Origin of the sequence: Bradyrhizobium sacchari (genome assembly GCF_002068095.1) — a bacterium.
Taxonomy (GTDB): Bacteria; Pseudomonadota; Alphaproteobacteria; order Rhizobiales; family Xanthobacteraceae; genus Bradyrhizobium; species Bradyrhizobium sacchari.
On record NZ_LWIG01000052.1, the window covers coordinates 152,967 to 209,900 of the forward strand.

Here is a 56,934-nt window from a genome sequence, read left to right on the forward strand (position 1 = left end):
GGGTGCGGTGAAGTCGTAGCCCTCCTTCGTCATTGCGAGCGCAGCGAAGCAATCCAGAAATGCTCCCATGGAAGCACTCTGGATTGCCTCGTCGCTACGCTCCTCGCAATGACAAGCCGCTCACAGCGGCGCAGCGCTCTCGCCCTGTGAACTCGACAGTTTTGAAGCCAGCGAGGCAATGACGATCACCACCGCGATGAGGGCGATCACCAGCGTGCAGATCGCATTGATCTCGGGCTTCACCCCGAGCCGCACCTCCGAGTAGATCCGGATCGGCAGTGTCGCCGAGCCGGGGCCGGTGGTGAAGCTCGCGATCACGAGATCGTCCAGCGACAGCGTGAACGCCAGCATCCAGCCGGCGACGATCGCCGGCGCGATCAGGGGCAGCGTCACGGCGATGAAAGCCCGCACCGGGTTGCAGCCGAGGTCCATCGCCGCCTCCTCCAGGGAGCGGTCGAGTGAGCCCAGACGGGACTGCACGACCACGGCGACGAAGCACATGGTCAGCGTCGTGTGGGCGATCGTCACGGTCCAGAAGCCGCGCTCGGCGTTCAGTGCCACGAACAGCAAGAGCAGCGAGAGGCCGGTAATCACCTCCGGCATCACCAACGGCGCATAGAGCATGCCGGAGAACAGCGTGCGGCCGCGAAACCGTTCGCCGCGTGACAGCGCCACGGCCGCGAGCGTGCCGAGCAGCGTCGCGATCGTCGCGGAGGCGACTGCGACCCGCAAGCTCATCCAGGCCGCCTCGATCATGGCACGGTCGTTGAAGAGCTCGCGATACCAGTGCAGCGACCAGCCGCCCCACACCGTCACCAGCCGCGAGGCGTTGAAGGAATAGAGAACGAGGATCAGGATCGGCAAGTAAAGGAACGCCAGCCCCAGCGCGAGCGAGGCGATGTTGAAGCGGGACAGGCCGGAGACCTTGCGCATCGCCCTACCTTCCCTGTTCGAGCTGCCGCTTCTGCAGCCGTTCGTATAGCAAGAGCGGCACCAGCAGCACGACGAGCAGCGCGATGGCCGCGGCGGAGGCGACCGGCCAGTCCTTGTTGGTGAAGAATTCGAGCCACAGGGTCTGGCCGATCATCAGCGAATTGGAGCCGGCCAGGAGATCAGGAATCACGAACTCGCCAACGATGGGGATGAAGCACAAGAGCACGCCGGCACCGACGCCGGGCAGCGACAGTGGAAAGGTAACGAGCCAGAACACCTGCCAGGGCCGTGCGCCGAGGTCGGAGGCCGCCTCTTCCAGCACGGGCTCCATCTTGGCGAGCGTGGCGTAGAGCGGCAGGATCATGAACGGCAAATACGAATAGACGATGCCGATATACATCGCGGTGTCGGTGGACAGCCACACCACGGGCTGGCCGACCAGATGCAGCGCCAGCAGGATCTGGTTGAGCAAGCCGTCGTGCTGGAGGATGTTGATCCAGGCATAGATGCGGATCAGGAACGAGGTCCAGAACGGCACGATCACCAGCACCATCGCCACCCCCTGCCAGCGCTTCGGCAGCCGCGCCATTCCGTAAGCGATGGGATAACCGATCAGGAGCAGCAGCGCAGTCGCCGTGATCGCGACGGTGAGGCTGCGCACATAGGCGAACACGTAGATGTCGTCGGAGCCGAGCAGTTTGAAATTGTCGATCGACAACGCTGCGAAGGCAGCCCTGAGCGCCTCCCATCCCGCCGTCAAATCGAACACGGGCTCGTAGGGCGGCTGCGCGATCGCGGTCTGCGACAGGCTGATCTTGAGCACGAAGGCGAACGGCACCAGGAAGAACAGCACCATCCAGACATAGGGCGCGATCGCGGCAAAGCGCGCGGGGCGCGCGAAGATGCGGCGGGAGCTCATGACGGCAGCACCACGCAATCGTCGGGCGTAAACCAGGCGACGACATGCTGGCTCAGGCTGTAGGCGTCAACGTCGATGCGTGCGCTGTTGACGACGGAAGCCTGCAGCATGCCGCCGGTGTCGAGCTTGATCTTGTACGTCGTGGTGCCGCCGAGATAGCAGATGTCCGCGACCACACCATCGAGCCGGTTGATCGCCGCCTCATGCCCTGCCTCGCTCACGGGGCCTCGGCGCGAGAGCTTGACCTTCTCGGGGCGGATCGCGACCGAAAATCTTGCCTCACCGACCGGCTCGCGCGGCTCGGCCACCACCAGCGGACCCGCATCACGCGTGCCGACGACCAGACGATGACCATCCCGCAATCTGGACTCGGCGTCGAACAGATTGATGTCGCCGACGAACTCCGCGATCCAGCGCGAGCGTGGCGCCTCGTAGAGCTCGCGAGGGGGCGCGACCTGGGCGAGCTTGCCTGATTTCATCACGCCGATCCGGCTCGCCATCGTCATGGCTTCCTCCTGGTCGTGGGTGACGATGATGAATGTCATGCCGAGCCGGCGCTGCAGCTCCATCAGCTCGCCTTGCGTGTTTTCGCGCAGCTTCTTGTCGAGGGCTGCAAGCGGTTCGTCGAGCAACAGCAGCTGCGGCCGGCGCGCCAGGGCGCGGGCGAGCGCGACGCGCTGGCGCTGGCCGCCGGAGAGCTGGTCCGGCTTGCGCTTCTCCAGGCCCTCGAGCTTCACCAGCGCGACCATCTCCGCAACGCGCGCCGAGATCTCGGCGCGCGCCATGCCGGCGCGCTTCAAGCCGAAGGCGATGTTGTCGCGCACGGAGAGATGCGGGAACAGCGCATAGTTCTGGAACATCATGTTGATCGGGCGCTCGTGCGGCAGCGCCTGCGCAATGTCCTTGCCGCCAAGCAGGATGCGCCCCTCGTCCGGCGCCTCGAAGCCCGCGAGCATGCGCAGCAGCGTGGTCTTGCCGCAGCCGCTGGGGCCCAGCAGCGCGAAGAACTCACCGGCCCTGATGTCGAGCGAGACGCCATCCACGGCCCGGAACGTTCCAAAGGACTTGGCGACGCCCTCGATACGCAGCAGCGCCTGCCCCGCTGCGGGATATGCATCTCCGGCGGCTGCACCCGCCGCCACATTCGTTCCGGGCAACTCTTCCGCCATGGTCCCTGCCAACCCCGATTCCGCCGCACGCTAGCGGCCGATCGGCCTTTGCTCAACCGGTTCGGGGAGGATCGTTCACATCACATTCGCCATGAACGCCGCCAGCGCGTCACGGTCGGCCACAGGCATGGTCAGGCCAAGCTTGGAGCGTCGCCACAGGATATCGTCCGGGAAACGAGCCCATTCGTGGGTCATCAGGTAGCGCACCTCGGCGCCAGTCAACTCAGGGCCGAAGATGGGGCCGAGTTCTTCCCGTGTCTTCGCCTCGCCGAGCACCGCCGGCAATCGCGAGCCATAGGCCGCTACCAGGCGCTGGGCCTCCGGCTCCGACAGAAAGCGCCAGCGGTCGCGCGCAAGGTCGACCTCGGTGTCGAAACGGTCCCAGGCGAAATCTCCACCTGGCAGCGCCGCGCCGGCGGTCCAGGGCGGCGACATCGGATAGAACGGGGTCAGCTTCGTCACCGCCCGCTCCGCTCGCAGCCGCGAGGTGGTGACATCGCCGCCGAACATCGTCAGTAGCGGCGCCTTGCCCCGGCGCGCATGGAACAGCGTCGTGCCGCCGCGCCCACGCGCGGACACCAGCGCCAGGTTGACGCCGGAGATAGTGCGGACCACGTCCGTCGGGGCGACGCGCTCGCGGAAATAGCGGCTGGCGGCCTCGCAGAGATAGCTGACGTCGGCGCCGGGCATCGCCACGATCGCGGGGTCGCCTGTGAAGGCATGCGTGACCGTGCCGATCAGCGTGAAATCGCGCTCGAACGGCCGGGCGAAGATCAGCCGCCCGTCATTGTTCTGAAAGACGTAGACGTTTTCGGAATCGAACAGGCGCGGCACGATGATCTGGCTCATCTGCGTGGCCGCCATTGCCGGCTGGGGCTGCCGCAGCACGGTGTCCGCGACGATCGGCGTCCAGCCGCCGGTGGCATTGGCCAGGGCCCGCGCCGTGATCGCGCGGCGATGTCCGCGATCGATCACCGCGAGCCGCCAGGTCTCGGTTCGATCGGCGCGGACGCAGCGCGCCCCGGTCCGGATCGCAGCGCCACGTTCGGCGGCATCCAGCGCCGTGAGCACGACCAGCCGGGAATCGTCGACGACGCAGTCCGAATATTCGAACGCCGTGCCGAAGGGACGCTTCAGTGCGTTGCCGACCGGATGATGCGTGATGTCGAGGGTCGCCGACGGCGGCAAACCGCCCCGGTTCGTGAGGCCGTCATAAACATACAGACCGACGCGCAGCAGCCAGGGCGGACGCTCCTCGGAATGCGCGGGGATCACGAAACGCATCGGCCGGACCAGGTGCGGCGCGATCCGGAGCCAGATCCGGCGCTCGGCGAGCGCTCGGCGCACCCGCCAGAAGCCACGGCGCTCCAATACCGACAGGTCGCCGTGGATCAGCCGCGGTGTCGCAGAGGACGCGGCGCCCGCGAGATCACCCTGCTCGAACAGAATCACGCGCAGACCGCGGCCGGCCGCATCGCGCGCGAGGCTGACACCGTTCAGGCCGCCGCCGATGATCGCAAGATCGTAGTCCGCCATGAAACCGTCGAGAGGGAGCGAAACGAAACGCTCTCATCCCTAGAGCTATTTCCGTTCCGATGAAATCGGAACGGGCTCCAGATTCTGGTTTTGACGCGTTTTCTTGACGCGAACCGGGATCCCCCTTCGCTCGAAAACGCACTAACCAGTCTTGAGCGCAAGCTCCATGGTCTCGCTGCGGCCGACGAGATCGGCGTATTTCCCGATCGGCAGGGGCTTGCCGAGCAGATAGCCCTGCACGCCATCGCAGCCCTCCCTGGCGAGGAAGGCAAGCTGTTCGACCGTCTCAACGCCCTCGGCGATGATCGACATTTCGAGGCCGTGACCGAGATCGATCACGGCGCGCACGATCGCCGCCGATTGCGGATTGCGGCCGAGATTGATGATGAAGGCACGGTCGATCTTGATCTTGTCGAACGGGAACGCCTGGAGATAGCTCAGCGAGGAATAGCCGCTGCCGAAATCGTCCATGGAGATGCGCACGCCGAGCGCCTTCAGCCGGCGCAGCAGGGCAAGGCCCCGGTCGAAGTCCTCGATCAGCACGCCCTCGGTGATTTCGAGCTCGAGCCGGCCGGGCGCGAGGCCCGTCTCGATCAGGATCGAATGGACGAGGCCGACCACGTCGCCGTGCATGAACTGCGCCGGCGACAGATTGACCGCGACCTGGAGCGGCTTCGGCCAGGACGCCGCCTCGCGGCAGGCCTCGCGCAGGATCCACTCGCCCATCTCGACGATCAGGCCGCTCTCCTCGGCGATCGGGATGAATTCGGCCGGCGAGACCTGGCCACGCACCGGATGCTGCCAGCGCGCCAAGGCTTCGAAACCGATGATCTCGCTCTCGGCGACGCTGAGGCCCGCGGCCCCCTGCGGCTGGAAGGCGAGCGAGAGCTCCCCGTTCTTGATCGCCATCGAGAGATCCTGGTGCAGCACGCGGCGATCGCGAATCTGCTGGTCCATCTCCGGCTGGTAGAGGCTGATCGTGCCACGCGACTTCTGCTTGGCGCGGAACAGCGCCGCACCGGCATTGGCGAGCAGCGAGGCGCCATCGGCGCCATTGTGCGGGAAAATCGACATGCCGGTGGTGACGCCGGCGCGAACCGGCCGGCCGTCGATCTGGAATTCCCGCGCGACGGCATCACCGATCTGCTGCGCGAGTGCGAGACCCGCCTCCGGCTGCTTGCCGTCGATGATCAAGCCGAACTCGTCGCCGGACAGGCGCGCCACCACGCCGCCCCGCGCGGAGTCCTGGAGCCGCTGGGCAACCTCGATCAGGAGCTTGTCGCCGAGCGCATGGCCGAAGACGTCGTTGACCTCCTTGAGCCCGTCGAGGTCGATGCAGAGCACGGCGAACTCCTCGCCGGTGCCTTCGCAGGCCTCGATCATCTGGGTCAGCGCCTGCAGGAAGGCGGCGCGGTTCGGCAGATCGGTGAGACCGTCGTGATAGGCCATGTGCGCCATGCGCGACTCGGTCTGCCGGCGGTCGGTGACGTCCTCATGGGTCTTGATCAGATATTGCGGCTCCCCGGCGTCGCTGAGCACCGTGGCGCGGCGGGTCAAAAACAGCCGCAGGCCGTCCTTGGTGGAGATCGGATGCTCCTCGGTGATCATCCCGCGCTTCTTGATCGCCGCCTCGTCGCGGGCGATGATCAGCTTGGCTTCCTTGGGATTGAAGATGTCGGACGCGGTCAGGCCCGTGGCTTCCTCGCGCCGGCGGTTGAGGATCGTCTCGGCGCTGCGGTTGGCGAGCAGGTAGCGACCGTCCTTGACCTGCTCCACGATCAGCGCGACCGGGATGTTGTCGACCACGAGCTCGAGGAACTTCTTGGTGCTTTCCAGCTCCTGCGACAGTGAGCGGCGGTCGGTGATGTCTTCGAACACCAGCAGCAGGAATCCGGGCCTGTTGGCTTCATTGCGGACCGCGATGCGGATCGAGGCGACCATGCGCCGCTCCCCGCCGCGCTCGACCTCGAACTCGTTGCGGAACTGGCCGTCCGGCGAATCGAGCGCCGCCCGGTCGGTCGCCTCGATGCTGGCCGCCGAGCGGGGCGCAAACAGCTCGCGCGCGTCCTTGCCGACGACATGGTCCCGCGAGAAGCCCCAGAAGCGCTCATAGGCGCTGTTGGCGAAGATGTAGCGGCCGTCCTCGATGTTCTTGGCGGCGACGCAGGCCGGCACGTTGTCCAGCACAGTCTCCAGGAATTGCTTGGTCGAGGCGAGTTGTTGCGACAGCCTGCGCTGGTCGCTGACGTCGAGGTGAGTCGCGACCGATCCGCCATTCGGCAGGATGAAATATTTCACCAGGATGGCCCGACCGTCGGGCAGCTCGGTGATCAGGCCATTGGGGCTTGCCGCCTTCTCGTAGAACTCGTCGTCCGAGACGCCGCCGAGGACGCCCCGCTTGCGCCTCAGCTCAAGGATGTCGTAGCCGGTCATGCCAGCCCAAAGGTCCGAGCGGGTCAGGCCGTAAATATCGAGATAGCGGTCGTTGCAGAAGATGATGCGCCGCTGTGCATCGGTCATCACCACGCCCTGGTTGAGATTGTTCATGGCGGAGGAGACGAAGGCATTGCGCCGCAATTGCAACCGCCGGGTCCGACGCAGCGCCGAATGGACCCACAGCGCGACGGTGGCCAGGAACGCGCAGACGACGACTCCCGCGATCAGGGCTTCCCAGACCAGGCTGGGATCGAGCGTGCCGAGATGGCTCGGCGCGGCGAGGCTGTCCTCGAACGCAAGGGCACGCGCAGGCGCGACCGCGCCGGCCAGGCACACGACGGCCTGCACAGCAATCGGAAGCGTGCTGCCCGCGTGCCAGTTCTTCTCAGCCATCAGCCACCCGCGATTTCAACGTCGGATTGTCTGGCCTCACGGGTTTGGATCGGGTAAACGCCTGTACGCGCAACAGAAAAATGTGACGCCAAATACGGCAATTGCCCTGACATGATAAATGCTTCCTTAACGGAAAACGGCCCCAAGCCCTCGTTCTCTGGTCCAAGGCCACCAGCGCTCCCAGCGGACGTCCTGCTCAACCATGGATAAGGTCGACTGCATCGTCGTCGGAGCCGGCGTGGTCGGGCTCGCGGTGGCACGGAAGCTCGCCCAGGCCGGGCGTGAGGTCATCGTGCTCGAGGAGGCCGAGGCCATCGGCACCATCACCTCCTCACGCAACAGCGAGGTGATCCATGCCGGGATCTACTACCGCGCCGGGAGCTGGATGGCGCGGATGTGCGTCAGCGGCAAGCACGCGCTCTACCGCTACTGCGGCGAGCGCGGCATCCCCCACAAGAATTGCGGCAAGCTGATCGTCGCCACCAATGCCAAGGAAACCGAGAAGCTGCAATCGATCAAGGCGCACGCCGAGGCCAATGGCGTGCTCGACATGCAGCTGCTCGCGGGCGAGGCTGCACGCGCGCTGGAGCCGGCCCTTGCCTGCGACGCTGCGCTGCTCTCGCCCTCGACCGGCATCATCGACAGCCACGCCTACATGCTCTCGCTACGCGGCGAGGCCGAGGGGGCCGGCGCTGCCTTCGCGTTTCATACCCCGCTGATCCGCGCCAAGGCGGCGGCCGGTGTCATTGAAGTCGAAGCTGGCGGCGAGGCGCCGATGACGCTGCAATGCAGCCTCCTCGTCAACGCTGCGGGACTCTCGGCGACGACGGTCGCGCGCAACATCGAGGGCATGCCGCTGGACCGGATTCCGCCGGCCTATCTCGCGAAGGGAAACTACTTCAGCTGCAACGCCAGGGCGCCGTTCTCGCGCCTGATCTATCCGGTGCCCGAGCCCGGCGGGTTGGGAGTGCATCTGACGCTGGATATGGCTGGGCAGGCGCGTTTCGGTCCTGACGTCGAGTGGATCGAGACGATCAACTACGAGGTCGATCCGTCACGCGCCGAGCGCTTCTACCCGGCGATCCGCAAATACTGGCCGACGCTGCCCGATGGTGCGCTGATGCCGAGCTATTCGGGCATCCGCCCGAAGATCGTGCCGCCGGCAGTGGCCACCCAGGATTTCCTGATGCAGGGCCCGCGCGATCACGGCGTTGCAGGCCTGATCAACCTGTTCGGCATCGAATCGCCGGGACTGACGTCCTCGCTCGCGATCGCCGATCACGTTGCCGAGCTCGCAAATATCTGAACCCCGCGCAAAGATCTTTGCACGGCTTCGCACCTTGCAGCAGGGAAGATGAGCGCAAAGGCTCTCATCCCTGCCTGAAAGGGTACGATCAACTCAACACTGTTACGGGGGTTACTAGTGGAGCGTATCGCCTTGCTTCAGACGCTCGATCTGGTCCTTGACCATCAACTTCCGGCGCTTCAACTCAACAATTTGCAGGTCGTCTGTTGAAAGGTGCACGAGTGCTTCGTGCAATTCGTTTTCGAGAAGTTTGTGCTTCCGCTCCAATTCAACAAGATGTGCCTGAATTGTCATTCGAAACCTCCTCGGTAGGGTTGAACCTCAGGATTCGATCCGGACAGCGAAGTCTACATCACCGATTCGTTCTGTCGATGGATATCCGTCGTCGCTTCGTCATTTTTGAAAATTCATATGTAATGAAGCGTGAGTACGGAACCGCGCGGGAAAAATCCATGATATCAATGCACTTGCGCAACGCCGCAGCGAACCGTTGAAATATCTTGCGAGAGATCGGTGCGTGGCGGCCCGAGATCGCTTGCGGTCACGCCGCGCAAGGACGATAATTTCCACAAGGCATCCACAGCCTTAATCTCACGCCTATCGGTTTTTCGGCCACCGCAGACATGACCCATGAAGACGAGCGCGAACTCGAAGCCGAGCTCGCCCGGTTGCAGCAGGAACACCGAGATCTCGACGCGGCGATCGATGCACTGCATCAATCGCCTGCCCCCGACCTGTTGCGGTTGCAGCGGCTGAAAAAACGCAAGCTGTTGTTGCGCGACCGCATCGCGTTCATCGAAGACCAGATCACCCCCGACATCATCGCCTAATCGTCCTCGCCGCGGTGGGTGTCGCGTCTCAACCCTCTTGACTCGAAAAGAACAAAATAGGAACATTCTGAACGCCCCCAGGAAACGCCCAAGGACAACTCAAAGGACCATGCAGATGTCGCCAACCGCTCTCTTGGACAACAGCCATTATGAACAGGCCTGCGATCAGGCGATCGCGATGTGCGACGGCAATCTGCGCAGCACCATCAAGGCGCTGATCATGGCCAACGAATATCTGGAGGCGGAACTGGAAGAATTGCAGGCGGCGATTTCAGCCGGCTGCATTCCCGAGACCTCCCGCAGCCAGATGCGGAGCAGGAACAGCGCCGCCTGAAGGGCGACGAGATTGGGAAGAATCGTCATCGCGCTTCAGGTTATTTTTCGAGCATGATCTCCGCGCGAACGCGTTCCGCGTTTGTCGCGACGGAAGCGCGCTTGTCCGGATCATGCTTTGGCTTTCAACATTGGAGCAACGCCATGTCGGACGTGACCTATTACGTTGCAATGCCCTTTTTGATTGATGCCGACGGATCACCCGTCGCAGGCGCGGCGGAGGAATGTCAGTCCTCGTCGGCAGCACTGCGCCGCGCCGAGATTCTGGCGCGCGGTGCCGGCCACATCGGCGCGGTCGCCTTCAGCCGCAGCGGCGATCCCATGACCGGCGAATTCGGCGACGCGACGCTGCTGCGCAAATTCGGCAACGTGCCGGAAGATCTCGCCACGCTGTAGGGATTGTCGTTTGGGTGTGAGCGCTGACGCGGCCCTCGAGTCAGGGTCTAAAGCGCGATGAGATTGGGATGAATCGTCATCGCGCTTTAGGTATTGTTTGAGCATGATCTTCCGGAAAACCGCTTCACACTTTTCCGGATCATGCGCTAGTTGCTGACGAGCCTGATCCGCGGCTCGTGCCGGCGGCGCGCCTTGCGCACATACATGGCGGCATCGGCCTCTTCCAGGGCACGGCCTGCGTTGGAGTGCGGGCCGAGCAACGCGACGCCGGCGGAGGCGCCTGCGGTCACGTGCTGGCCGCGGAAGACGAAGGACAATTCGTCGATCGCCTGCTCGAGGGTCGCGGCCTTCGCCTTGGCATCGGTCTCGTTGAGATTCCACAGCAGCAGCGCAAACTCGTCGCCGCCAAGCCGGCCGACCACGTCGGAGGCGCGGACCTGCCGCGTCAGCGCAGCGACGATCGCCTTGAGCACCTCGTCGCCGGCGGCATGGCCAAAGGAATCGTTGATCGGTTTCAGCCGGTCGACATCGAGCATGATCAACGCGCCAGTGGCGCGGTAGCGCTTCATGTAGGCGATGGCACGCCCGAGCTCGCGCTCGAAGCCGCGCCGGTTCGGAATGTCCAGCAGGAAGTCGGTGTCGGCAGCCGCCTCCAGTTCCGAAACCCGCAGCAGGGCCGCCTTGAGCTTGCCCTTGAGGTCGCGGATGGTCGCCTTGCTGTCGTCGGCCGCAGGCGCTGCGCGCGAGGCCAGCTTGGCCGGGCGATTCGCGGCGGCCTTGGATCGGCTGGCGCTGGCTTTCCGGCCCTTTTTAGCCTTCGCAGCGCTCGCCCTTTTTGGTTTCTTCATGGGCATCCTGCTCAATGAAGGCTTGCGGGGATTCACCAAGACAGGATAGTGCATTCCCTTCTCCTTGCCACCGCCTTGCGAGCCGCCGGCCGGAACCGTTAATCTGGCCTATGTTTCTGTTTTCCCGAGCACAATTGACGTCATGACCGCGCCGATCGCCATCATCATGGGAAGCCAGTCGGATTGGGACACGATGCGGCATGCCGCCGAGACGCTCGACGCGCTCGGTGTCGTCGCGGACACCCGTATCGTTTCGGCCCACCGGACCCCCGACCGGCTGTTTGCCTTCGCCAAGGGCGCCAAGGCGGAGGGTTACAAAGTCATCATCGCCGGCGCCGGCGGCGCTGCACATTTGCCGGGCATGGCGGCGGCGCTGACGGAACTGCCTGTGTTCGGTGTTCCCGTCGAATCGAGGACGCTCAAGGGCGTCGATTCGCTCTATTCGATCGTGCAGATGCCCGCGGGCATCCCGGTCGGCACCCTCGCCATCGGCAAGGCCGGCGCGATCAACGCGGCGCTGCTTGCGGCCGCCGTGCTGGCGTTGTCCGACCCGGCCCTGTCCGGCCGCCTCGCCGCCTGGCGCAAGGCGCAGACCGACGCGGTTGCCGAGCGTCCGGAGGACAAGGCGTGACTGACGCAAAGCAGGTGAAGCTGAAGCCCGGCGACACCATCGGAATCCTTGGCGGCGGACAATTGGGGCGGATGCTGGCAATGGCTGCGGCGCGGCTCGGCCTGCGCTGCCAGGTGTTCTCGCCCGATCCGGATTCGCCGGCCTTCGACGTCGTGCTGAACGCGACCTGCGCAGAATATGCCGACGTCGAAGCGCTGGAGCTGTTCGCCCACGACGTCGACGTCATCACCTACGAATTCGAGAACGTGCCGGCCGCCGCCGCGATGGTGCTGGATGCGCGCCGTCCGGTGCTGCCCAATCGCAAGATCCTCGAGACCACCCAGGACCGGCTCGCCGAGAAGGATTTTGTGACGAAGCTCGGCATCGGCACTGCGGCCTATGCCGACGTCACCTCCGTCTCCTCGCTGCGCGAGGCGATCCTGAGGATCGGGCTCCCGGCGGTGCTGAAGACCCGCCGCTTCGGCTATGACGGCAAGGGCCAGGCCATCATCCGCGAGGGCGACGACATCGCCAAGGTGTGGACCAGCCTCGCCACCAAATCGGCGATCCTGGAAGCCTTCATCCCGTATGAGCGCGAGATCTCCGTGATCGCCGCGCGCTCGGCCACGGGCGAGGTCGAGTGTTTCGACGTGACCGAGAACGAGCACCGCGACCACATCCTGAAAGTGTCGCGCGCCCCCGCGCCGATCCCGGACACGCTGGCGGACCAGGCGCGCGACGTCGCGAGCAAGATCGCGACCGCGCTCGACTATGTCGGCGTGCTGGCGGTGGAGATGTTCGTGCTCGCCAACGGCACCGGACCGAAGGTGCTTGTGAACGAGATCGCCCCGCGCGTGCACAATTCCGGGCACTGGACGCTGGACGGCGCCTCCGTCTCGCAGTTCGAGCAGCACATCCGCGCCATCGCCGGCTGGCCGCTCGGCAAGCCGGTGCGCCACGGCGAGATCGTCACCATGACCAATCTGATCGGCGACGAGATCAACGACTACGACAAATGGCTGACCGTGCCGGGCGCCACGGTGCACATCTACGGCAAGGGCGCGCCGCGCCCCGGCCGCAAGATGGGCCACGTCACCGAAGTCCGGCCCGCCAAGGACAAGTGAGGGACCGCAGCGGAAGCTGCGATCCCGTTCGCGGATTAGGCCGTCTTCACGCCCGCGACGACGCCGGCGGGCTCCTCGCTGAGCCAGCGATAGACCACTCCGCCCAGCGCGCCCCCGATCAGCGGTGCGACCCAGAACAGCCAGAGTTGCGCCAGCGCCCAGCCGCCGACGAACAGCGCGGGGCCGGTGCTGCGCGCCGGGTTCACCGACGTGTTGGTGACGGGAATGCTGACGAGATGGATCATCACCAGCGCGAGCCCGATCGCGAGCGGCGCGAAGCCTGCGGGGGCGCGGCCATGGGTGGCGCCCATGATGACGAACAGGAACATCATGGTCATCACCACCTCGGTGAGGAAGCACACCACCATGCCGTATTGACCAGGCGAATGCGCACCAAAGCCGTTCGACGCAAAGCCCTTGGTGACGTCAAAGCCCGGGGCGCCGCTGGCGATCACATAGAGCAGCGCAGCCGCAACGATCGCGCCGACGACCTGCGCGACGATATAGGGCAGGATCTGTCCGGTCGGGAACCGGCCTCCCGCTGCAAGACCGACCGTGACCGCCGGATTGAGATGGCAGCCCGAGATGTGGCCGATGGCGTAGGCCATGGTGACCACGCTGAGGCCGAAAGCCAGGGACACGCCGACCAGACCGATTCCGACCTGCGGGAAGCCGGCCGCGATCACGGCGCTGCCACAACCTGCGAATGTGAGCCAGAAGGTGCCGATAGCCTCGGCAGCATATTTTTTCATATCCATTGTCGTCCCCTGATTTCATAGATTCCGGAACAAAGCTCCGGCCGCGGCCGCGCCAAGGGCATCGAACCGCCCAAATCGGGACCGCCCAGGGCTATTTTCGCCGCATTTAATGGCTGAACTTGGCCCGAAACACCTCTTGGCCGGTGGACAATCCAGGTTTTGTCTGATACATCCGCGCCCTCAAGGTTAAGGGCTTGCGCGTTTTGCCATCCCCTTTGACTTACCAGAATTCAAATCCGATCCACTGAAGAGGATGCCGCGTGCAGGTTCTCGTTCGCGATAACAATGTCGATCAAGCCCTCAAGGCGCTGAAGAAGAAGATGCAGCGCGAGGGGATTTTCCGCGAGATGAAGCTCCGCGGCCACTACGAAAAGCCCTCCGAGAAGAAGGCCCGCGAAAAGGCCGAGGCCGTGCGCCGTGCGCGCAAGCTGGCCCGCAAGAAGCTGCAGCGCGAAGGCCTGCTGCCGATGAAGCCGAAGCCGGTGTTCGGCGCTGGTCCCGGTGGCGAGCGTGGTGGTCGTGGCGGCCCGGGTGCAGGTCCGCGCGGACCGCGCTGATCTTTCCGTATTTACCAGACTTCAGTTTTCGATGACGCGGGCCCAGAGCCCGCGTTATTATTTTGTAGCGGTGCCTTTCTGGGACGGGCACTTACCGATGCGGCACTAAAGCGCGATGAGGTTGATCATCGCGCTCTAGATTGTTGTTTGAGCATGATCTTTTCGGAAAACCGCGGCACACTTTCCGGATCATGCTCTAGCGCGAGCGAACCGTAGATGGCCCCCCCTTTCCCCAAGCGCGGCTTGGCGCGACGGCGCCCGATCTGGCGGCAGCCGCTCGCGCTGGCCCTGACGGGGATCGCACTGTGCGGCTGCTCCTTCGACTTGGGATCGCTGATGCCGGAGAAGGAGAAACCGCAGGAGGCACCGAAGGCGGCGGCGACTGCCGAGAGCGCGGCGGTCAGCGCCGGCAACGTCACCGAAGCCCAGGCCCACACGGCAAAGGCCCAGTCCCTCGCCAAGGCAGGCGAGACGGCGGCAGCGCTTGACGAGTTCAATCGCGCCGTCGGGCTCGATCCCTATAATGCGCAGGCGCTTTATGGCCGCGCGCTGATCTACCAGGGCAATAACCAGCACGATTTCGCCATCGCCGATTTCAGCGCGGCGAGCGGGCTCAACCCGCAAAAGGCCGAGCCGCTGCTCGGCCGCGCCACCAGCTATCTCGCGCTCGGCAAGGTCAAGGAAGCCGCGGCCGATCTGGATGAAGCCTCAGAGGCCGATCCGCACAATGTCCAGGTCTGGACCGCGCGCGGGCAAGCCTATGAGCGGCTCGGCGACCGGGCCAAGGCGGCGGCGTCCTACAACAAGGCGGTTGCCCTTCGTCCACGCGACGATGCCGCCCGCAGCGGCCTCGCCCGCGTCGGCGGCTGACAGGGCGGAAGAGGCGCCGTCTTAATCGGGGGTGGAGCTCTTCGGCAGGACGGAGTGGAACATCGACTTCATGCCCGACAGCATCTCGTCCGCGACGTTGGTCTTCTTCGGCCGAGGCATGGTCGCGCCGGCGTCGGCACGCAGGTCGAGCGGCGGCGCGATGACAGGCACGGGAATGTCAGCCGGCGGCGTGATCCGATTCGGGTCGTCGTTGCCGACCGAGGCCGTGTAGGACGGCTGCGAATTGCCATTGCCATACGCCTCGGGGGAGGGCGTGGACACCGTGATCGGCGGCGGCAGCGGACGCACCGCTGAAGGCTCCGTCGTGATGACGCGCGGGGCCTCTGGGACGCGGGCGGCTTCGCGGACGGCGGGCTCGGGGGTCCGCTCGACCGGCTTGGTCTCGGCAGCTTTGGCTTCGGCGGCTTTGCCCTCGGGCGACTTGCGAAGACGCTCGATGGCGGCACGCGCCAGATCGTTGGCGTCGGGGGCCGCAGCCTGGGATGCCGCAGCCGGCGCTGAATTGGCCTCCACCACCGGCGCGGTGGCCGCCGGGGTCGACTTCGCGGCCGCCTTCTCGCGCGCCGGGCGGCCGTGCGAGGCGGTCTCAGCCGGAGCAACGTCCGCAGCCTTGGTCTCGGCCTTGTCGGCAGGCTTCTCGGCCGCAGTCTTCTCCGTCACGCCCTTCTCGGAGACGCTCTTTTCAGGAATGCCCTTGGCCTTGACGCCGGGTGCGGGCAGGTTGGCGGTATCCGTCGGCTTGGCGCCCTTGCCGGTCTCGGCGGGCGCGGCGACGGCCGCGGGGCTGTCCGGCGCCGGCTTGGCGTTGATGTAGTGGTTAACGATATAGGCCCCGATGATCGTCGCGAGCACCGAGGGGAAAATATCCATCGAGATTTTAGCGAGGTATTTCAGCATTTCTCGGCCACTCCCCGCGCGACCAGATGCGGGAACTTTGGGGCAATTGTAAGGGATCAACTGCGACGGATCGATGGCAAAGGCTAACCCTACGCCTTCAGCTCGATCTCAAGGAACACGATCTCAGTTGAGGTTTCGTTAAGTACGTCGTGCTGGACGCCGGCCTTGCGGAAGTAGGATTTTCCGGCCGCAAGTTGCGCCTTGGATCGCTCGCCGCCGGGCGCCACGATGGTCATTTCGCCGGCGACGACGGGAACAATCACATAGTCCATCCCGTGGGTGTGGTGCCCGGTCGCGCTGCCCGGGGCGAGCCGCCATTCGGTCACCCGGACCTCTTCGTTGTCGATCTGGACTTCAGATTTGGCGGCAAGCATCGGGGGTTCCTTCTACGGCACGAAAACCATGAACACGTAGACGGCAAATACCACCATATGGACCAGGCCGAACAGGACATTGGTCCTGCCCGTGCCGAAGGTCAGCATGCTCAGGAAGAAGGTCAGCAGCAAAAGGACGCTGCCCTGGGCGCTGAGGCCGAGTTCGAGCTCCTTGTCGAGCGCGTAGGTGGCGACGCCGACGGCGGGGATGGTCAGGCCGATGGTCGCCAGGGACGAGCCGAGCGCGAGATTGATGCTCTTCTGGAGATCGTTCTTGCGGGCCGCCGCGATGGCCGCGACACCCTCCGGCATCAGAATCAGCAGCGCGACCAGAAGGCCGGCGAAGGCCGGTGGCGCGCCGATCCTGGCGCCCACGGCATCGACCACCAGCGAGAATTTCTTGGCCAGCAGCACGACCGCCAGCAGCGAGCCCAGGAGCAACACAACGGTGAGCGCGAGCGTCCCGGCCGACAGATGCACGGCCCCGCCCTCGCCTTCCGCCCGTTCATGAACGAAGTAGTCCTTGTGCAGAACCGTCTGGGTGTAGAGGAACACCGCGTAAAGCGCGAGCGTGACCACATCGACGAAGCCGAGCTGAACGGACGAATAGACCGGTCCCGGCGTGGTGGTCGTGTAGTTCGGCATGATCAGGGTGATGGTCGCGAGCGCGAACAGGACGCTGAGATAGACGTTGGCACCCGAGAGCTGAAAGCCCTGCTCGCGATAGCGCAGGCCGCCGATGAAGATGCAGAGCCCGACGAGGCCGTTACAGACGATCATGACCACGGCGAACACGGTGTCGCGCGCCAGTTCCGGGGCCGGCTTCTCGCCCAGCATGATCGTGGTGATCAGCGCCACCTCGATGATGGTCACCGAGAGCGTCAGCACCAGCGTGCCATAGGGCTCGCCGACCCGTTCGGCGATCACTTCGGCATGATGGACGGCGGCGAACACCGTTCCGAACAAGATGACCAGAAGGACGATGGCGAAGACGAGCCCGGCCAGCGACAGCGTGAAGACATAGTCCGTCGCGCTGACGGCTACGAACAACAGCACGGCCAGTGCCGGGAAGATCCAGGCCGACCGGGGCATCGGACTATGCGCGCTCATCCACTGGCTCCAGTGTTTCCAGCATGATCCGGAAAAGTGTGCCGCGGTTTTCCGAAAAGATCATGCTCAATCGAAGAGACCGAGGTGCGATGAGGCTCCATCGCATCTCGCGCGAGCAGTAACAAATCGGCCGTCAGATTCAATGCCAGTGCAGGATCGGCGCGATCGGCAGGACCGTCAGCAGCAGGAACAGCGGGATCAGCACCGCGCCGGCGCGCAGCAGATAGCCGAAGAAGCTCGGCATCTCGATGCCGTTCTCGCTGGCGATGCTGCTCACCATGAAGTTCGGCGCATTGCCGATATAGGTGAGTGCGCCCATGTAGACCGCGCCCATGGAGATCGAGGCCAGCGTGCCCGACAGGGCATGCATCAGCACTTGCGGGTCCCCGCCGGCCAGCTCGAAGAACAAGAGATAGGTCGGCGCATTGTCGAGGAATGCCGACATCAGGCCGGTGGACCAGAAATAGGCGGCCTCGCGCGGCGTGCCGTCCGGCGCCGTCACCGCCGACAACAGCCAGGCGAAGGCGCCGTGGTGGCCGGCATTGAGCATGGCAATGACCGGAATGATGGCGACGAAGATGCCCGCGAACAGCTTTGCGACCTCGCGGATCGGCTCCCAGGTGAAGCCGTTGGCCTGCCTGTGCTCGTCCGGCGTCAGCCACACCGACAGCGCCGCAATCGCCAGCAGCGCCGCGTTGCGGGCGGTATCTTCCAGCTCCAGCTTCGTTCCGAGAACGTCGAAGGCGATGCCGGGTCTCCACATCGCCGAGGCCAGCAGGCTGGCGACGATGGCCGCAATCAGCACCAGATTGACGAGGCCGCGGATCCGCATCGGCTTCCCTGGACCTGTGTCGCCGAGCGGCGGCTCGCTCCTGAAACGCCAGATGTCGACGGCGACGAAGATGAGGAGCAGCAGTCCGGCAACGATCATCGTCTGCAGCCAGATGTTCCGCGCGGTCCAGAAGAAATCGACGCCGTGCAGGAAGCCGACGAACAGCGGGGGATCACCGAGCGGGCTCAGCGCGCCGCCGACATTGGCGACCAGGATGATGAAGAAGATGACGACATGGGCGTTGTGGCGCCGCGGCCGATTGGCGCGGATCAAGGGGCGGATCAGGATCATCGCCGCCCCGGTGGTGCCGACGACGCTCGCCATCAGCGTGCCGAGCGCGAGGATGCCGGCATTCGCCGCCGGCGTGACCCTGATGTCGCCCGTGATGAGAATGCCGCCGGCCACGACATAGAGCGAGAACAGCAGCACGATGAAGCTGAGATATTCGGCGAGCATGGCGTGGGCCAGCGCGGCCAGCGTCGCCATGCCCCCTGCGGACAGCGCGAGCGAGCCGAGCGCCAGCAGCGACCAGGCCGCGGCGATCTTGCCGTAGTGATGGTGCCAGAATTTTGCGAACAGCAGCGGCCCGAGCGCGATTGACAGCAGCAGGCCGGCAAAGGGCAGCGCATAGGGCCAGCGCATCGCCGCGCCGTCGATCCCCGCCGCAGCCCATGCGGGCTGCGGCAACAGCACGAAAGGCGCGGCGACGACCACGCAGTTCCGCCAGGCCGGAAGCCGTCTAGGAAGCAATGAAGCGCCTCGCTGTCTCGATCGCGCCGAACGCATCGAGATTTTCGTGTCCGCCGCCCGCAAAGCGAACGAACTCTTTCGGTTCATGCGCGAGCGCGAACAGACGCTCTCCGAACGCGATCGAAATGGCAAGGTCATTGGTGCCATGCATCACCAGGAGCGGCACCGTGACGCGCGCGATCCGCTCGTCGGAGCGAAACTGATCGCGCATCAGGAGACGGACCGGGACGAAGCGGAACGCCGCGGCGGCGACGTCGGCGGTCGAGGTGTACGGCGCCTCCAGGATCAATTTGCCGACGGGATGTTCGGAAGCGATGGCAACCGCGACGCCCGTCCCCAGCGAGAAGCCCCATGCGACGATTCGTTCCGCGGCATAGCGCGCGGCGGTGAAGGCGTAGGCGGAAGCGGCATCGCGCAGCAGCCCCTCTTCGCTCGGCGCCCCGCTGGAGCCGGCGTAGCCGCGATAGGACAGCGCAATGAGGCCGGTACCGTCAGCCGTGATCGCCTTGAAGCGATCGATGCGGCCGGCGAGGAAATCGCCATTCCCCGGAAAGAACAGGATCACGGGACGACCGGGCTTCGCCGGGACGTGCCAGACGATCACCTTCTCGCCATCGGACGTGGTCAGGACATGCTCTTCCGCCTCGGGCAGGCCCGCGGCATCGGGCGCGGTGCGACCGACCGGCGGGATCGGAAACAGCATCTCGCGCTGGCGGACGTACAGCACGACGAGACCGGCAAGATAGACGGTCACGAGCAGGATGGCGATCCACTTGACGATGGTCATGATGAGGCGGCCCGTCTCCGCATCAGGGCTTGCGACGGCTCCGCAGCAATTTCATGACGTCGGGCCTGATGCTGGCGGGAACGTCGCGGCAGCCGCACGCTGCCTTGTGGGCGGCGTGCCAGGCGATGCGCTGCTCGCGCGTCGTCTTGGGGGGCATGCGATGGGACCGGTGCCATTCCTTGTTGATGGCCACGGTCCCTCCCGCGTTACATCGCCTTGACGATGTTCTCGGTGACCTTCTTGGCGTCACCGAGCAGCATCATAGTGTTGTCGCGGTAGAACAGCGGATTGTCGATACCCGCGTAACCCGACGCCAGCGAGCGCTTGATGAACATTACCGTGCCGGCCTTCCAGACCTGCAGCACCGGCATGCCGTAGATCGGCGAGGACTTGTCCTCTTCGGCCGCCGGGTTGGTGACGTCGTTGGCGCCGATCACGAAGGCGATGTCGGCCTGCGCGAATTCGGAGTTGATGTCCTCGAGCTCGAACACCTCGTCATAGGGCACGTTGGCTTCGGCCAGCAACACGTTCATGTGGCCGGGCATGCGGCCCGCGACCGGGTGAATGGCGTATTTCACCTCAACGCCTTCCTTCTTCAGGATGTCGGCCATCTCGCGCAGCGCGTGCTGGGCCTGCGCCACCGCCATGCCGTAGCCGGGCACGATGATGACCTTGGAAGCGTTCTTCATGATGAAGGCCGCATCGTCCGCCGAGCCCAGCTTGGCGGGCTTCTGCTCGCCCGTACCGCCGCCGGCCGCCGCAGTCTCGCCGCCGAAGCCGCCGAGGATCACCGAGATGAAGGACCGGTTCATCGCGTGGCACATGATGTATGACAGGATCGCGCCCGACGAGCCGACCAGCGCGCCGGTGATGATCAGCGCCGAGTTGCCCAACGTGAAGCCGATGCCGGCCGCGGCCCACCCCGAATAGGAGTTCAGCATCGAGATCACGACCGGCATGTCGGCGCCGCCGATCGGGATGATCATGAGCACGCCGAGCGCCAGCGCCAGGATGACGATCATCCAGAAGTCGAACGCGCTGCCGGACAGCACGAGGCCGACGATGAAGACGACCAGCAGGATGCCGAGCACGACGTTGATGACGTGGCGGAACGGCAGGATGATCGGCGCGCCGCTCATGCGCGCGGACAGCTTCAGGAAGGCGATCACCGAGCCGGTAAAGGTCAGCGCGCCGATGGCGACGCCGAGCGACATCTCGACCAGGCTCTGCGGATGGATGTTGCCGGGGGTGCCGATGTCGAAGGCCTCGGGCGCGTAGAACGCGCCGGCGGCGACCAGCACCGCGGCCATGCCGACCAGCGAGTGGAAGGCGGCGACGAGTTCCGGCATCGACGTCATCGGCACGCGCCGCGCAATCACCGCGCCGATCGCGGCGCCGATCGCGATGCCGACGATCACCAGCACCCAGGCCAGACCGTCGGCCGGCGGATGGTTGGCAAGCGTGGTGGCGACCGCGATCGCCATGCCGATCATGCCGAACAGATTGCCCTGGCGCGACGATGCCGGGCTCGACAGCCCGCGCAGCGACAGGATGAACAGCACTCCCGCCACGAGATACAGAAATGCAGAGAGGTTGGCGCTCATCTCAGGTCCCCATTGATCCCATCAGCCCGAGGTGGCCGCTTACTTCGACTTCTTCTTGTACATCGCCAGCATGCGCTGGGTGACAAGGAAGCCGCCGAAGATGTTGATGCAGGCAAAGATCAGCGCGACGAAGCCGAAGGCGCGCGCCCAGCCAGAGCCGCTGGAAACGTTGGCGACGCCGCCGGCCAGCAGCGCGCCGACCACGATCACCGAGGAGATCGCGTTGGTCACGCTCATCAGCGGCGTGTGCAGCGCCGGCGTCACCGACCACACCACGAAATAGCCGACGAAGACGGCGAGGACGAAGATCGACAGCCGGAAGATGAAGGGGTCGACGACCTGTGCAGCATGCTCCATGGCGACTCTCCTTACGCTTTCGGCTGGAAGTTCGGGTGGATCACGGCGCCGTCCTTGGTCAGCGCGGTGGCCTTGACCAGCTCGTCGTCCCAGTTCACGGCGAGCTTCTTCTCCTTCTTGTCGACCATGGTCTCGATGAAGGAGAACAGATTGCGAGCATAGAGGCTCGAGGCCGAGGCCGCGACGCGGCCGGCAACGTTGGTGTAGCCGACGATCTTGATGCCATCGAGGTCGACGACCTCGCCGGCCTTGGCGCCTTCGACATTGCCGCCGCGCTCGACGGCGAGATCGACCAGCACCGAGCCCGGCTTCATCGACTTGACCATCTCGCTGGAGACGAGCTTGGGCGCCGGCCGGCCCGGGATCAGCGCGGTCGTGATCACGATGTCCTGCTTCTTGATGTGCTCGGCGGTGAGCGCGGCCTGCTTGGCCTGGTATTCCTTGGACATTTCCTTGGCGTAGCCGCCGGCGGTCTGCGCGTTCTTGAACTCCTCGTCCTCGACGGCGAGGAATTTTGCACCGAGCGATTCCACCTGTTCCTTGGTCGCAGGCCGCACGTCGGTTGCGGTCACGACGGCGCCGAGACGGCGCGCGGTCGCGATCGCCTGGAGGCCGGCGACGCCGACGCCCATCACGAACACTTTGGCGGCGGGCACGGTGCCGGCCGCCGTCATCATCATCGGGAAGGCGCGGCCGAAGGCCTCGGCGCCCTCGATCACGGCGCGGTAGCCGGCGAGGTTGGCCTGCGAGGACAGCACGTCCATCACCTGCGCGCGGGTGATGCGCGGCATCAGTTCCATCGCGAAGGCGGAGACGCCGGCATCGGCCATCGTCTTCAGCGCGGCCTCGTTGCCGTAGGGGTCCATGATGGCGATGACGAGCGCGCCGCGCTTGTACTGCGCAAGCTCGGAGGCCTCCGGTCGCTTCACCTTGATGACGATGTCGGCGTCCTTGAGCGCGTCAGCGCTGACGGTGGCGCCCACGGCGGTGAATTCGGAATCCGGCAGGCCCGACTTGATGCCAGCGCCGGGCTCGACGGCGATCTCGGCGCCCAGCGCCTTGAACTTCTTCACCGTATCAGGCGAAGCGGCGACGCGCGGCTCCGACGGATCGATTTCCTTGGCAACGGCAATCTTCATAGGCCCTCCGGCGGCGCGGGAAAATGCGCGCACGCGAACTTAGCGTCACTCCCGCAACGTTGGATACCGGTTTTGGCACCGGTTTGAATGCAAATTTTATGAGCACCGACGACGCTGGCGGTGCTGCAAGGATCAGGTGAGGAAGATCGCCATCAGGATCACGATGAGCGCGACCGAGGCCGTGCCGTATTTCACCAGCTTGATGAAGCCCTCATAGGTCTGCTCGTGGGCAACGTAGTCGTTGCCGTCGGCAGTGGTGTACGCCACTTCGCTATGGTCAGCCATGGATTGTCCCCAGTCGAAAGTCGAATTCTCGGGCTGGGATACCTTAATCTTTCAAGCAGGGCAACGGCACCAGGGCGTGGTTTTCCCGCAAATCGGGTCATTTGGAATTCCGATTGCCGGGAATCCGGCTCTCGTGCGCTCACTCCTGATCGATCATCGTGGCGGCGACGCTCGCGGTGCGCCGCTGCAGCACCACAAGTCCGAGCGCCTGGCGGACCGCATCGACGGCAGGTTCGCCCGCCGCGGTGAACCGGACCGTCCGCGGCCTGATGCCGGACCCGACCGCCACCGGATGGTCGCCGGACAGGAAGCCATGGGTCATGTGGAAACCAAGCGCGCGGTAGACCTCGAACTGCTCTTCGGAGAAGAACTGGTCGCCTGTGGTCTCGTGGGGGAAGCGGTCGTTTCGGCGCGCGTAATCACGAATATAGTCGTTCTCGTCGCCGTTCAGCGACGACTTGATGTAGACGAGATAGCCTTTTTCATCTCCTCCATAGTCGATGGTGCCGATGGCGACGTGGACGTGGTCTTGCACCACCTCGTCATGATCGTCCGCCGCCGCGGGATCGCCTGCCTTGTCGGCATTGCGGGCCATGAGCGCACGCGTGCGCTCGCGAATGGGCGTCCACGGCAGGTCGATCCGGACCCCGAGATCGATGCGGGCATAACGCTGCAGCGTCATCAGGGAACCGAAATTCATCGGCGCATCGGCTTCCGCGTCGACCGCGATGATCAGCCTGCAGCGCCGGCGCAGCAGTTCGTAGACGCCGAGATTTTCGATGTGGCCGCCGTCCGTGAGGTAGACGCTGTCGCTGTTCTCGTACAGGCGCCCCGAGATTTCCGACCAGAAATAGAGCGGCGTGGAACGGCGTTGCGGCCGCACGCGCTCGTCGACATAGCGCGGATTCTTCAGCCAATAGCCGAGCCGTACGTTGAGGAGCGCAAGCGTCGGCGTCAGTGCCTTGATCGAGCTCGAGCCCATGTTCGAGGAAGCCGCGGCGCCGGAAATCGCCATTGCGGTTGCGAGATCGAGACTTTGCTCATCGTCCTGGACGAGCCCCGTGGGCGCATAGCCCGTGGCCTCGCTGCCGACATTCAGCGCGGAGAACAGGAAGAAGTCCGCGTTGCGGCCACGCCGATTGGCAAAGTCCGAGCCCTGGATATTCAGTGCCGTATTGATGAGCTGATAGGGCGCGTGCAGCTTCGGCGTGGCCGACAGCCCCGGAATTCGCGCAGCCTCGGCCGGAACCGCATAGAGATCAGTCAGCTTCATGCGATCGAGCGCCCGGAAATCGCGCCCCTGATCGAGGCTGGCTTCGGCGCGCCCAACGCCGCCGTCGGCCGATCGCGTCGGGTCGAACAGGAACGCCTTGCTCAGGCGATCGCGGTACAGCCGGTGCAGCGAGTTCGCATTTGGCGTCAGGCAGAACGAGATGGCGAACAGCATGGCGCCGGCGAACATGTAAAGGATCACCTTCGGCAGACTGTAGGAATAGGCGAGTTCCGAAGCCTCGCCCTTGAACAGATCGGGAAAACGGACCTGAACCACCGGTCCGACTTTCTCGGCCAGGAATTCAAGCCACGCGGGTGTGTGCCAGGTCGGGGTCAACCGCTCGCTGCGGTCTGCGACCGGCGGCGCGGCCTTGGGCGTGATCTCGGCCGACAATGTGCCCTTGCCGGCGTCGAACTGGATCCTGCCGGCGAGGTTGCCGGAGGGAGCGTTCGACTTGGCATTCGCCACGCATTCTCTCTGCGAGGCCAGGTCCGGCGAGCACTGCTCGAACAGATCGTTGGAGATGCCCCAATACGACAGATAGAGGTATGCGACCCAGATGATGAGCGGAAGCGCGAGACCCGCAATCCAAAGCGCGACCTTGGCAACGATCTTGAGGATCAGCGATGCCCACTGCGAGGACGCACCGTTTCCCTTCAACAGCTCTGCGAATTGCTGCCTGAATGCGGTGACGAAAACACCGATTGGCGCGGCTGCGGCCGCCAGCGACTTGATCCAGATGATCGCGACGCCTGCGGCCGGTCCGCCAATTGCGTTGCTCTCGGCGACATCGAACATCTGCTCCAGCATGAAGGGCTGAAATTCGAAGAAGGCGATCACCGCCAGCAGCACCAGGAAGGTCGCCCCCATGCTCGGCCAGTGCGAACGGAACTCCTGCCGCTTCTGCGGGCTTGCAAACGACTGCTTGAGGGCCCATCCAAAGAACAGCACGGCCCCGATAATGGCCATCGCGAGCGTCAGCGCGAAATGATGGACCTGGAGGAGCCGCGCGAAATCGCAGGCGACACCCATCAACAACGCCAGCCCGCCAATGTAAGCGAGCACGACGCTGGGCCCGCTGCCGCGGACGGAGCGCGAAGCGAAATAAGTGAGCGCGCTGCAGAGGAACATGACCAGGGCGATCGCGGCGCCGAACGTGCTGAAACCGTAGCGATCGACGCTGCTGAAATTGTGCAGTTCGCATAGCTTCCTGTTGCTGAGGCTGACACCAAAGACGTTGGCATCCGTGAGGCAGCTCCGCAGCGGCGTCGACCACACGGTGACGGCGGCCAGGAGCAGCACGATGGGTAGCGTCAAGCCGATATTGGCAGTCAGCCCCCGCACGACGATTGCAATTCCGGTCAGAAGATCGCGCGCCCCGGCCGGGATCAGATAGTTGGAATAATTGCGGAGATGTCCAACCGAAGGCGTGTCGCTGATCTCGGCGGCCGTGACGGTTCCGCCGACCGGCCGCTCGCCGAAGACAAATCGCCGCGCCGCCGTCATGGTGGCGCTGAGAGAGGTGCCGATATAGCCGCCGCCCGATACCGTGGAGAGATAGTCGATCCGACCGATCAAATTGTGGTGGTTCAACGCCTGGAGCACGCCGAGGCAGAGGGCCGACGAGCGGATGCCGCCGCCCGACAATGCCAGCCCGGTCACGTCGAGCAACTGGCAGCTCTCAAAGCGATCGGGATCGATGCGACGGTCCGGCTCACGCCGCGTGTTGATCGCCGCGATTTCGTCGCGGACGATCTGATGGTGCTTCTCGCACCAGGGAATTTCCTGCTCGATCGCGGCAGCGTTTTTCGACTCCGGCACCGGCGCGGCAGGTCCTTGATCGAGCATGGGTGCCTCCCCAGGCAAAAATCGACCAATCGACAATCAACGGTTGAAAATTACTTCCGCAGTATCTCCTGAATTAGTCTGGCGGTTTGCGCCAACGTTCAATCCCACGTAGCAAAATATTGGGAGGTGCCGCGAGACCTGGTCTCGGCCCAGGCAGTTGGAACCCGCGGCACGCCGCCGCCTCAGCCCATCGCCTCCAGCTCGTCGATCATGCCGGCGATGACCGAGAGACCGCCGTCCCAGAATTCGGGATCCTTGGCATCGAGCCCGAACGGCCGCAGCAGCTCGGAATAGTGCTTGGTGCCGCCGGCGGCGAGCATGTCGAGATAGCGCTCGGCAAAGCCTTCGGCCGCGTTCTCGTAGACGGCATAGAGCGAGTTCACCAGGCAGTCGCCGAAGGCATAGGCGTAGACGTAGAACGGCGAATGGATGAAGTGCGGGATGTACATCCAGTAGTTCTCGTAACCCGCCTTGATCTCGATCGCGGGCCCAAGGCTCTCGCCCTGCACCGACAGCCAGATCTCCCCGAGCCGCGTCGCGGTGAGCTCGCCGTTCTTGCGCTCGGTGTGGACCGCCCGCTCGAAGGAGTAGAACGCGATCTGCCGCACCACGGTGTTGATCATGTCCTCGACCTTGCCGGCGAGCAGCGCCTGGCGCTGCTTTGCGTTCTTGGTCTGGGCCAGCAGCCGCTTGAAGGTGAGCATCTCGCCGAACACGCTCGCGGTCTCCGCCAGCGTCAGCGGCGTCGGCGCCATCAGGGCGCCGTTCTTCGCCGCCAGCACCTGGTGCACGCCGTGGCCGAGTTCGTGCGCGAGCGTCATCACGTCGCGCGGCTTGCCCTGGTAGTTCATCAGCACATAGGGGTGCGCCGACGGCGTGGTCGGATGCGAGAACGCGCCGGGCGCCTTGCCCGGACGCACCGGCGCATCGATCCAGCGGTCGGTGAAGAATCGTTCGGCGATGTCGGCCATTTTGGGCGAGAAGCCGCGATAGGCCGTCAGCACCATGTTGCGCGCATCGGGCCAGCCGATCACGTCGGTCGCCGCAAACGGCAGCGGCGCGTTGCGATCCCAATAGGCCAGCCGCTTCTTGCCGAACCACTTCGCCTTCAGCGCGTAATAGCGATGCGACAGCTTTGGATAGGCGGCGCGGACTGAGGCGACCAGCGCATCCACCACCTCGCGCTCCACGCGGTTGTTGAGGTGGCGGGAATCCGCGACGTCCTTGAAACCGCGCCAGCGATCGGAAATGTCCTTGTCCTTGGCGAGCGTATTGGTGATCAGCGCAAACGTGCGCTCATTGGCCTTGAACGTCTTTGCCAGTGCTTCCGCCGCCCCCTTGCGCTTGGCACCATCGCGGTCCTGCAACAGGTTGAGCGTCGGCTCGATCGCGAGTTCTTTTGCGCCAACCTTGAAGCGCAGGCCGGAGATGGTCTGGTCGAACAGCCGGTTGAAGGCGGAATAGCCGGTCTGCGCCTTCTCCAGGAAGAGCTGCTCGAGCTTGTCGTCGAGCTGGTACGGCTTCTCCTTGCGCAGATCCTCGATCCACGGACGGTAATGCGCGAGCTCGGCGGCCTGCATCGCGCGGGTCAAAATATCGTCATCGATCCTGTTGAGCTCGAGCGCGAAGAACAGAAGATGCGTGGACGCCGCCGTCAGGCGTTCGGACACATCGCCGTAAAACTTTGAAATCTTGGGATCAACGCTGTCGCCGGCATGGACGAGACCGGCATAGGAGCCGAGACGGCCGGCGAGATCGTCGATCGCCTCATAGCGTCGCACGGCTTCGGCGAGCCATTTTCCGCCATCTTCGTTTGCTGTCCCTGTCGCGAGCTTGCCCTTGTAGTCGGTCTCGAACGCGACGCAATCGGCATCCATCGTCTCGAGATCGCGCGCCACTTCCGGCGCATCGATCCCGGAATAGAGATCGGCAAGGTTCCACTCCGGAAGCTTTCCGGTCTTGCTCACAGGCTTGGAGGACTTTGCCTTGACGGCTGATTTCTTGGCGGCGGATGTCTTGGTGGCAGGCTTGCGGAGAGCGGGCTTTTTGAGAGCGGGCTTGGAGCGCGAATTCATTGTGTGGGAAACCTGTGTTCAACAAGCGCGACGGCGGGCGGGGGCATCAAGGTTTAAGAGTGCGTTAATCGGCTTCGGCCAGAGTGCCCCGATTCGAGACAGATAGTTGTAGCGTGCGGGGAACACCATGGCTGCCAGTATTTTGATCGCCGACGACGACGCTGTAGCCCGCCGGCTGGTCGAGAACATGGTGCAGAAATGCGGCTATGAAACGGTCGTCGTGGAGTCCGGCGACGCCGCGATCGCCGCCCTCACCGCCCCCGACGCGCCCGCCATCGACGGCGTCATCCTCGATCTCGTGATGCCTGGCCTCGACGGCATGGGCGTGCTGGCGAAAATCCGCGAGGCGGGCCTCTCCGTACCGGTCATCGTGCAGACCGCCCATGGCGGCATCGACAATGTGATCTCGGCCATGCGCGCGGGCGCCGCCGATTTCGTGGTCAAGCCGGTCGGACTGGAGCGGCTCCAGGTCAGCTTGCGCAACGCGCTCAACACCTCCGCGCTCAAGGGCGAATTGCAGCGCATCCGTCACAGCCGTGAAGGACGACTGACCTTCTCCGACATCATCACCCGCGCCGAGGCGATGGCACCCGTCATGCGCGCGGCGCAGAAGGCGGCGAATTCCTCGATCCCCGTGCTGATCGAAGGCGAGTCCGGCGTCGGCAAGGAGATGTTCGCGCGCGCCATCCATGGCAGCGGCGAACGCAAGGCAAAGCCCTTCGTCGCGGTCAATTGCGGCGCGATCCCCGACAACCTCGTCGAGTCGATCCTGTTCGGCCACGAGAAGGGCGCCTTCACCGGCGCCACCGAACGACACACCGGCAAGTTCGTCGAGGCCCATGGCGGCACGCTGTTCCTGGACGAGGTCAGCGAGCTGCCGCTGACCGCACAAGTCAAGCTGCTGCGCGCGCTGCAGGAAGGCGCGGTCGAGGCGGTCGGCGGCCGCAAGCCCGTCAAGGTGGACGTCCGCATCGTCTCGGCGACCAACCGCAAGCTGCTGGAGCGGGTCAAGCAGGGCCACTTCCGCGAAGATTTGTTCTATCGCCTCCACGTGCTGCCGCTGACGATCCCCTCGCTCCGCGCCCGGCGCGAGGACATTCCGCATCTGCTGCGGCATTTCCTGGCACGCTTTGCCGCCGAGGAGAACCGCCCGATCACCGGCATCAGCGGCGAGGCGGTGGCGCACCTTTCCCAGCTCGACTGGCCCGGCAACATCCGCCAGCTCGAGAACGCGGTCTACCGCGCGGTGGTGATGAGCGACGGGGATCAGCTCGGCCTCGCCGACTTTCCCCTGCTCACCGCCCTGCCGCATGCCGCGACCGAGATTCCGACCGCACCGCTGATGCTGGAGCCGATCGCTGTCCCTTCGCTGGTGTCGGGTAGCGAAATACCGATCGCGCCGCTTCCCCTGGCGGGAAGCCTGTCGATGCTGACTCCGACTGGCGACGTCCGCCCGCTGGAGGACATGGAGAACGAGATCATCCGTTTCGCGATCTCGCATTATCGCGGACAGATGTCGGAAGTCGCCCGCCGCCTCAAAATTGGCCGGTCTACCCTCTACCGGAAACTCGACGAAGCCGGGGTTCCCGGTCATGGCGGGAAAAGCGGCGAGGAGACGCATTGAGCCTCATGCGAACGGAGGGTTCGCGTGCGCTGACGATACGGCCGCAAGCCGTTGAATTACGGCAAAATTCGACTGCGACTTGAACCGTGACTTGGAAGTGACAGACGGAAGGAAAAGCGCGTGCTGCAAGCGCACAATCCGTTGCCAAGAGGCTCCCTTGAAGTCAGTTTGTGGTGAGTTGTCCCGGGTAGCGCTGGCTGCAAATTCGGGGCGTGTATATCGTCTGGCGTAGGAATCGTTGCGTGCAGGCGTGCGACTTTCGAGAGGCCGGCGCGATTAGCCGAAGCTCAATTAGGCGATAACGAAGCTGTTCCACGAGGGACAGTTCACCCAAGGGGTGCGACACAATGCGTGACTGTTTGAACCACCGTGCAGGCTTTGACCGTGTCTTGATGACGGTCGCGGCAACCTTCCTCACGGTGTCGGCCGGCTCGGCGCTGGCGCAGGATCAGGCGCGCAGCAGCGCGGCCGAGCTCGCGATCGAAGCCGCGATCCCGCGCCCCGAACCGGCCAACGTCCCGCCCCCGACCGCTTCCGACATCAAGCTCGACACCACCGCCACGGTGCAGGACTCCGCGAAGGAGCCGGCCAAGGAAGTTGCGCCCGTGAAGGCCGAAGCCGCACCGGCCCCCGACAAGGTCGAGACCAAGCCGTCCGACGTCGCAACGACGCCCACGCCGGAGGCGCCGAAGAGCGAGACCGCCAAAACCGAGCCGGCAAAGTCCGAACCTTCGAAGGCAGATACCGCGACCGCCACGCCGGCCGCTCCCGCAGCGCCTGCCACCGCCGCGGTTCCGGCCGCCGAGCCGGTCAAGGCCGCGAGCAATGTGCCCGCCGCCGACCAGCCGGTCGCCGACAAGCTCAAGGACATCATCGGCGCCAAGACCTCGCGCCATTTCGACCGCAAGAACGAGCGTGCGGCAATCGAGAAGTTTTACGGTGCGCGCGACTTCGCACCCGTGTGGACGCAGGGCGGCAGCCTGACCGCCGCGGCGAAGGGCGTGATCGCGCGGCTCAAGGATGCCGCCTCCGACGGTCTCAATCCCGCCGATTATCCGGTGCCGGATTTCGCCGCCGCTACGACCCCCGACGCGCTCGCCGACGCCGAGCTGAAGCTCACCGCCAGCATGTTCGACTATGCGCGCCAGGCGCAGAGCGGCCGCATGCACTGGTCGCAGGTCAGCGCCGACATCCTCTATCCCGAACATCCGGTCGACCCGAACGAGGTGCTGACGAAGGTCACGACTGCACCGGACGCTTCCGCCGCGCTCGACAGCTACAACCCGCCGCAGAAGCTCTACAAGGAGCTGAAGGCGAAGCTCGCGGAGCTGCGCGGGCAGGGCAGCGGCCCGGTGATCGAGATCGCCGATGGCCCTGCGCTGAAATACACGCCCGCCGGCAAGAAGCAGGCTGAGATCGTCGTTGACGATCCGCGCGTGCCGCAGCTGCGCGCCAAGCTCGGCATCACCGAGAACGCCAGCGACACCCGCTACGACGCAACGGTCGCCGAGGCCGTCCGCAAATTCCAGAACGGCGCCGAGATGAAGGCGACCGGCATCCTCGACGACAAGACCGTCAAGGCGCTCAATACGCCCAAGCGCGACAAGCAGATCGACACGGTGCTGGTGAACATGGAGCGCTGGCGCTGGCTGCCGCGCGACCTCGGCGTGCCCGCGCTGGGCGATGCCTATGTCATCCTCAACATTCCCGACTACACGCTGAAGGTGATGCAGCGCGGTCAGCAGGTCTGGACCACCCGCGTCGTCACCGGCAAGCCTGGCCAGCACGCAACCCCGCTGCTGACCGAGACAATGAAGTACATCACGGTCAACCCGACCTGGAACGTGCCGCCGTCGATCGTCTACAACGAGTACCTGCCGGCGCTGCAGCAGGACCCGACCGTGCTCCAGCGCATGGGCCTCAAGCTCGAGCAGAACCGCGACGGCTCGGTGCACATCTCGCAGCCGCCCGGTGAAGCCAACGCGCTCGGCCGCATCCGCTTCAACTTCCCGAACAAGTTCCTGGTCTATCAGCACGACACGCCGGACAAGAACCTGTTCGCCCGGGAAGACCGCGCCTTCAGCCATGGCTGCATGCGGGTGCAGAACCCGGATCAATACGCCTCCGTGCTGCTCAACATCGCGATGCCGAACGAGAAGTACACGCCGGAGCGCGTGCGCAGCATGTACGGCAAGAGCGAGATCGACCTGAAATTCCCGACCCCGATCCCGGTCAACATCACCTATCAGACCGCGTTCGTGGATGACGCCGGCAAGCTGCAATTCCGCAAGGACGTCTATGGCCGCGACGCGACCATGCTCAACATCCTGAAGAACGGCCGCGGCAAGGACCTCGAGAACGTCGTCGCGCATTCGCAGCCGAGCTATTCGCGCCCGGCAACGACGCTGCCCTCGGGTGTTGCGGTGGCCAATAATGGCGGCGGCTTCGGCTCCTCGGGTCCGAACTTCTTCGAGCGGCTGTTCGGAGCTCCGACCCCGCCGCCGGCTCCGGTCGGCCGCCGGCCGCAGCGGGTGTTTACCCGCTGAGGCCCGCCCGGCGCCTCATTCTCCGAAATTCCACAATGAAATCAGCGCTCCCATCCCCAGGATGGGGCGCTTAACGTTAACCATCCTCCGACCTGCCGTCGGGCAGCGGGCGTTTTTTTGCCACAGTCAACCGTTTAGGATCGTAGTCTGACTTGGTTTGGGGGCGGGAAGGTCAACCTCGAATTAACCTTCTTGCTTTAAGAAAGCGTTCATCCTCTTTCGCGCGCTAACGGGGTTGGCGGGAGAGTCCATTTGAACGCTCGTCGACTGGGTGGGCTCATACGTGCTGACTGGTCTTGCACGCCAATTTGCTGTGCTGTCGTTGTCCCATGCGGGAGTGAAGGCCGGATCCCGGATCGGCCTCGCTTCCGTATTGCTGCTGGCTGCCGCGGGTTCAGTCCATAACGCCGCCGCGCTGAATGAGACCAAGACCCTCGCCTTCCACCACACCCATTCCGGCGAAGACCTCACCGTCACCTTCAAGCGCGACGGGCGCTATGACGAAGGCGCCCTGAAGCAGCTCAACCATTTCCTGCGCGACTGGCGCACCCAGGACGAGACGGTGATGGACCGTCACCTCTTCGACATCCTCTGGGAAGTCTACCGCGACGTCGACGGCAAGCAGCCGATCCAGATCATCTCCTCCTACCGCTCCCCCGCAACCAACGCCATGCTGCGCCGCCGCTCCTCCGGTGTGGCGCGCTTCAGCCAGCACATGCTGGGCCACGCGATGGACTTCTACATTCCGGGCGTCCCGCTGGAGCAGATCCGCTTCGCCGGCCTGCGCCTGCAGCGCGGCGGCGTCGGCTTCTACCCGACCTCGGGCTCGCCCTTCGTGCATCTGGATACCGGCAGCATCCGGCACTGGCCGCGCATGACGCATGACCAGCTTGCCCGCGTCTTCCCGGATGGCAAGACGGTGCATCTGCCGACCGACGGTGTGCCGCTGAAGGGCTATGAGCTCGCCAGGGCCGAGATCGAGCGCCGCGGCAGCGATGACGGCGCCAGCAAGTCGAACTTCTTCGCCGCCTTGTTCAAGAGCAAGTCGGCTCCGGCGACTCCCAGCAGCGACGAGGATGACGAGGGTGCGCCGGCCCCGGCCGCGAAACCGTCCGCCCCGACCGTGGTGGCCGCCGCGGCCAAGCCGGCCGATCCGGTGCCAACACCGCGCGCCAAGCCGCAGGTCGCAGCCACCCTCCAGCTCGCCTCGGCCGATGCGCAGCTCGTCGCGCCGCCCAAGCTGAAGCCGGCAGCCGTGGCTGACAAGCCTGCCGCGAAATCTGCCGAGGCCAAGCCGGAGACCCCCGCCGACATCATCAATGCCCGCGGCTTCTGGGATATCCCGGCCACGCCGCAGCAGGCCACGCCGGCCCAGGTGGCGGCGCTGAAGGCCCGCCAGGCGCTCGCCGCGGCCTCCGACCCGCAGCCGACCGCGAGCGTGTCCAGCGCGACGCTTCAGGCGCTGGCTTACGCGCCTGCCGCCTCCCCGGTCGACCGCGCCAATGTCGTCGCCGCCTCCGCACCGATCCCGCGCTCTGCCCGTTCCGGTGCGCGCGGTGCGGCACCCGCCCCCGAGATCAACAGCGTGGTCGGCAAGAGCGTCGACGGCATGGTCGCAACCGCAACCCGCCTCTCGGCGGCCAAGAGCGAGAGCATCTGGCTCAAGATCGGGATGCTGTCGCCGAGTGCCAGCCGCGCGATGTCGGTCACGCTGATGGGCGAGCTCGATACGGCGGCGCTGCGCGGCTATTTCGTCAAGCCGCAGACAGTGATCGCGATGGGCTTCACCGACGATCCGATGCAGGGCCTGTCCTGCGACAGTTTCACGGGCAGCGCGACCGCGAAGCTCGAGACGACCTCGTTCGTCGTGCGGACCGCGGCGCTGCGCTGATAGCCCTTTCCCAGACGTCTGGCGGCGCCCTGGCGGAAGCCAGGACCCATACCGCGTGATCTCTCGGTGAAGCGCGCAATGGCAATGCCGAACGACGAGTCTTCGCCCAACTGCTCCCGGGGGTAACGGGTCCGGCCTTCACCAGGACGACGGCGCTGTGTTCGCCAGATCAAGCCGGCAGGCCCGCCCCGAGAAGGCCTGCCTCATAGCGCTGACGATCGACCTGCCGCTTGTAATGCTGCGTGGAAAGATGATTGGCGACGGAAAATGCCGGCTCACGCTTGAGGACTTCGGCCGCGTGCGCGCCGGCGGCCACTGCATTGCCCATCTGCGCGAAGATCCCGGCAAGGAACGCATGATGGGTGTGATCGGGACGAGAGATCCTTGAGAAGGCTTCGGCGGCTTCGGCGTATTTCTCGGCACAGTAATAGGCACGGCCGAGATGGCTCCAGAATCGTTCCGGATGATAGGGGTTGAGCCGCATCGCCTTCTTGATCCAGTCGATGCCTTCCTCCGGCCTCCCCAGCCACGTCAGGAGTTCGCCCTGCTGCACCACCACGAGGTCATAGTTCGGGTTGAGCGCGAGCGCGCGTTCCTGATGATAGGCGGCCTTGTCATGGTCGTCGCGGTTCAGATTGAGTGCCGCGAGGATGCGGTGGACGTCGGCGTCATTGTCGTCGAGGCCCAGCGCGGTTTCCAGCTCTGAAGCCACCTGCTGGAAGGTGGCGTCGCGATCCGCGCACCAGCTATAGACCCAGCGCTGGCCGAGGACGCAGGCCTTCCACGCGTGTGCATGCGCATAGTTCGCGTCGAGTTCGAGCGCCCGCTCCAGCAGAAGTAGTGCCCGTGCATTGTCTTCGCGATTGGAGCGATGGTGCAGGGTCTTCGCCGCCAGCACGCATTCATAGGCCGCCATGTTGTCCGTCGGCTTGCGGTTCGCCCGATCGTGCGTCGCCGCCTCGACACGGCCGGGCAGCGTGGCGACGATCGCCCGGGTCATCTCGTCCTGGATGGCGAAGATGTCCTTGAGCTCGCCGTCATAACGCTCGGCCCAAATATGCCGATCCGTCTCCGCGTCGATCAGCTGCACGGTGACGCGGACGCGGTCCCCGGCCTTTCGCACGCTTCCCTCGATGACGTAGTCGACACCGAATTCGCGGCCGACATCCTGCACCTTGACCGACTTTCCCTTGTACACGAAGGTCGAGTTGCGCGAGATCACCAGCAAGTCGTGGAAGCGCGAAAGCTCCGTGATGATGTCCTCGGTCAAACCGTCCGCAAAGAACTCCTGTTCCGGATCGCCGCTCATGTTGGCAAAGGGCAGCACGGCGATTGACGGCTTCTTCGACTTGCCGGCCGCCTTTGCAGCGGCCGTCGTGCCGGCTGGCGCGCTTGCCAAACCATCCTCCAAGCGAATCCGGTAGACGCGGATGGAGCGCGCGATATTCTTGACGTTCTGCTCGCCGATGTCTTCGAATGCGACACCATCGAGACGCTCGCCCAGTTGGTCGCGCACCGCGCTGGAGATGCAGATGCCTCCAGGCTCGGCCAGTGCCTCCATCCGTGCCGCGACGTTCACTCCGTCGCCGAAAATGTCGTTCTGATCGACGATCACGTCGCCCAGGTTGATGCCGATGCGGAATTGTATCCATCGCGGCGGCGGGACATCGGCATTGCGGCGTCCCATCCGGCTCTGAATTTCGGCAGCGCACAACACTGCGTCAACGACGCTATGGAATTCGACGAGCAGGCCATCGCCCGTCGTCTTGATGATGCGGCCGTGATTCTTGGCAATCGCCGGATCGATGAGCTCGATCCGGTGGGTCTTGAGGCGCGCAAGGGTGCCACCCTCGTCGACCTCCATCAGCCGACTAAAGCCGACCATGTCAGCCGCGAGGACCGCGGCGAGCCTGCGCTCTGGTCCGGGCACATCCATTGCTCGGTCCCTTCACTGAGCACTCTAGCAGACGAGCGGATTTTGCCCAAGCGCGGCCCCCCGCAAATTGCGGCCCAGCGCGCTAACTCTTACGGGTGAGGCGCGGTCCCGTCTCCTTCAGAGCATTCCCAGCGCTTGCATGTAGGTCTCGAGAATGGTCTCGGCCTCGGCGCGCTCGTTGGGGTCCTGCTTCCGCAGGCGCACGATGGTGCGCAGCGCCTTGACGTCATAGCCGTTGCCCTTGCTCTCGGCATAGACGTCGCGGATGTCGTCGGAGATCGCCTTCTTCTCTTCCTCCAGCCGCTCGATGCGCTCGATGATGGATTTGAGCTGGTCCTTGGCAAATTTCGTCGCGGGCTCGTCGTCGCGGACGGCGGCGGAGGTGGCCATCTTGGTACTCCCAATGGAACTGGCAAAACGAGGTGACGCCGGCATCCACCGCGCGTGCTGGGTAGACCCTTAGGGTTCGTATCCCCCGCATTCAAGCAAGCATCGCGCTCGTCCACAGCGCGCCCACAGGAGATGACGTCGTCATTCCGGGGCGCCCCAAGGGCGAACCCGGAATCTCGAGATTCTCAGGCGCGCAACGGCGCGCCCGGGGTCGGTGCTTTGCATCGCCCGGAATGACGGAACGAAATGAGTCAGTGCCCGTGGGGATGGACCTTCTTCATCGCCTCGATCTGCTCGGGCGTGGCCGTGCCCTGGTACTTCGACTTCCAGGTCTCGTAGGGCATGCCGTAGACGGCTTCCCGGCTCTCGTCCTTGCTCAAGGCGACGCCTTGCGCGTCCGCGGCGTCCTTGAGCCAGTTCGACAGGCAGTTGCGGCAGAAGCCGGCCAAATTCATCAGGTCGATGTTCTGGACGTCCGTCCGGCTCCGCAAATGATCGACCAGGCGCCGGAAAGCGGCGGCCTCGAGCTCCGTTCTGGTTTTGTCGTCGATTGCCATAGCTGGATCCCTCGGCTGGCCCTTGGATATCGTCACCCTTACGGGATCAGGTGGGGTCCTGTCACAGATTTTGCCATATCGCGGCGCAAACGGGCGATATGCCGGCCTTGGGGCGGTTCCCCGGCCCTACGCCAAATCGTCAATGATCTGGTATAGCTTCCGCGACAATGATTGCCGAATCTCCCCGCTTCCCCCTTCGCCTGCTCGCCCGGTTGGTCCCGGTGCTGGCGGTCGGCCTGCTGTGCCTCTGGGCGAGCCCGGCTTCCGCCGATTTCCGCCTCTGCAACAACACCTCGAGCCGGGTCGGCATCGCGCTTGGCTACAAGGACGCCGAGGGCTGGACCACGGAGGGCTGGTGGAACATCTCGTCCCGCTCCTGCGAGACGCTGCTGCGGGGCACCCTGGTCGCCCGCTACTACTACATCTACGCTATCGACTATGACCGCGGCGGCGAGTGGTCGGGCCAGGCCTTCATGTGCTCGCGCGACAAGGAATTCACCATCCGCGGCACCGAGGATTGCCTGGCACGCGGCTATGACCGCACAGGCTATTTCGAGGTCGATACCGGCGAGCAGCGGGCCTGGACGGTGCAGCTCACCGACGCCAACGAACAGCCGGCGCAGCAGCGCGTGCCTGGCCTGCCTGGACCGGTTGGCCCCGGCGGGGTTCCGGGTTTGCCCAATGGCCCGCCCGGTGCTACGCCCCCGGGCTCGCCCGGCCTGCCACCCCCTTCCGGAAATAAGCCATGAGGCGTCTTCGCCGTATCAAGATTCTCGCGACCCTCGGACCCGCCTCTTCGGACCTCGCGATGATCCGCCGCCTGTTCGAGGCCGGCGCCGACCTGTTCCGCATCAACATGAGCCACACCCCGCATGACAAGATGCGGGAGCTGGTGGCGACGATCCGCAATGTCGAGAGCAGCTACGGCCGCCCGATCGGCATCCTGGTCGACCTGCAAGGCCCCAAGCTCCGGCTCGGCGCCTTCGCCGAAGGCGCGGTCCAGCTCCAGAACGGCCAGACCTTTACACTCGATTCCGACAAGACCCCGGGCGACGCCACGCGCGTCCACCTGCCGCATCCGGAGATCCTGGCTGCGCTCAGGCCCGGCCATGCCCTGCTGCTCGACGACGGCAAGGTCCGGCTGATCGCGGAGGAGACTTCCAAGGAGCACGCGGTGACGCGTGTCGTGGTCGGCGGCAAGATGAGTGATCGCAAGGGCGTCAGCCTGCCCGACACCGACCTGCCGGTCTCGGCGATGACGCCGAAGGACCGCGCCGACCTCGAGGCCGCGCTGGTCACCGGCGTCGACTGGATCGCGCTGTCCTTCGTGCAGCGCGCCGACGACGTGATCGAGGCCAAGAAGATGATCCGCGGCCGTGCCGCCGTGATGGCCAAGATCGAGAAGCCGCAGGCGATCGACCGCCTCGCCGACATCATCGAAGCCTCCGACGCGCTGATGGTGGCGCGCGGCGACCTCGGCGTCGAGCTGCCGCTGGAGCGGGTCCCGAGCCTGCAGAAGCAGATGACACGGATGGCGCGCCGCGCCGGCAAGCCGGTGGTGATCGCGACCCAGATGCTGGAATCGATGATCCAGTCGCCGGTGCCGACTCGCGCCGAAGTCTCCGACGTCGCCACCGCCGTCTATGAGGGCGCCGACGCCATCATGCTGTCGGCGGAATCGGCGGCCGGCAAATTCCCGGTCGAGGCGGTCTCGACCATGAACCGCATCGGCGAGGAGGTTGAGCGCGACCCGACCTATCGCTCGGTGATCACCGCGCAGCGCCCGTCGCCGGAATCCACCGCAGGCGATGCCATCGCCGACGCCGCGCGGCAGATCGCCGAGACGCTGGACCTGCCGGCCCTGATCTGCTGGACCAGCTCGGGCTCGACCGCCGTGCGGGTGGCGCGCGAGCGGCCGAAGCCGCCGATCGTGGCGATCACGCCGAACATCACCGCCGGCCGCCGGCTCGCCGTCGCCTGGGGCGTGCATTGCGTGGTGGCCGAAGACGCGCGCGACCAGGACGACATGGTGAGCCGCGCCGGCCAGATCGCGTTCCGGGACGGTTTCGTCCGCGCCGGGCAGCGCGTGATCATCGTCGCCGGCGTGCCGCTCGGCATCCCCGGCACCACCAACATGGTGCGCATCGCCTCGGTCGGCCCCGAGGGCGACGCGCATATGTAGGCGCCGCCAGCGCGGCCAAACAAAAAAGTCGGAAAACAACCCCATGCACAGTAGCCGGCCGGACCGGCTGATATGCTGGGGCTTCGCGAAAAGGCGCGCGCAGGCAATGACCTGAGCGCGATCAGGGCGCCACGCGGTCGCGGCGCTATTTTACGCGCCGACCAGCGCCTTCGTCGTCGGCAGCAGCGTCTGCTGCACCACGAGGCCACGGGCGCGGGCGTCCATGACGCCGACGGCACGCAGCGCCAGCAGCGTCACGGTCTGCACCGCATCGCGCATCTTGACGGGATCTTCGAGATTGTCGGGCGCGAGCGGCCCGACGAGGGCTTCGTGCAGCGCCCCCAGCAGCGCGGTGGCGGCAAGGGCGGTGTCCTGCGCCGGCAAATGACCGGCACGCACGGCCGCGTCGATCCGGCTGGCGATCTCGCCGGCGATCTCGCGCCGGCTGGCAAGCCGGGAGGCGCTGACGTCGACATCGACGGGCTCGGCCAGGATGCCCCAGGCCAGCCGCCGCTGCGACAGGGTATGGACCGCCACCGTGGTGACCGCAGCCGCCAGCGCCGAGGACGGTCCCGGCGCGGCGTCGGCCGCCCGGCGGATCGCCGCGAGCTCGTCGCGGGAGACCTCCGCGATCAATTCGGAGATCAGCTCGGCCTTGGAGGGAAAGTAGCGGTAGACCGTGCCGGCCGCGACATTGGCCCGGACCGCGACCGGTGCGATCTGCACCGCCGCCATTCCGCCCTCGGCCGCCGCCTCCCGCGCCGCCGCCAGTATCGCACTGCGCCGGGCCGCAAGGCGCTTAACCACTTGATGCGTCCGCCGATAAACCATGGCGCGCTTCCTGTCCCACACACGCCGTCCGCACGCCCCGCGGCCGAACGCTTCGTCACACAATTCGCTGCAAATCGCCCCGCAAGGACTGAACAACTATTCAGGAAGGAAGACAAGATGCATTTGCGTAAAGCGTCACGCCAAAGCCGCAGGCGACAAATGTGCAAAGTGCGAGCGCCGGTTGATAGACGGCTAACCACGATTGTTACCGTCATCTTAAAGCAGGTCCACGACTGTACCGCCGGACTGCGATCCTAAAGTTTACGCATGATCTTTTCGGAAAACCGCTACGCACCTTTCCGGATCATGCCTCAGCCCGGTGCAGCATGCTCGATTCGGACGCCCGAACCGCCTGGCGGCTCTTCAACCTGAACTGGCTTCCCATCATTGCCATGGGCGGCCTGCTGGCGATTGGCCTCCCCGCGACCGGTCTGAGCCTCGAGCCCGTCGCCTACAGCATCACGCTGGCGATCGCGGCCCTCCTGGTCGGCGTCGCCTGCGGCCACCGCATCGCCAAGGGCGAGCTTTCCGATCCGAAACTGGTGTTCTCGCTCGGCACGATCGGACAGGTCATTCTCACCTGCGCCATCGTCGGACCTTTGAGCTACGTCGCGGGCAAGATGAACTGGCCGCTCCAGGACGAGGCGCTGCTCGCGATCGACCGCGCGCTCGGACTAGATCCCGAGCCGCTGGCGCGTTTCGTCAACGACCATCCCTGGCTGGCGGACGTCCTCGCCCGCGGCTACGGACTGATCAAATGGCCGCTGCTCGGCGTTCCCGTCGTGCTGACGCTGACGGCACGTTATGTGCGGCTGCAGGTGTTCATGCTGGCGATGAGCCTTGCGCTCGCAGTCACCGTTGCGATCTCCGCATTGGTGCCGGCGATCGGCACCTATTACGGGCTGCAATTGCCGGCCGCGCATTTCCCCGAGATCAATACCGCGGTTTATGCAGGACAATTGCGCGACATCCTCGCCCTGCGCGACGGCAGCCTGCACGAGCTGCATCTGTTCTTCCTCTCCGGCATCGTCTCGTTTCCGAGCTTTCACACAGCATCCGCCGTGCTCTACATGTGGGCGCTGTGGCCGGTGCGCGGCATCGGCGGCATCGCGGCCGCGCTCAACATGTTGATGATCGCGGCGACACCGGCGATCGGCGCGCACTACCTCATCGACGTCGCCGGCGGCATCGCGCTTGCCGCAACCTCGATCTGGGTGACGAACCTTTGTGTTGAACGGCTCGGCCGCACGGCGCCGGCGTCTGCCGCATCTGCGCGACCGCCGATCTGGCAGCCCAGCCTCGCGGAATGACGGCGCGATCGGTGTCACGCCGCAATCGGTGTCGTAGGCTGGCAAAGGCGCATAGCGCCGTGCCACCGTCTCTCCGCAACAGCGATAGAAACTTGTGAGTACGCTGGCGCCTCCTCGTCATTGCGAGCGAAGCGAAGCAATCCAGAGTCCTTCCGCGGAGGCAGTCTGGATTGCTTCGCCGCGCCCGCAATGACGGTGCGGGATCGCCCAAAAGAAAAGAGCCTCGTCGAAGACGAGGCTCTCAGAATTCAGAAGTCGTCAGCCCTTACTTGAGGCTGCTCGAGATCGAGCCGAACTTGGTGTTCAGCGTGCTGCCGAGGTTGTTGACGACGGTGATGATCGCCAGCGCGATGCCGGCGGCGATCAGGCCGTATTCGATAGCGGTGGCGCCGGATTCATCCTTCACGAAACGCGCAACGAGGTTCTTCATAGAGTGCTCCCAAAAAAGTACACAAGGCTACAACTGATCTGGTCTCTTCGGCTTCCCAGCGCCGCCCGACCATGGAACCGAACCTAGGGACAAAGAATTGCGCCGCAGTTAATCCGACTGCGGAAACAAACAGCGGTTTGCGAGTATTCGCCGATGGTAAACCGAAATTGAAAACAATCCGTTAAATTGTAACGACATCACAGTCGCCGCGGCCGGTTTACCCGAAGTTATGACCGCCGTGGTCCAATGCCGCTCGCCAATCCGACAAGAACAAGCAGGATGACGAGGCGGCATGTCCCTTTCCTTTGTGAACAGCTTCGCGGTGCAGAGCCGCGCGCGAGTGCTGGTGCCGCTCTGCGTCGGAGCGGGCGCCTATCTCTTCTTTCTCTGCGTCGGCGATACGCTGCTTCAGGACTCCGACTCGTTCTGGCAGATCAAGATCGGGCAATGGATCCTCGACCATCACGCCCTTCCCTACACCGACTTCTATTCCTTCACGCGACCGGGCGCGCCATGGGTTTCGACCTCATGGCTGTCACAGGTCGCGTTCGCGCTGTCCTATACGCTATGGGACTGGGCCGGCCCGGTGATCCTCACCGCAGCCGCGGTCGCATTGTCGGCGGCGATCCTCGTCTATCTGCTCGACGCGCATCTGGAGATGCCGCGCTCGGTGCTGTTTGCGATGCTGGCGGTCGTGCTAGCGCTGCATCACATCCTGGCGCGGCCGCACATGCTGGCGCTGCCCGTGATGATCGCATGGGTCGGCATGCTGATGGCGGCAGCCGACCGCAAGGGCACGCCGTCATGGTCCTGGCTGCCGCTGATATCGCTGTGGGCGAACCTGCATGGCGGCTTCGTGCTGGGTCTCGCGCTGATCGGCCCGATGTCGTTCGTAGCGCTGTGGGGCCTTCAGTCCGACAAGCAGGTCCGGCTGCTGCTGCGCTGGTTCCTGTTCGGCGTTGCCGCGCTTGCCGCGAGCTGCGTCACGCCCTATGGCTGGCGTACCCTGCTGGGTGCGACCAACATCCTCAATCTCGGCGAACTGCTCACGGTCATCTCGGAATGGTCGCCGGCGAACTTCGCATCCTTCACCGCCTTCGAAGGCGCGCTGCTCGGCCTGATCGCGCTCGGGCTCTATCGCGGCCTGACGCTGTCGCCGCCGCGCATCCTGATGATCCTGCTGCTGACCTGGATGGCACTCAGCCATGTCAGGAGCATCGAGGCCTTTGCCTTCCTGGTGCCCCTGGTGCTGGCCAAGCCGCTCGGCGAGACATCGTCCCTCCAGCAAGCCGATGCGCATCCGGGTGAGAGCTGGTCTGCCCGGTACCTGACTGCGGCGGGCGCGTTGATGATCGTGGCAGCAAGCTGGACGTCGACCTCGATCTTCATGTCGCATCACCGCTTTACATTCACGATGGACCAGACGCCGGTTGCGGCGACCGACCTGCTCGAAAAGCGCGGGGCGCAGCGTATCTTCAACGCCTACAGGTTCGGCGGCTATCTGATCGGGCGGGGTATCCCGGTCTTCGTCGACGGCCGCGCAGAGCTCTATGGCGAGAAGTTCGTGATGGACGTCTTCAAGGCGACGGAAGGAAGGAAGCCCGAGCTGCTGCCCCGCCTGCTCGACGAGCACAAGATCGACGCGACACTGCTGGCCGCCGATGCGCCGGGCCCCCAGATCCTCGATCACCTCAAGGGCTGGAAGCGGATCTATGCGGACGACATCGCGGTGATCCATATGCGCGAGGACACCACGGCTCCGTAACGATCCCATGCGCGGACTGCGCGTGCATCGATCGTTGAGCTAGCCGCGCGGGCTCGTGAGCGCGACGCTCGATCGCTCAACCGGGAGATCGCTCTGTCGCCGACGATGCCTCCTTCCCCACAACCGGCTCGCTCGCGCCCGCGGAGAATACGCAGAGCCGCCTCGTTCGATAGCGCACGCTGCGTCGTCCGGATATTGCGGCTCGTTGTAGAGCCCGGCAACGATCGGCAGATGGTAGAGGTTGTTGGTGAGACCGAAAACGAATCCCGTCCCCAGCACCGACACCGCCGAAGACGGCGACCGAAACTATCTCGACCCAGAAATTCGACGCGCTGACCGCGCGATCGCGGCCGATCATTCAGAGGTGACGTTGACGTCTGCCATTCGAGAGCCGGTGAAAGCGACCGCTGCGCATCAGCCTTGGTTGAGCGCCGTGCCGGCTATCCGTCCGAAAGCGCCCGCCCGGCTCGCCCGCGCAGAGCGATGAAGACGGACAGCAGCAGAACCAAACCACAAACGCCAAAAGCGGCTTAAGCGACGTTTCCGGAATTGGCCCACGGGCCGATGGTAAATGCGGTGCTAAGGCCCGCGGCACCATCGCTCCATTCCGGGACAGGTCAATTTCCCGTCTGCAACTCGCCAAAGCGCTCCCAGCTCCTGCCGTTGAAGCGCATGAACTGCATCTGGTCGACCGGAACGTGATCGGTCGGGCTGGTATTGACCTTGATGCCGGGCAGCAGCATCGGCAATTCGAGATCGCGGATCGCAAACGCCTGCTTCAGGATGTTCTCGGTCGACAGATCGTCGCCGCAGGCTCTCAGCACCGCCTCCAGCGCCATCGCGCTGTTGTAGGAATTGACGTAGTTGGTGTCGTGCTGATCGGCCTCCGGCGCATATCTGGTCATGAACTCGCGCCAGCCCTTGACGCCGGGATCGTCCTTCCAGGCGGGATCGTCGGGATCCTTGACATAGGCGGTGGAGAGAATGCCGGTCCCGGCTTCCAGCCCGGCCGGCTCCATCACGGTCGAGACCCATACCGCCACATTCGAGAGGAACGTCATGGGGCGCCAGTTGATCTCGAAGGATTTGCGGATCGCCTGCGCCGCGAATTTCGGCGTCGCAGCGATCACGAACACGTCGGCGCCGGAAGCCTTCAGCTTCACGATCTGGGAATCGATGGTCGGATCCTGGATCTCGTAGGTAGCGTTGGTGACCACGGAATCGTATTTTTCGCCGAGCACGTCCTTCAGCCCGGCGAGATAGTCGCGGCCGTAATCGTCGTTCTGGGAGATGACCGCGAATTTCGCGTCGGGATTCTTCGCCAGCGCATAGCGCGCATAGAGCCGCGCCTCGTAGCGGAACGGCGCCTGCACGCCCATCGTCGCCTGCGGATATTGCGCGATGTCGGCGAATTTCGAAGCGCCGGAGCCGATGAAGAGCTGCGGCACGTTCTTGCTCTGGAGATATTTTGCGATCGCGGTGTTGTGGGCGGTGCCGATCGAGGAGAAGATCAACGCGACCTCGTCGCTCTCGACCAGGCGGCGTGTCTGCTCGACCGATTTCGGCGGCGCGTAGTTGTCGTCGAGCGAGATCAGATTGACCTTACGGCCGTTGATGCCGCCCTTCTCGTTCAGCATCTTGAAATAGCCGACCTCGCCCTTGCCGAGCGCGCCGAAGGCGGAGACCGGGCCGCTATAGGGCATGGTCTGGCCGATCCTGATTTCGGTTGCGGTGACGCCGCGCATCTCGGCGGCGAACGGAGCAGCAGGCCACAGCAGAAATGAAAGAGCGCCAAGCGCGCCCAACGCCGCCTTAACGCGCATCGGCTTCCCCTCCCCTTTGATCGGTGCGATCACGCCGCACCTTCATTTAAGGGGAACATGCCATGACATCGCGGCAAACTCCAATCATTATCGACCGGCGATGGCAGGGCGGGCACGGTGCAAGAGCGCCTTTGCCCACCCTGCGCCTTTATCAGGATCGGCGACCTGCGCGGCCCATTACCTGCAAGGATGGCGGCTGCCGTCGAAGCCCAAATAGGTGCCCGTTGTCGGGTCGAAGGAACGATAGCGTTCGGCGCAGGACCGCGAACCATCCGCGCGAGCCACAATGTTATCCACGCCTCGCGCGGGCGCTGCGCCGTCCGGCAACTCCAGGCCCAGCCGGCCTGCCGGCGTCAGCGTGCCATTCAGGTTGCGATCGGGGTTCTCCGCCTCGTACGTGCCCGGGTGGCTGCTTGCAAAGCCGGATTGCGCGTAGGCGGTGGTTGCGGTCAGGGCCGACAACAAAGCCACGGCAGCAAAAGTCTTGAATCCAGTCATGGTCGATCTCCATCAGGGGCCGGTGCATCGTGCGGCCGGTGCGGCAGGAAGTGGATCGACATGATGCGCCGGACAACCCCGACGCGTTCGATATGCGCGACGGGACGCAATCTCACCGTTCAAATGCATAAAGAGTCGTTTGTTTGCGGAACGCGACGAATGATCCATCTCCGCGGAGCGGCGAGCTCTGTGGTCTTCACATCTCGGTGCGATTCTTCCTCGAGACTGACGCGCAGGCGTTGCAATGACTAATATCCGATGATCGAACAGGAAGGCGCATCATGATATTTCGCAATCTCTTCGCGGCATTGCTCGTCGCGGTCTCGATCACAGCCGCGCATGCAGCGCCGCGATGGCTGAACCTGCCGCCGACGCCGACCTTGCCAAAGGCAGCGCAGAGCGGCCTTGCGCCGGTCAACGGCATCAAGATCTGGTATGCCGTGTACGGCCGGGGTGAGCCCGTGCTGCTGCTGCATGGCGGTCTCGCCAACGCCAATTACTGGAGCCATCAGGTCCGCACGCTGCAGCGGCACTATCAAGTCATCGTCATGGAAAGTCGCGGGCACGGGCGCAGCAGCCGCAACCAGGAACCCTACGGCTACGATCTGATGGCCTCGGACGTGGTCGGACTGCTCGACCATCTCAAGATCAGGAAGGCGGCGATCGTCGGCTGGAGCGACGGCGCGATCATCGGCCTCGACATCGCCATGAAGCATCCGGAGCGGGTGAGCAGGCTGTTCGCCTTCGCGGCGAACTCGGATCCGTCGGGTGTTGCCGACATCGCCTCAAACGACGTCTTCAACGCCTTCATCGCGCGGGCGGGCGAAGAGTACAAGCGCCTGTCGCCGACACCGACGCAGTACAAGAGTTTCGTCGACGAGATCACCAAGATGTGGGAGAGCCAGCCGAAATGGACGGCTTCGGACCTCGCGGCGATCAAGGTGCCGACCTGGGTCGTGGACGGCGACCACGACGAGGCGATCAAGCGCGAAAACACCGAGTTCATGGCGGCGAACATTCCGGGCGCCGGCCTCCTGATCCAGCCGGAGGTCAGCCACTTCTCGTTCCTGCAGGATCCCGAGCAGTTCAACCAGGATGTGCTGCGGTTCCTGGAGCGGAAGGATGCGGCGAAGTGAGATATCGTAGGGCGGGGCAAGGCGACGGCGTGCCCATCACCTCTATCGCATCCGGCAGGGGTTCGCCCCCACCGGATCGACTGCGCCTCAATCACCTTAGTTGAATGTTTGCAACCTCAATTTTAGCGATCCATCGGCTTGGCGTTCGAATACGTGCATGGCTAAACCGCCAATAGGCGAGGGCTTGCCCTCTTTGTCCTTGCCGGTGGCGCTCCACTTAGCTGTGCCGAACACGACCTTGTCGTCCCCGCCGGCATCGATCATCTCCAACTTGTGACCCGTCACGCCGTTCGCGAAGATTCCGTCAAAGAACTTCTCGATCTCCGCAGGCCCCGATGCGACCTGATGTGTCGGCGGCATCAGTTTGGCCGTCGCGACATAGGAGGCACCGATGGCTTTTGCGTCGTGCTTGTTGAATGCGGCGTCCCAGGCCGCGTAAGCCTTCTCCACGTCCTGCTTGGCGTCTGCGGCCAACGCAACCCCGGGCGCGCCGAGCAGGCAAAAGACTAATGCTGATGTTTGGGCCAACTTCATCGGATGCTCCTCTGTTGGATTAACGTGCTTCCCCCCAATCTTCTCGATTGCTCAGTCAATCAGTCCGGTCGGCTGCGGCGGATACGCTTCCATCACCACGACGATATCGTCCCGGTCGCACTGTAGCCGGCTGTCGGTCATTAGGGATGAGGTACAGGTGATGGCAAATTCAACGGCGCCATTCACCACGGGAGTCGCGCGCAGTGACACCGCTCATGCAGCCGGTCACACATACGCCGAATGCCAACCATCGTTACCGGTTCTGCGACGGACCACTCAAGATAGCCATCGCTGGTTGCCGGGAGACTCCATCCAAAAGTTCGTGGAACAGCAATTCCGGGCAATTACCGTCAACAACGCTGCCAAGCCGGTGCGCGACGAGAGCGAAACAGGCGGACACGGCCTGCGACTCGCGGGCTGATCGGATGCATGCGTAGACGCACTAGCCTGCCACGATCTCATTGCAAGCGCGGCGCGTGTCGCTCTCGTGTCCCGGACGCGCTGCAGCGTGCAACGTTGCGGCGCAGGGCCGGGACCCAGCGGGCTGCACGGAAGGTGCGGAGACATGGGCCCCGGCTCTGCAACGCACCGTCGAAGGGACGCTGCGCTGCGTCCGGGGCACAGAGCTGAGTCACGAGCCAAACAAAAAACGCGGCGTTTCCGCCGCGTTTTTCAATTCACTATGCCGCTCCTCGATCAGGCCTGCGGCTGCGGCTCCAGGCCGGGATCCGGATCGGGCCGCGGGCGCGACTTGCCGGCCGGGGGCACAGCGGAAGCGCGCGGCGTGGTCGGCTCAAGCACGGACTCGCGGTTCGGCTTCTTGCCCTTGAGAAGGTCGACGATCTCGTCGCCGGAGAGCGTTTCGAACTCGAGCAGGCCCTTGGCCAGGGCTTCAAGGTCGGCGTGCTTCTCGGTGAGGATGCGGGTCGCTTCCTTGTAGCCTTCCTCGACCAGACGTCGGATCTCGGAGTCGATCTTCTGCACGGTCGCTTCGGAGGCGTTCTGCGTGCGCGAGACCGACATGCCAAGGAACACCTCGTCCTGGTTTTCGCCATAGGAGACGGTGCCGAGTTCTTCCGACAGGCCCCAGCGCGTCACCATCATGCGGGCGAGGCGCGTGGCCTGCTCGATGTCGGAGGCCGCACCCGAGGTAACCTTCTCGCGGCCGAAGATCAGCTCTTCGGCGACGCGACCGCCCATCATGATGGCGAGGCGCGAGGTCATCTGCTCCAGCGACATCGACAGCTTGTCGCGCTCGGGCAGCTGCATGACCATGCCGAGCGCTCGGCCGCGCGGAATGATGGTCGCCTTGTGGATCGGATCGGTCGCAGGCACGTTGAGGCCGACGATGGCGTGGCCGCCCTCGTGATAGGCCGTCAGCAGCTTCTCTTCCTCGGTCATGACGAGCGACTTGCGCTCGGCGCCCATCATCACCTTGTCCTTGGCCTCTTCGAACTCGGCCTGCGTCACCATCCGCTTGTTGCGGCGGGCGGCGGTCAGCGCCGCTTCGTTGACGAGGTTCATCAGGTCGGCGCCGGAGAATCCCGGGGTGCCGCGCGCGATGGTCTTGAGGTTGATATCCGGAGCCAGCGGAACTTTACGAACATGGACCTTGAGGATCTGCTCGCGGCCGACGACGTCGGGATTGGGCACCACGACCTGACGGTCGAAGCGGCCCGGACGCAGCAGCGCCGGATCGAGCACGTCGGGACGGTTGGTCGCCGCGATCAGGATCACGCCCTCGTTGGCCTCGAAGCCGTCCATCTCGACCAGCAGCTGGTTCAGCGTCTGCTCGCGCTCGTCATTGCCGCCGCCGAGACCGGCGCCGCGATGACGACCGACCGCGTCGATTTCGTCGATGAAGATGATGCAGGGCGCGTTCTTCTTGGCCTGCTCGAACATGTCGCGGACGCGGGAAGCGCCGACGCCGACGAACATCTCGACGAAGTCCGAACCCGAAATGGTGAAGAACGGCACGTTGGCTTCGCCCGCGACCGCACGCGCGATCAGGGTCTTACCGGTGCCGGGAGGGCCGACCAGCAGCACGCCGCGCGGAATGCGGCCGCCGAGGCGCTGGAATTTGCCGGGGTCGCGGAGGAATTCGACGATCTCCTGCAGGTCCTGCTTGGCCTCGTCGACGCCGGCGACGTCCTCGAAGGTGACGCGGCCATGCGCCTCGGTCAGCATCTTCGCGCGCGACTTGCCAAAGCCCATCGCCTTGCCGGCGCCGCCCTGCATCTGCCGCGACAGGAAGATCCAGACGCCGATCAGCGCGATGAAGGGCAGCCAGGAGACCAGCAGCGAGACGAACCACGGCACGTTGTCGCCCGGCGGCTTCGCGGTGATCTGGACCTTGCTGTCGTAGAGGCGCTTCACCAGCGTCGGGTCGTTCGGCGCATAGGTCTGGAAGCTCGAGCCGTTGGTGAAGGTGCCATGGATGTCCGGCCCCTGGATCACGACGTCGCGCACATTGCCGCGGTCAACTTCGCTCAGAAGCTGGGAGAAGGCGATGTCCTGCGAGGAGGCGCGCTGACCCGGATTCTGGAAGAGCGTGAACAACGCCAACAGCAGCAACACTATGATGACCCAGAGGGCGAAATTGCGCAGATTGGCGTTCATCGTTCTTCCTTCGTGGTCGCGCGGATCGCGGCCCTGATCCTTCAGGAGTTACTCGCCCCAGTGATTTGGGCAATCGAGGAAATCCCCAAGGAATCCTCATCGTTAGACGCATACAATTTAGGTGCCGCCGCGCTCGCTGCCAAGGGAACGAGATGGGACTATTTATCCCATCTTAGAGCGATTCCCGCTGAAATAATGGCGACCTAGCTGGGGTTTTTCCCGCCTGGTTCTTGCCTGGTTAAGGTGTCCTGACGGCACGCCGCGGAAGCGGCCGGTGTCATGATCCGCCCTCCTCCGCCCTTCAGGTCCCCTTTTGGGACCGCCGCGCCGGCGCAGGCGCGATGTGGATACGCCCGCCGGCAAGGCTGATCAAGGCTCCCGCAAGGGTCTGCTTCAGGACCGGCCGGCCATTTGCGGCTGCGCGGGGGCCCAGAGCCAGAGCCTGATCGAGCACGGACAGCAGGGTTTCGACCTTGCCGAGTTCCGCCGGGCCTTCGTGCCCAAGGGCATTGATGGCCCGCAGCAGGAGCCGCAACCGGACCTCCTCCGGCAGGCTGGCGAAGGCGACCCCGTCGAAACTTCGCACGCCCGGCCCATGCGGCGCATCGTCGCGATCGGTCAAGCGGAGGAAGCGCTCGGCACCATCCGTCAGTACCTCCACCGCCGCATTGGCACGCGCCACCCTGCCTGCGAGCCGCGCCAGGCTCCTGGCGTCGCCGCCCTCGGCCGCGAGAAGCGGCAACAGCGCCCGCAGCCGCGGCCGGGTGAAGGCGGTGTCGCGGTTGGTGGGGTCATCGGCGAAGCCGATCTTCGCTCGCTTGAGGGTCGCGATCAGCTGGGACTTCGGCACGTCGAGCAGCGGGCGCGCCAGCACGATGTCGTCGCGTTCTGCAAGGCGCGCCATCGCCGAGAGCCCGGCAAGCCCGCTGCCGCGAAGCATGCGCATCAACAGCGTCTCGGCCTGGTCGTCGCGGGTGTGGGCGGTCAGCACATGGCTCGCGCCGGCGGCGCGCGCCGCCTGTGCGAGCAGCCGGTAGCGCGCCTCGCGCGCAGCCGCAGGCAGTCCCGTCTTCGGCTTGGCGCCGCGCCAGCGCAGGGTCCGGTGCGCAAGGCCGAGCTCGGTCGCAAGCCGCTTGACCTCGCGCGCCTCGCGCCCCGCCTCCACCCGCAGGCCGTGATCGACGGTGACGACGGTGAGACGCGGGCCGCGCTTAAGGCTGCGCCGCCAGCGCGCCGCGAGCCACATCAGCGCGACCGAATCCGGCCCGCCGGAGACCGCGAGCACCAGTGCCGGCGCGTGCTTCAGGTCGGCGAAGAGCAGCTTCGCCGCGCGCACGGAGATCGGTGAATTGTCGTCGTCTGACATGACGCTGCAATCGTCCGCGGATGGATCGACTGTTTAGCGCAACGCCGTCCGCTTTGTCAGCGATCGCTCTTGTTGAGCATGATCTTTTCGGAAAACCGCTGCACACTTTGCGCTAACGCGGCCCTTCGGCTCCGGATCATGCTCTAGCACTTCACCCGCTTCTGCTCGCGGTCGACGGCGGCTTTGACGCCGGCGGAGGCGCGCGGATATTTGCGGCCGATCTCGCCGAAGGCGGCGCAGGCGGCTTCCTTCTCCTTCAGCGCGGCGAGCGACTGGCCGAGCCGCAGCAGGGCATCCGGCGCCTTGGCCGATTTATCGTATTTGGTGGTGACGGCGAGGAAGGCTTCCGCGGAATCGCGGTATTGCTGGCGCTGGAAATAGCTTTCGCCGAGCCAGTATTGCGCATCGCCCAGCAGCGGATCGTTCGGATATTTCTGCGCAAAGTTCTTCATGGTCTGCTCGGCCAGCGCATAGTCCTTGCGCTGCATGTAGCCGATGCCGAGGTCGAACTCGTCGCGCGGCGTCGCCGAGGGCGGCAGCGTGGTCAGGCCAGCGCCGCCACCCTGTGCCGGATAGCCCTGCTGGGCCGGCGGATAGCCGGGCTGGGCCGCGGGCGGCACGCCTTGCTGGTAGCGCGGACTGGTATTGGCGAGATCGAGCGGGTCGCCGGCGTTGCGTCCGCCGGGCGCGCCCGGCATCGGCTGCTGTCCGCCGCCAAGGGCGCGCGGCGCACCCGGTGCGTTCGGATTCTGGTTCGGATCGAAGGCATCGCCGCGGCGGCGCGTGCCGGGGGCGCCGGGCGCCGGCTGCTCCTGAACGATCGGTGCGGGAGCGCCGGCCTGCGGCTGCTCGTAGTTCGGCTGCACCGCCTGCTGCTGCTGGCGATAGGCCGGCGCGACCTGAGAGGGTGAAATTTGCGCGGGCGGCACGGCCGCGACACCGGGCTGGACCGGCTGCTGTTGTGCTGGCGCTCCTTGCGCGCCGCCCTCGAGGGCGCGCAGGCGCTCCTCGAGCTGCCGGTTGCGGTATTGCAGTTCCTCGTTCTGGCCGGTGAGCTGGCGCAGCTGGTTCTCCAGCCGCTCGATCCGCATCTCGGGGTCATCATCCGTCTGGGCCAAGATCGATTGAGCCAGGACGGGCGCGCACAAAGAGAGCAGCGCGGCGGTCGCCACGGAGCCGGTGAGAACCTTAAATCTGGATGACATCTTGCCCTGACGACGAAAGCGAAATGGCCTGCGACGGAACATTCGACGCGCCACACATTGAAGTGGAGTACGCCAAAAATGTGACTGCTACAAAGGGGTTTCTGTCACAGATCGCTGAAACGAAACCGGCGCCCGTGAGGGCGCCGGCATGATCGATTCCCGGAGATGAACGGCGCCTGACTGAAAGCGTCAGGAGCTCGCGTTCAGCACGGTGACGGCGCGACGGTTCTGCGACCAGCAGGAGATGTCGTTACAGACGGCCACCGGCCGCTCCTTGCCGTAGGAGATCGTGCGCATGCGGTTCGGGTCGATGCCGCGCGACGCGAGGAACGAACGCACCGACTGGGCGCGCCGCGCGCCGAGCGCGATGTTGTATTCGCGGGTGCCGCGCTCGTCTGCGTGCCCCTCGATGGTGAAGGAGTAGCGCGGATAGGTCTGGAGCCACTGCGCCTGCTTCTCCAGCGTCACGATCGCCTGCGGGGTCAGATCGGTCTGGTCGCTCTCGAAGAACACGCGGTCGCCCACGTTGACGACGAAATCCTGCTGGCTGCCCGGCGTCGCCGCATTGGCCATCGCATCCGTCGCAGCATTCTTGTTGGCGCAGGCGCCCATCGACAGCGCGACGGCAAGCACCGCGGCCAGCTTCAATCCCTGGAGGATACGCATAGGATGTTTCATTCCGGAGCCTCCACGCTCACGTTAGTCCACTGCTGTCCGGTCTACAGGGGGTTGGTTAAGCGAACGTTCCGTCAACCTTGACGGAACCTTGCCTCAGCCGGTCAAATGCCCCCAATCGGCGAAAAGCACCCGTGATGGTTAATGGGTTGTAAATGTGGCGCGAGGGTGAAGGCAAGCGCATTGGCGATCAAAACCCCCCTTCCGCCGGACCTAGCCGGCGGCCGAGCGGCTGAAACCGCTCGCGAGCTAAAGGGTTCGGGCCTGCGCAGCCATGCTGGCGACCAGAACCGGCCGCGCTGGGGCGATCCGGTCGGTGCTACGTTCGAACAGCATCCGGCGCTCAAACGCGCTCGATCGCATAATGGGGAAGCGCGTCAGGATCCTTTCCCGGACTTTGGGGTAGGCCGAGGCCATCAGAACGGCCTTCTTGGTCGGCCAGCCCGGAAACGAACGCGGCTCGGTGAGAGTCTCGGAGAGGAACACGCGGCGATAGAACGCCTGATGATCGGTTCGCACCATCGAGAGGCCGACGTCGGCATTGAAGTGCTCACAGGCCACGAAGGGCAGCCGCACGGTCAGATAAGGCAGTTCAGGGAAGCGCTGCTGCATTTCCGGATCCGCAACGAACCGACATGGGTCGATAAAGACTTCGCCCCGGTCCAGGCGGGGATGCAGCACATCGCCGAACACCTCCGTCGTGTAGGACATTCGCCATTCGGACGTCAGAACGTGGATGCGGACGGAGCTGCAGAGGTCGTTGTCGACGTAGACTCCAAAATTCCACACGTTGGGCGCGTCGTCGAAACGGTCAGTCACCCGCTGCGATTCCGACGGCGGAATCAGCCCGGCCTGCAAATAGGCACGGTAACGCATCAGGTAGAGACTATCCTTGTCCTCGTCAGTCTCGATGAGCCGGTAATCGATGCGGTCAAACAGCGCGGCTCCGCGCGGGAGGTGGGCCGTGTTCGGTTCGGCTCCGGACTTCATCTGCGACCTCGAGACTCCAAGCAACTTCCGCGAGTGGTCGTAGATTAATAGTTCCTTAACAGAATTGCAAAGCCTTCGAAGTGTTAGGGTTAACCATTGCGGTCCGCAAAACTACGGGAGCAAGCTAGAGCCGATTGCAATGATGCGGCTGGCAGGAAGCGATCAGGCGATGGATCGCGACGACACGAGAGCGATCTGGTCGTCAGGTATGCGACGGCCATGCGAGGCATTGAGCAGCTGGCGAACCCGCACCGCCGGAACGGGCCTGCTGAACAGATATCCCTGTCCTTCGGTCACGGTGCCGTCGGCGCTGATCAGCTCGAGCTGCTCGTTGGTCTCGATGCCTTCGACCACGACCGCCATGCCGAGATCGGCCGACAACCGCGCCACACCACGCAGCAACGTCAGCGGACGATCGGAGTCGATGCCTTCAAGGAATGAGCGGTCGATCTTGACCTTCTGCATCGGGAAATTGTGCAGATAGCTGAGGCTTGAATAGCCGGTGCCGAAATCGTCGAGCGAGATCCGCACGCCGAGCGCATGCAATTGCGACAGGATGTCGTGCGTGAGTTGGGTGTTGCGCAGGAGCGAAGATTCCGTGATTTCGATCTCCAGACGGTGGGCTGGAAGCCCCGAGACCTCGAGCGCGTAGCGGATCTCGCTCAGCACGTCGCGCTGATGGAATTGCTGCGGCGAGAAGTTGACGGCGACGCTGACACCCTCCGGCCACTTCATGCACTCCATGCAGGCGCGGCGCAGGATCCAGCGGCCGAGATCGACGATCAGGCCCATGTCCTCGGCGACCGGAATGATGTCGATCGGCGAGACCGTGCCGCGCACCGGATGATTCCAGCGCAGCAGCGCCTCGCAGGTCGTGATCTTGCCGGACTTCAAATTGACCAGCGGCTGGTAGAACAGCTCGAACTCCTCGTTGGCGAGCGCCTTGCGCAAGTCGAGCTCGAGGATGCGGCGGGCCTCGACGGTCGCAGCCATCTCGTCGCGGAAGAAACAGAACGTGCCGCGGCCGTCGGCCTTGGCGCGGTACAGTGCCATGTCGGCATTCTTGAGCAGGGTGTCGGCGCTGGTGTCATCCGGGGAGGCCAGCGCGATGCCGACGCTGGCGCCGATCTCGACCAGATGATTGTCGATGCGGTAGCGCTCGCTCAGGCGCTCGACGATGCGGCGGGCGAGGCTCGCGGCGTCCTCGGCCGAAGAGATGTTCTGCTGGAATACGACGAACTCGTCACCGCCGAAGCGGGCGACGAAGTCCTCGGGGCGCAGCATCTCGCGCAGGCGGTTGGCCACTGCACATAGCAGCTGATCGCCGCAGGGATGGCCGAGCGTATCGTTGACCTGCTTGAACTGGTCAAGGTCGACGAAGAGCAATGCCGATAGACTTTCCGAATGACGCGCGACCGCGAGCAACCGCTCGATCTCGTCGCGAAAATTGACACGGTTCGGCAGCGCCGTGAGATCGTCGTAGCGGGCCAGATGGCTGATCCTGGCCTCGGCGTTGCGCCGCTCCGTGATGTCCTCGAGAAGCACGACCGCACCGCCGTCAGCCATCGGCTGGACGGTCCATGACAGCGAACGATTTCTTCGCGGATCGGGATCGGCAGTAATGATCTCCTTGGCCTGCGCAGTTTCGATATCGGAGATGATGACGCGGCCGCTCGCAGCCGAGATCGATCCCGCTTCCACGCATGCGGCGACGATCTCGCGCGCAGTCGTGTTGCTCTGGGCGAGGTTGTCGGGCAGGCTCATCATGGCGGCGAAACGGTGATTCATCACCGCGAGCTGGCCGTCGATGCGAAACATGCAGAGCCCGTGCGGCATGTTGTTGAGCGCCGTATCGAACTGGCCGGCGAGCGCGGCCTCGCGTTCGCGTGCGACAACCGCGCGCAAGAATATCTTGTGTAGATTGCCGGAGAGGCGCATGACCGAAAAGAGGAACGCGGCGCAGACGACGGACATCGCGACGTAATAGGGAGTGCGGTGCAGAGCCAGCGCGACCACGGCTGGGCCGAATATTAAAGTGGCCTGCAGACGAAATATCGACTGCCGACCGTAAGCTCTCCCCGCCCCTCCCGCCACGATTCCGGTGGTGACCGAGAGCGCGATCATGTGAGCGATGGCGTCGTCACTGCTCAACAGCGTCGTTGCACACCAGAGACCAATCACGGCGGCCTGGATGAGCGCTCCAACCTGGTACCGCCTCTGCCAACTCGCTGCCTGTTCCGCGCTCAGAACCGATTT

General features: G+C 64.8%; 50 protein-coding genes (1 of these 50 cut by a window edge). 16 read left to right on the plus strand and 34 right to left on the minus strand.

What is annotated here, in order from left to right:
- Positions 1-120 precede the first annotated feature (120 nt).
- The 5 genes from A5906_RS32810 to A5906_RS32830 all read right to left on the minus strand — a co-directional run bounded on the left by A5906_RS32810 (position 121) and on the right by A5906_RS32830 (position 7,386).
- Positions 121-933 (minus strand): ABC transporter permease, encoded by an 813-nt coding sequence (locus A5906_RS32810; RefSeq protein WP_080139276.1) that lies wholly within the window; start codon positions 931-933, stop codon positions 121-123.
- Positions 934-937: 4 nt separating this feature from the next.
- Positions 938-1,852 (minus strand): ABC transporter permease, encoded by a 915-nt coding sequence (locus A5906_RS32815; RefSeq protein ID WP_080139277.1) that lies wholly within the window; start codon positions 1,850-1,852, stop codon positions 938-940.
- Positions 1,849-3,021 carry an ABC transporter ATP-binding protein gene (locus A5906_RS32820; RefSeq protein WP_080139278.1) on the minus strand — a complete coding sequence of 391 codons (1,173 nt, stop codon included), beginning with the start codon at positions 3,019-3,021 and terminating at the stop codon, positions 1,849-1,851. The genes A5906_RS32815 and A5906_RS32820 overlap by 4 nt, the downstream gene beginning before the upstream one ends.
- A 75-nt stretch (positions 3,022-3,096) precedes the next feature.
- The gene (locus A5906_RS32825; RefSeq protein WP_080139279.1) at positions 3,097-4,557 is read right to left on the minus strand and encodes a glycerol-3-phosphate dehydrogenase; all 1,461 of its coding nucleotides are present in this window, start codon (positions 4,555-4,557) and stop codon (positions 3,097-3,099) included.
- A gap of 141 nt (positions 4,558-4,698) precedes the next feature.
- Positions 4,699-7,386 carry a sensor domain-containing protein gene (locus tag A5906_RS32830; protein WP_080139280.1) on the minus strand — a complete coding sequence of 896 codons (2,688 nt, stop codon included), beginning with the start codon at positions 7,384-7,386 and terminating at the stop codon, positions 4,699-4,701.
- Positions 7,387-7,588: 202 nt separating this feature from the next.
- On the opposite strand from A5906_RS32830, the gene A5906_RS32835 reads away from it, so the two are divergent.
- Positions 7,589-8,692: an NAD(P)/FAD-dependent oxidoreductase gene (locus tag A5906_RS32835; RefSeq protein WP_080139281.1), complete on the plus strand. Its 1,104-nt coding sequence runs from the start codon at positions 7,589-7,591 to the stop codon at positions 8,690-8,692.
- 114 nt (positions 8,693-8,806) lie between these two features.
- Here the strand turns inward: A5906_RS32835 and A5906_RS32840 are convergent, their stop codons facing one another.
- A complete protein-coding gene (locus A5906_RS32840) occupies positions 8,807-8,986 on the minus strand; it encodes a YdcH family protein (RefSeq protein WP_025034152.1) in 180 nt (59 codons plus the stop codon).
- Between the two features lie 329 nt (positions 8,987-9,315).
- Here A5906_RS32840 and A5906_RS32850 point away from each other — a divergent pair, with 329 nt between their 5' ends.
- The 3 genes from A5906_RS32850 (at position 9,316) to A5906_RS32860 (ending at position 10,251) form a co-directional block, all read left to right on the plus strand.
- Entirely contained in the window at positions 9,316-9,522 is a 207-nt protein-coding gene (locus tag A5906_RS32850) for a YdcH family protein (protein ID WP_027545541.1), read from the plus strand.
- Positions 9,523-9,637: 115 nt separating this feature from the next.
- The gene (locus A5906_RS32855; RefSeq protein ID WP_080139340.1) at positions 9,638-9,856 is read left to right on the plus strand and encodes a hypothetical protein; all 219 of its coding nucleotides are present in this window, start codon (positions 9,638-9,640) and stop codon (positions 9,854-9,856) included.
- A gap of 143 nt (positions 9,857-9,999) precedes the next feature.
- Positions 10,000-10,251: a hypothetical protein gene (locus A5906_RS32860; RefSeq protein ID WP_018641549.1), complete on the plus strand. Its 252-nt coding sequence runs from the start codon at positions 10,000-10,002 to the stop codon at positions 10,249-10,251.
- Positions 10,252-10,397: 146 nt separating this feature from the next.
- On the opposite strand, the gene A5906_RS32865 is transcribed toward A5906_RS32860, so the two are convergent.
- Positions 10,398-11,099, minus strand: coding sequence for a GGDEF domain-containing protein (locus tag A5906_RS32865; RefSeq protein WP_080139282.1), 702 nt, complete (start codon positions 11,097-11,099; stop codon positions 10,398-10,400).
- Between the two features lie 142 nt (positions 11,100-11,241).
- Between A5906_RS32865 and purE the strand changes: the two genes are divergently transcribed.
- Positions 11,242-11,730: a 5-(carboxyamino)imidazole ribonucleotide mutase gene (gene purE, locus A5906_RS32870; RefSeq protein ID WP_080139283.1), complete on the plus strand. Its 489-nt coding sequence runs from the start codon at positions 11,242-11,244 to the stop codon at positions 11,728-11,730.
- Entirely contained in the window at positions 11,727-12,833 is a 1,107-nt protein-coding gene (locus tag A5906_RS32875) for a 5-(carboxyamino)imidazole ribonucleotide synthase (RefSeq protein WP_080139284.1), read from the plus strand. Before purE ends, A5906_RS32875 begins: the two co-directional genes overlap by 4 nt.
- Before the next feature lie 35 nt (positions 12,834-12,868).
- On the opposite strand, the gene aqpZ is transcribed toward A5906_RS32875, so the two are convergent.
- Entirely contained in the window at positions 12,869-13,591 is a 723-nt protein-coding gene (gene aqpZ, locus A5906_RS32880; RefSeq protein ID WP_080139285.1) for an aquaporin Z, read from the minus strand.
- A gap of 260 nt (positions 13,592-13,851) precedes the next feature.
- Here aqpZ and rpsU point away from each other — a divergent pair, with 260 nt between their 5' ends.
- Together rpsU and A5906_RS32890 are read left to right on the plus strand one after the other, a co-directional pair.
- The gene (rpsU, locus tag A5906_RS32885) at positions 13,852-14,148 is read left to right on the plus strand and encodes a 30S ribosomal protein S21 (protein ID WP_027545547.1); all 297 of its coding nucleotides are present in this window, start codon (positions 13,852-13,854) and stop codon (positions 14,146-14,148) included.
- 216 nt (positions 14,149-14,364) lie between these two features.
- Positions 14,365-15,018 (plus strand): tetratricopeptide repeat protein, encoded by a 654-nt coding sequence (locus A5906_RS32890; protein WP_080139286.1) that lies wholly within the window; start codon positions 14,365-14,367, stop codon positions 15,016-15,018.
- 21 nt (positions 15,019-15,039) lie between these two features.
- Here the strand turns inward: A5906_RS32890 and A5906_RS32895 are convergent, their stop codons facing one another.
- The 12 genes from A5906_RS32895 to A5906_RS32945 all read right to left on the minus strand — a co-directional run bounded on the left by A5906_RS32895 (position 15,040) and on the right by A5906_RS32945 (position 28,370).
- On the minus strand, positions 15,040-15,936 hold the full coding sequence (locus A5906_RS32895) for a hypothetical protein (RefSeq protein ID WP_080139287.1): 897 nt from the start codon (positions 15,934-15,936) through the stop codon (positions 15,040-15,042).
- Between the two features lie 89 nt (positions 15,937-16,025).
- A complete protein-coding gene (locus tag A5906_RS32900) occupies positions 16,026-16,310 on the minus strand; it encodes a cupin domain-containing protein (RefSeq protein ID WP_080139288.1) in 285 nt (94 codons plus the stop codon).
- A 12-nt stretch (positions 16,311-16,322) separates the two neighbouring features.
- Complete coding sequence (locus tag A5906_RS32905; RefSeq protein WP_080139289.1) at positions 16,323-17,420, minus strand: calcium:cation antiporter; 1,098 nt, start codon at positions 17,418-17,420, stop codon at positions 16,323-16,325.
- Between the two features lie 139 nt (positions 17,421-17,559).
- On the minus strand, positions 17,560-19,038 hold the full coding sequence (locus A5906_RS32910) for a sodium:proton antiporter (protein WP_080139290.1): 1,479 nt from the start codon (positions 19,036-19,038) through the stop codon (positions 17,560-17,562).
- On the minus strand, positions 18,992-19,789 hold the full coding sequence (locus tag A5906_RS32915; RefSeq protein WP_080139291.1) for an alpha/beta hydrolase: 798 nt from the start codon (positions 19,787-19,789) through the stop codon (positions 18,992-18,994). Before A5906_RS32915 ends, A5906_RS32910 begins: the two co-directional genes overlap by 47 nt.
- A gap of 22 nt (positions 19,790-19,811) precedes the next feature.
- Complete coding sequence (locus A5906_RS43365) at positions 19,812-19,982, minus strand: hypothetical protein (protein ID WP_167523735.1); 171 nt, start codon at positions 19,980-19,982, stop codon at positions 19,812-19,814.
- Between the two features lie 13 nt (positions 19,983-19,995).
- Positions 19,996-21,393 carry an NAD(P)(+) transhydrogenase (Re/Si-specific) subunit beta gene (locus A5906_RS32920; RefSeq protein WP_080139292.1) on the minus strand — a complete coding sequence of 466 codons (1,398 nt, stop codon included), beginning with the start codon at positions 21,391-21,393 and terminating at the stop codon, positions 19,996-19,998.
- Positions 21,394-21,432: 39 nt separating this feature from the next.
- Positions 21,433-21,750 carry a proton-translocating transhydrogenase family protein gene (locus A5906_RS32925; RefSeq protein ID WP_014492434.1) on the minus strand — a complete coding sequence of 106 codons (318 nt, stop codon included), beginning with the start codon at positions 21,748-21,750 and terminating at the stop codon, positions 21,433-21,435.
- An 11-nt stretch (positions 21,751-21,761) separates the two neighbouring features.
- The gene (locus A5906_RS32930) at positions 21,762-22,889 is read right to left on the minus strand and encodes a Re/Si-specific NAD(P)(+) transhydrogenase subunit alpha (protein ID WP_080139293.1); all 1,128 of its coding nucleotides are present in this window, start codon (positions 22,887-22,889) and stop codon (positions 21,762-21,764) included.
- A gap of 132 nt (positions 22,890-23,021) precedes the next feature.
- A complete protein-coding gene (locus A5906_RS32935) occupies positions 23,022-23,174 on the minus strand; it encodes an aa3-type cytochrome c oxidase subunit IV (protein ID WP_008136857.1) in 153 nt (50 codons plus the stop codon).
- Between the two features lie 139 nt (positions 23,175-23,313).
- The gene (locus A5906_RS32940; RefSeq protein ID WP_080139294.1) at positions 23,314-26,295 is read right to left on the minus strand and encodes a patatin-like phospholipase domain-containing protein; all 2,982 of its coding nucleotides are present in this window, start codon (positions 26,293-26,295) and stop codon (positions 23,314-23,316) included.
- 182 nt (positions 26,296-26,477) lie between these two features.
- Positions 26,478-28,370: a M3 family oligoendopeptidase gene (locus A5906_RS32945; RefSeq protein ID WP_080139295.1), complete on the minus strand. Its 1,893-nt coding sequence runs from the start codon at positions 28,368-28,370 to the stop codon at positions 26,478-26,480.
- A gap of 127 nt (positions 28,371-28,497) precedes the next feature.
- Here A5906_RS32945 and A5906_RS32950 point away from each other — a divergent pair, with 127 nt between their 5' ends.
- The 3 genes from A5906_RS32950 to A5906_RS32960 all read left to right on the plus strand — a co-directional run bounded on the left by A5906_RS32950 (position 28,498) and on the right by A5906_RS32960 (position 34,431).
- A complete protein-coding gene (locus tag A5906_RS32950) occupies positions 28,498-29,994 on the plus strand; it encodes a sigma-54-dependent transcriptional regulator (protein ID WP_080139296.1) in 1,497 nt (498 codons plus the stop codon).
- 347 nt (positions 29,995-30,341) lie between these two features.
- On the plus strand, positions 30,342-32,540 hold the full coding sequence (locus tag A5906_RS32955; RefSeq protein ID WP_080139297.1) for a L,D-transpeptidase family protein: 2,199 nt from the start codon (positions 30,342-30,344) through the stop codon (positions 32,538-32,540).
- A 271-nt stretch (positions 32,541-32,811) separates the two neighbouring features.
- Entirely contained in the window at positions 32,812-34,431 is a 1,620-nt protein-coding gene (locus A5906_RS32960; protein ID WP_080139298.1) for a peptidoglycan L,D-endopeptidase MepK, read from the plus strand.
- A gap of 169 nt (positions 34,432-34,600) precedes the next feature.
- On the opposite strand, the gene A5906_RS32965 is transcribed toward A5906_RS32960, so the two are convergent.
- From A5906_RS32965 to A5906_RS32975, 3 genes are all read right to left on the minus strand, one after another.
- Complete coding sequence (locus A5906_RS32965) at positions 34,601-36,367, minus strand: adenylate/guanylate cyclase domain-containing protein (RefSeq protein WP_080139299.1); 1,767 nt, start codon at positions 36,365-36,367, stop codon at positions 34,601-34,603.
- 117 nt (positions 36,368-36,484) lie between these two features.
- On the minus strand, positions 36,485-36,757 hold the full coding sequence (locus A5906_RS32970; protein WP_018641571.1) for a DUF2312 domain-containing protein: 273 nt from the start codon (positions 36,755-36,757) through the stop codon (positions 36,485-36,487).
- Positions 36,758-37,008: 251 nt separating this feature from the next.
- Positions 37,009-37,314 (minus strand): DUF1244 domain-containing protein, encoded by a 306-nt coding sequence (locus A5906_RS32975; protein ID WP_080139300.1) that lies wholly within the window; start codon positions 37,312-37,314, stop codon positions 37,009-37,011.
- 167 nt (positions 37,315-37,481) lie between these two features.
- On the opposite strand from A5906_RS32975, the gene A5906_RS32980 reads away from it, so the two are divergent.
- A complete protein-coding gene (locus A5906_RS32980; protein ID WP_080139301.1) occupies positions 37,482-38,063 on the plus strand; it encodes a DUF1036 domain-containing protein in 582 nt (193 codons plus the stop codon).
- The gene (gene pyk / locus A5906_RS32985) at positions 38,060-39,496 is read left to right on the plus strand and encodes a pyruvate kinase (protein WP_080139302.1); all 1,437 of its coding nucleotides are present in this window, start codon (positions 38,060-38,062) and stop codon (positions 39,494-39,496) included. Before A5906_RS32980 ends, pyk begins: the two co-directional genes overlap by 4 nt.
- 150 nt (positions 39,497-39,646) lie before the next feature.
- On the opposite strand, the gene A5906_RS32990 is transcribed toward pyk, so the two are convergent.
- The gene (locus A5906_RS32990) at positions 39,647-40,327 is read right to left on the minus strand and encodes a TetR/AcrR family transcriptional regulator (RefSeq protein ID WP_063694085.1); all 681 of its coding nucleotides are present in this window, start codon (positions 40,325-40,327) and stop codon (positions 39,647-39,649) included.
- Between the two features lie 326 nt (positions 40,328-40,653).
- Between A5906_RS32990 and A5906_RS32995 the strand changes: the two genes are divergently transcribed.
- Positions 40,654-41,637 (plus strand): phosphatase PAP2 family protein, encoded by a 984-nt coding sequence (locus tag A5906_RS32995; protein WP_080139303.1) that lies wholly within the window; start codon positions 40,654-40,656, stop codon positions 41,635-41,637.
- 265 nt (positions 41,638-41,902) lie between these two features.
- On the opposite strand, the gene A5906_RS33000 is transcribed toward A5906_RS32995, so the two are convergent.
- Positions 41,903-42,067, minus strand: a complete 165-nt coding sequence (locus A5906_RS33000) for a Flp family type IVb pilin (RefSeq protein WP_018641576.1) — start codon at positions 42,065-42,067, stop codon at positions 41,903-41,905.
- Positions 42,068-42,359: 292 nt separating this feature from the next.
- On the opposite strand from A5906_RS33000, the gene A5906_RS33005 reads away from it, so the two are divergent.
- Positions 42,360-43,832, plus strand: a complete 1,473-nt coding sequence (locus A5906_RS33005; RefSeq protein ID WP_080139304.1) for a hypothetical protein — start codon at positions 42,360-42,362, stop codon at positions 43,830-43,832.
- A gap of 617 nt (positions 43,833-44,449) precedes the next feature.
- Here A5906_RS33005 and A5906_RS33015 read toward each other — a convergent pair.
- Both A5906_RS33015 and A5906_RS33020 read right to left on the minus strand, forming a co-directional pair.
- Complete coding sequence (locus tag A5906_RS33015; RefSeq protein WP_080139305.1) at positions 44,450-45,655, minus strand: ABC transporter substrate-binding protein; 1,206 nt, start codon at positions 45,653-45,655, stop codon at positions 44,450-44,452.
- A 177-nt stretch (positions 45,656-45,832) separates the two neighbouring features.
- Positions 45,833-46,153 carry a BA14K family protein gene (locus tag A5906_RS33020; protein ID WP_080139306.1) on the minus strand — a complete coding sequence of 107 codons (321 nt, stop codon included), beginning with the start codon at positions 46,151-46,153 and terminating at the stop codon, positions 45,833-45,835.
- A 281-nt stretch (positions 46,154-46,434) separates the two neighbouring features.
- Here A5906_RS33020 and A5906_RS33025 point away from each other — a divergent pair, with 281 nt between their 5' ends.
- The gene (locus A5906_RS33025) at positions 46,435-47,289 is read left to right on the plus strand and encodes an alpha/beta fold hydrolase (RefSeq protein ID WP_080139307.1); all 855 of its coding nucleotides are present in this window, start codon (positions 46,435-46,437) and stop codon (positions 47,287-47,289) included.
- Positions 47,290-47,385: 96 nt separating this feature from the next.
- Here the strand turns inward: A5906_RS33025 and A5906_RS33030 are convergent, their stop codons facing one another.
- The 7 genes from A5906_RS33030 to A5906_RS33065 all read right to left on the minus strand — a co-directional run.
- Entirely contained in the window at positions 47,386-47,823 is a 438-nt protein-coding gene (locus A5906_RS33030; RefSeq protein WP_080139308.1) for a YybH family protein, read from the minus strand.
- Between the two features lie 696 nt (positions 47,824-48,519).
- Positions 48,520-50,442, minus strand: a complete 1,923-nt coding sequence (ftsH, locus tag A5906_RS33035) for an ATP-dependent zinc metalloprotease FtsH (protein WP_018641582.1) — start codon at positions 50,440-50,442, stop codon at positions 48,520-48,522.
- 301 nt (positions 50,443-50,743) lie between these two features.
- A complete protein-coding gene (gene tilS, locus A5906_RS33045; RefSeq protein ID WP_080139310.1) occupies positions 50,744-51,808 on the minus strand; it encodes a tRNA lysidine(34) synthetase TilS in 1,065 nt (354 codons plus the stop codon).
- Positions 51,809-51,951: 143 nt separating this feature from the next.
- On the minus strand, positions 51,952-53,013 hold the full coding sequence (ybgF, locus tag A5906_RS33050; protein ID WP_080139311.1) for a tol-pal system protein YbgF: 1,062 nt from the start codon (positions 53,011-53,013) through the stop codon (positions 51,952-51,954).
- A gap of 189 nt (positions 53,014-53,202) precedes the next feature.
- Positions 53,203-53,691, minus strand: coding sequence for a peptidoglycan-associated lipoprotein Pal (pal, locus tag A5906_RS33055; protein WP_018641585.1), 489 nt, complete (start codon positions 53,689-53,691; stop codon positions 53,203-53,205).
- 246 nt (positions 53,692-53,937) lie between these two features.
- On the minus strand, positions 53,938-54,678 hold the full coding sequence (locus A5906_RS33060) for an N-acyl amino acid synthase FeeM domain-containing protein (protein ID WP_080139312.1): 741 nt from the start codon (positions 54,676-54,678) through the stop codon (positions 53,938-53,940).
- 162 nt (positions 54,679-54,840) lie between these two features.
- Positions 54,841-56,934 carry the 3' portion of a putative bifunctional diguanylate cyclase/phosphodiesterase gene (locus A5906_RS33065; protein WP_080139313.1) on the minus strand. Its footprint extends 237 nt past the window's final position, so the window shows 2,094 of its 2,331 coding nt (coding positions 238-2,331); the start codon falls outside the window, past its right edge; its stop codon occupies positions 54,841-54,843.

What these genes read in the sequence shown, in the direction of transcription:
- A5906_RS32810 (WP_080139276.1), bottom strand. Translation starts at nt 933, where the DNA reads ATGCGCAAGGTCTCCGGCCTGTCCCGCTTCAACATCGCCTCGCTCGCG.
- A5906_RS32815 (WP_080139277.1), bottom strand. Translation starts at nt 1,852, where the DNA reads ATGAGCTCCCGCCGCATCTTCGCGCGCCCCGCGCGCTTTGCCGCGATC.
- A5906_RS32820 (WP_080139278.1), bottom strand. Translation starts at nt 3,021, where the DNA reads ATGGCGGAAGAGTTGCCCGGAACGAATGTGGCGGCGGGTGCAGCCGCC.
- A5906_RS32825 (WP_080139279.1), bottom strand. Translation starts at nt 4,557, where the DNA reads ATGGCGGACTACGATCTTGCGATCATCGGCGGCGGCCTGAACGGTGTC.
- A5906_RS32830 (WP_080139280.1), bottom strand. Translation starts at nt 7,386, where the DNA reads ATGGCTGAGAAGAACTGGCACGCGGGCAGCACGCTTCCGATTGCTGTG.
- A5906_RS32835 (WP_080139281.1), top strand. Translation starts at nt 7,589, where the DNA reads ATGGATAAGGTCGACTGCATCGTCGTCGGAGCCGGCGTGGTCGGGCTC.
- A5906_RS32840 (WP_025034152.1), bottom strand. Translation starts at nt 8,986, where the DNA reads ATGACAATTCAGGCACATCTTGTTGAATTGGAGCGGAAGCACAAACTT.
- A5906_RS32850 (WP_027545541.1), top strand. Translation starts at nt 9,316, where the DNA reads ATGACCCATGAAGACGAGCGCGAACTCGAAGCCGAGCTCGCCCGGTTG.
- A5906_RS32855 (WP_080139340.1), top strand. Translation starts at nt 9,638, where the DNA reads ATGTCGCCAACCGCTCTCTTGGACAACAGCCATTATGAACAGGCCTGC.
- A5906_RS32860 (WP_018641549.1), top strand. Translation starts at nt 10,000, where the DNA reads ATGTCGGACGTGACCTATTACGTTGCAATGCCCTTTTTGATTGATGCC.
- A5906_RS32865 (WP_080139282.1), bottom strand. Translation starts at nt 11,099, where the DNA reads ATGAAGAAACCAAAAAGGGCGAGCGCTGCGAAGGCTAAAAAGGGCCGG.
- purE (WP_080139283.1), top strand. Translation starts at nt 11,242, where the DNA reads ATGACCGCGCCGATCGCCATCATCATGGGAAGCCAGTCGGATTGGGAC.
- aqpZ (WP_080139285.1), bottom strand. Translation starts at nt 13,591, where the DNA reads ATGGATATGAAAAAATATGCTGCCGAGGCTATCGGCACCTTCTGGCTC.
- A5906_RS32890 (WP_080139286.1), top strand. Translation starts at nt 14,365, where the DNA reads ATGGCCCCCCCTTTCCCCAAGCGCGGCTTGGCGCGACGGCGCCCGATC.
- A5906_RS32895 (WP_080139287.1), bottom strand. Translation starts at nt 15,936, where the DNA reads ATGCTGAAATACCTCGCTAAAATCTCGATGGATATTTTCCCCTCGGTG.
- A5906_RS32900 (WP_080139288.1), bottom strand. Translation starts at nt 16,310, where the DNA reads ATGCTTGCCGCCAAATCTGAAGTCCAGATCGACAACGAAGAGGTCCGG.
- A5906_RS32905 (WP_080139289.1), bottom strand. Translation starts at nt 17,420, where the DNA reads ATGAGCGCGCATAGTCCGATGCCCCGGTCGGCCTGGATCTTCCCGGCA.
- A5906_RS32910 (WP_080139290.1), bottom strand. Translation starts at nt 19,038, where the DNA reads ATGCGTTCGGCGCGATCGAGACAGCGAGGCGCTTCATTGCTTCCTAGA.
- A5906_RS32915 (WP_080139291.1), bottom strand. Translation starts at nt 19,789, where the DNA reads ATGACCATCGTCAAGTGGATCGCCATCCTGCTCGTGACCGTCTATCTT.
- A5906_RS32920 (WP_080139292.1), bottom strand. Translation starts at nt 21,393, where the DNA reads ATGAGCGCCAACCTCTCTGCATTTCTGTATCTCGTGGCGGGAGTGCTG.
- A5906_RS32925 (WP_014492434.1), bottom strand. Translation starts at nt 21,750, where the DNA reads ATGGAGCATGCTGCACAGGTCGTCGACCCCTTCATCTTCCGGCTGTCG.
- A5906_RS32930 (WP_080139293.1), bottom strand. Translation starts at nt 22,889, where the DNA reads ATGAAGATTGCCGTTGCCAAGGAAATCGATCCGTCGGAGCCGCGCGTC.
- A5906_RS32935 (WP_008136857.1), bottom strand. Translation starts at nt 23,174, where the DNA reads ATGGCTGACCATAGCGAAGTGGCGTACACCACTGCCGACGGCAACGAC.
- A5906_RS32940 (WP_080139294.1), bottom strand. Translation starts at nt 26,295, where the DNA reads ATGCTCGATCAAGGACCTGCCGCGCCGGTGCCGGAGTCGAAAAACGCT.
- A5906_RS32945 (WP_080139295.1), bottom strand. Translation starts at nt 28,370, where the DNA reads ATGAATTCGCGCTCCAAGCCCGCTCTCAAAAAGCCCGCTCTCCGCAAG.
- A5906_RS32950 (WP_080139296.1), top strand. Translation starts at nt 28,498, where the DNA reads ATGGCTGCCAGTATTTTGATCGCCGACGACGACGCTGTAGCCCGCCGG.
- A5906_RS32955 (WP_080139297.1), top strand. Translation starts at nt 30,342, where the DNA reads ATGCGTGACTGTTTGAACCACCGTGCAGGCTTTGACCGTGTCTTGATG.
- A5906_RS32965 (WP_080139299.1), bottom strand. Translation starts at nt 36,367, where the DNA reads ATGGATGTGCCCGGACCAGAGCGCAGGCTCGCCGCGGTCCTCGCGGCT.
- A5906_RS32970 (WP_018641571.1), bottom strand. Translation starts at nt 36,757, where the DNA reads ATGGCCACCTCCGCCGCCGTCCGCGACGACGAGCCCGCGACGAAATTT.
- A5906_RS32975 (WP_080139300.1), bottom strand. Translation starts at nt 37,314, where the DNA reads ATGGCAATCGACGACAAAACCAGAACGGAGCTCGAGGCCGCCGCTTTC.
- A5906_RS32980 (WP_080139301.1), top strand. Translation starts at nt 37,482, where the DNA reads ATGATTGCCGAATCTCCCCGCTTCCCCCTTCGCCTGCTCGCCCGGTTG.
- pyk (WP_080139302.1), top strand. Translation starts at nt 38,060, where the DNA reads ATGAGGCGTCTTCGCCGTATCAAGATTCTCGCGACCCTCGGACCCGCC.
- A5906_RS32990 (WP_063694085.1), bottom strand. Translation starts at nt 40,327, where the DNA reads ATGGTTTATCGGCGGACGCATCAAGTGGTTAAGCGCCTTGCGGCCCGG.
- A5906_RS32995 (WP_080139303.1), top strand. Translation starts at nt 40,654, where the DNA reads ATGCTCGATTCGGACGCCCGAACCGCCTGGCGGCTCTTCAACCTGAAC.
- A5906_RS33000 (WP_018641576.1), bottom strand. Translation starts at nt 42,067, where the DNA reads ATGAAGAACCTCGTTGCGCGTTTCGTGAAGGATGAATCCGGCGCCACC.
- A5906_RS33005 (WP_080139304.1), top strand. Translation starts at nt 42,360, where the DNA reads ATGTCCCTTTCCTTTGTGAACAGCTTCGCGGTGCAGAGCCGCGCGCGA.
- A5906_RS33015 (WP_080139305.1), bottom strand. Translation starts at nt 45,655, where the DNA reads ATGCGCGTTAAGGCGGCGTTGGGCGCGCTTGGCGCTCTTTCATTTCTG.
- A5906_RS33020 (WP_080139306.1), bottom strand. Translation starts at nt 46,153, where the DNA reads ATGACTGGATTCAAGACTTTTGCTGCCGTGGCTTTGTTGTCGGCCCTG.
- A5906_RS33025 (WP_080139307.1), top strand. Translation starts at nt 46,435, where the DNA reads ATGATATTTCGCAATCTCTTCGCGGCATTGCTCGTCGCGGTCTCGATC.
- A5906_RS33030 (WP_080139308.1), bottom strand. Translation starts at nt 47,823, where the DNA reads ATGAAGTTGGCCCAAACATCAGCATTAGTCTTTTGCCTGCTCGGCGCG.
- ftsH (WP_018641582.1), bottom strand. Translation starts at nt 50,442, where the DNA reads ATGAACGCCAATCTGCGCAATTTCGCCCTCTGGGTCATCATAGTGTTG.
- tilS (WP_080139310.1), bottom strand. Translation starts at nt 51,808, where the DNA reads ATGTCAGACGACGACAATTCACCGATCTCCGTGCGCGCGGCGAAGCTG.
- ybgF (WP_080139311.1), bottom strand. Translation starts at nt 53,013, where the DNA reads ATGTCATCCAGATTTAAGGTTCTCACCGGCTCCGTGGCGACCGCCGCG.
- pal (WP_018641585.1), bottom strand. Translation starts at nt 53,691, where the DNA reads ATGAAACATCCTATGCGTATCCTCCAGGGATTGAAGCTGGCCGCGGTG.
- A5906_RS33060 (WP_080139312.1), bottom strand. Translation starts at nt 54,678, where the DNA reads ATGAAGTCCGGAGCCGAACCGAACACGGCCCACCTCCCGCGCGGAGCC.